At 68.8% G+C, this 45,108-nt stretch carries 35 protein-coding genes and 1 pseudogene (1 of these 36 running past the window's edge); 23 read left to right on the top strand and 13 right to left on the bottom strand.

Going from position 1 to position 45,108, the window contains the following annotated elements; translation table 11 throughout:
• Both H7K45_RS29640 and H7K45_RS29635 read left to right on the top strand, forming a co-directional pair.
• Positions 1-185 (top strand): hypothetical protein (locus H7K45_RS29640; protein ID WP_263999764.1); only part of this gene is annotated, 185 nt, incomplete at its 5' end.
• Between the two features lie 913 nt (positions 186-1,098).
• On the top strand, positions 1,099-1,710 hold the full coding sequence (locus H7K45_RS29635; RefSeq protein ID WP_263999762.1) for a LysE/ArgO family amino acid transporter: 612 nt from the start codon (positions 1,099-1,101) through the stop codon (positions 1,708-1,710).
• On the opposite strand, the gene H7K45_RS29630 is transcribed toward H7K45_RS29635, so the two are convergent.
• Entirely contained in the window at positions 1,707-1,955 is a 249-nt protein-coding gene (locus H7K45_RS29630) for a hypothetical protein (RefSeq protein WP_263999760.1), read from the bottom strand. The genes H7K45_RS29635 and H7K45_RS29630 overlap by 4 nt on opposite strands.
• A gap of 55 nt (positions 1,956-2,010) precedes the next feature.
• Here H7K45_RS29630 and H7K45_RS29625 point away from each other — a divergent pair, with 55 nt between their 5' ends.
• Entirely contained in the window at positions 2,011-2,808 is a 798-nt protein-coding gene (locus H7K45_RS29625; RefSeq protein ID WP_263999758.1) for an SDR family oxidoreductase, read from the top strand.
• Positions 2,809-2,820: 12 nt separating this feature from the next.
• On the opposite strand, the gene H7K45_RS29620 is transcribed toward H7K45_RS29625, so the two are convergent.
• A complete protein-coding gene (locus H7K45_RS29620; RefSeq protein WP_263999757.1) occupies positions 2,821-3,051 on the bottom strand; it encodes a deoxyribodipyrimidine photolyase in 231 nt (76 codons plus the stop codon).
• 177 nt (positions 3,052-3,228) lie between these two features.
• Here H7K45_RS29620 and H7K45_RS29615 point away from each other — a divergent pair, with 177 nt between their 5' ends.
• The 10 genes from H7K45_RS29615 (at position 3,229) to H7K45_RS29570 (ending at position 11,612) form a co-directional block, all read left to right on the top strand.
• Positions 3,229-4,209, top strand: a complete 981-nt coding sequence (locus H7K45_RS29615; protein WP_263999756.1) for an ABC transporter substrate-binding protein — start codon at positions 3,229-3,231, stop codon at positions 4,207-4,209.
• Positions 4,210-4,221: 12 nt separating this feature from the next.
• Positions 4,222-4,908 carry a queuosine precursor transporter gene (locus H7K45_RS29610; protein ID WP_263999755.1) on the top strand — a complete coding sequence of 229 codons (687 nt, stop codon included), beginning with the start codon at positions 4,222-4,224 and terminating at the stop codon, positions 4,906-4,908.
• Positions 4,909-4,921: 13 nt separating this feature from the next.
• A complete protein-coding gene (locus tag H7K45_RS29605; RefSeq protein ID WP_263999753.1) occupies positions 4,922-5,536 on the top strand; it encodes a 5-oxoprolinase subunit B family protein in 615 nt (204 codons plus the stop codon).
• Positions 5,533-6,402, top strand: a complete 870-nt coding sequence (locus H7K45_RS29600) for a 5-oxoprolinase/urea amidolyase family protein (RefSeq protein ID WP_263999752.1) — start codon at positions 5,533-5,535, stop codon at positions 6,400-6,402. The genes H7K45_RS29605 and H7K45_RS29600 overlap by 4 nt, the downstream gene beginning before the upstream one ends.
• A 52-nt stretch (positions 6,403-6,454) precedes the next feature.
• Positions 6,455-7,000: a GNAT family N-acetyltransferase gene (locus tag H7K45_RS29595; protein ID WP_263999751.1), complete on the top strand. Its 546-nt coding sequence runs from the start codon at positions 6,455-6,457 to the stop codon at positions 6,998-7,000.
• A gap of 139 nt (positions 7,001-7,139) precedes the next feature.
• Positions 7,140-8,279 carry a uroporphyrinogen-III synthase gene (locus H7K45_RS29590; protein ID WP_263999750.1) on the top strand — a complete coding sequence of 380 codons (1,140 nt, stop codon included), beginning with the start codon at positions 7,140-7,142 and terminating at the stop codon, positions 8,277-8,279.
• A complete protein-coding gene (locus H7K45_RS29585) occupies positions 8,276-8,959 on the top strand; it encodes a sirohydrochlorin chelatase (protein WP_263999748.1) in 684 nt (227 codons plus the stop codon). Before H7K45_RS29590 ends, H7K45_RS29585 begins: the two co-directional genes overlap by 4 nt.
• A 59-nt stretch (positions 8,960-9,018) precedes the next feature.
• A complete protein-coding gene (locus tag H7K45_RS29580) occupies positions 9,019-9,849 on the top strand; it encodes a hypothetical protein (RefSeq protein WP_263999747.1) in 831 nt (276 codons plus the stop codon).
• Between the two features lie 261 nt (positions 9,850-10,110).
• On the top strand, positions 10,111-10,881 hold the full coding sequence (locus tag H7K45_RS29575; protein ID WP_263999745.1) for a DUF222 domain-containing protein: 771 nt from the start codon (positions 10,111-10,113) through the stop codon (positions 10,879-10,881).
• A complete protein-coding gene (locus H7K45_RS29570) occupies positions 10,878-11,612 on the top strand; it encodes an HNH endonuclease signature motif containing protein (protein WP_263999744.1) in 735 nt (244 codons plus the stop codon). The genes H7K45_RS29575 and H7K45_RS29570 overlap by 4 nt, the downstream gene beginning before the upstream one ends.
• A 136-nt stretch (positions 11,613-11,748) precedes the next feature.
• Here the strand turns inward: H7K45_RS29570 and nirD are convergent, their stop codons facing one another.
• From nirD to H7K45_RS29550, 4 genes are all read right to left on the bottom strand, one after another.
• Entirely contained in the window at positions 11,749-12,105 is a 357-nt protein-coding gene (nirD, locus tag H7K45_RS29565) for a nitrite reductase small subunit NirD (protein ID WP_263999743.1), read from the bottom strand.
• A complete protein-coding gene (nirB, locus tag H7K45_RS29560; protein WP_263999742.1) occupies positions 12,102-14,627 on the bottom strand; it encodes a nitrite reductase large subunit NirB in 2,526 nt (841 codons plus the stop codon). Before nirB ends, nirD begins: the two co-directional genes overlap by 4 nt.
• Before the next feature lie 96 nt (positions 14,628-14,723).
• Positions 14,724-15,113, bottom strand: a complete 390-nt coding sequence (locus tag H7K45_RS29555; RefSeq protein ID WP_263999740.1) for a hypothetical protein — start codon at positions 15,111-15,113, stop codon at positions 14,724-14,726.
• A 42-nt stretch (positions 15,114-15,155) separates the two neighbouring features.
• Complete coding sequence (locus tag H7K45_RS29550; RefSeq protein WP_263999739.1) at positions 15,156-15,914, bottom strand: isocitrate lyase/PEP mutase family protein; 759 nt, start codon at positions 15,912-15,914, stop codon at positions 15,156-15,158.
• Between the two features lie 113 nt (positions 15,915-16,027).
• On the opposite strand from H7K45_RS29550, the gene H7K45_RS29545 reads away from it, so the two are divergent.
• From H7K45_RS29545 to H7K45_RS29525, 5 genes are read left to right on the top strand one after another with little or no spacing between them, the layout of a single operon-like run.
• Complete coding sequence (locus tag H7K45_RS29545; protein ID WP_263999738.1) at positions 16,028-16,330, top strand: Rv0250c family protein; 303 nt, start codon at positions 16,028-16,030, stop codon at positions 16,328-16,330.
• 43 nt (positions 16,331-16,373) lie between these two features.
• Positions 16,374-17,204: a succinate dehydrogenase subunit SdhC gene (gene sdhC, locus H7K45_RS29540; protein ID WP_263999737.1), complete on the top strand. Its 831-nt coding sequence runs from the start codon at positions 16,374-16,376 to the stop codon at positions 17,202-17,204.
• Positions 17,205-17,234: 30 nt separating this feature from the next.
• On the top strand, positions 17,235-19,199 hold the full coding sequence (locus H7K45_RS29535) for a fumarate reductase/succinate dehydrogenase flavoprotein subunit (protein ID WP_263999736.1): 1,965 nt from the start codon (positions 17,235-17,237) through the stop codon (positions 19,197-19,199).
• A gap of 1 nt (position 19,200) precedes the next feature.
• Positions 19,201-19,950, top strand: a complete 750-nt coding sequence (locus tag H7K45_RS29530; protein ID WP_263999735.1) for a succinate dehydrogenase/fumarate reductase iron-sulfur subunit — start codon at positions 19,201-19,203, stop codon at positions 19,948-19,950.
• Positions 19,951-20,001: 51 nt separating this feature from the next.
• A complete protein-coding gene (locus tag H7K45_RS29525; protein WP_263999734.1) occupies positions 20,002-20,163 on the top strand; it encodes a hypothetical protein in 162 nt (53 codons plus the stop codon).
• Here the strand turns inward: H7K45_RS29525 and H7K45_RS29520 are convergent, their stop codons facing one another.
• Positions 20,164-20,649 (bottom strand): flavin reductase family protein, encoded by a 486-nt coding sequence (locus tag H7K45_RS29520; RefSeq protein ID WP_263999733.1) that lies wholly within the window; start codon positions 20,647-20,649, stop codon positions 20,164-20,166.
• Positions 20,650-20,853: 204 nt separating this feature from the next.
• Here H7K45_RS29520 and H7K45_RS29515 point away from each other — a divergent pair, with 204 nt between their 5' ends.
• Positions 20,854-21,513 carry a GAP family protein gene (locus tag H7K45_RS29515; protein WP_263999732.1) on the top strand — a complete coding sequence of 220 codons (660 nt, stop codon included), beginning with the start codon at positions 20,854-20,856 and terminating at the stop codon, positions 21,511-21,513.
• A 7-nt stretch (positions 21,514-21,520) separates the two neighbouring features.
• Here the strand turns inward: H7K45_RS29515 and pe are convergent, their stop codons facing one another.
• Genes pe through H7K45_RS29495 form a run of 4 tightly spaced genes read right to left on the bottom strand, consistent with a single transcriptional unit; the run spans position 21,521 to position 28,933 of the window.
• Positions 21,521-22,657 carry an acyltransferase PE gene (gene pe / locus H7K45_RS29510; protein WP_263999731.1) on the bottom strand — a complete coding sequence of 379 codons (1,137 nt, stop codon included), beginning with the start codon at positions 22,655-22,657 and terminating at the stop codon, positions 21,521-21,523.
• A 38-nt stretch (positions 22,658-22,695) separates the two neighbouring features.
• Positions 22,696-24,429 carry an AMP-binding protein gene (locus H7K45_RS29505; protein WP_263999730.1) on the bottom strand — a complete coding sequence of 578 codons (1,734 nt, stop codon included), beginning with the start codon at positions 24,427-24,429 and terminating at the stop codon, positions 22,696-22,698.
• Between the two features lie 57 nt (positions 24,430-24,486).
• A complete protein-coding gene (locus H7K45_RS29500; protein ID WP_263999729.1) occupies positions 24,487-27,504 on the bottom strand; it encodes an MMPL/RND family transporter in 3,018 nt (1,005 codons plus the stop codon).
• A gap of 7 nt (positions 27,505-27,511) precedes the next feature.
• The gene (locus H7K45_RS29495) at positions 27,512-28,933 is read right to left on the bottom strand and encodes a condensation domain-containing protein (RefSeq protein WP_263999728.1); all 1,422 of its coding nucleotides are present in this window, start codon (positions 28,931-28,933) and stop codon (positions 27,512-27,514) included.
• Between the two features lie 275 nt (positions 28,934-29,208).
• On the opposite strand from H7K45_RS29495, the pseudogene H7K45_RS31760 reads away from it, so the two are divergent.
• Both H7K45_RS31760 and H7K45_RS29490 read left to right on the top strand, forming a co-directional pair.
• A pseudogene (locus tag H7K45_RS31760) lies at positions 29,209-32,068 on the top strand (type I polyketide synthase); the annotation flags it as partial.
• Positions 32,069-32,190: 122 nt separating this feature from the next.
• Positions 32,191-40,158, top strand: a complete 7,968-nt coding sequence (locus H7K45_RS29490) for an SDR family NAD(P)-dependent oxidoreductase (RefSeq protein WP_372512688.1) — start codon at positions 32,191-32,193, stop codon at positions 40,156-40,158.
• On the opposite strand, the gene H7K45_RS29485 is transcribed toward H7K45_RS29490, so the two are convergent.
• Complete coding sequence (locus tag H7K45_RS29485; protein ID WP_263999726.1) at positions 40,159-41,238, bottom strand: NAD(P)H-dependent amine dehydrogenase family protein; 1,080 nt, start codon at positions 41,236-41,238, stop codon at positions 40,159-40,161.
• 247 nt (positions 41,239-41,485) lie between these two features.
• Here H7K45_RS29485 and H7K45_RS29480 point away from each other — a divergent pair, with 247 nt between their 5' ends.
• The gene (locus tag H7K45_RS29480) at positions 41,486-43,321 is read left to right on the top strand and encodes an acyl-CoA dehydrogenase (RefSeq protein ID WP_263999725.1); all 1,836 of its coding nucleotides are present in this window, start codon (positions 41,486-41,488) and stop codon (positions 43,319-43,321) included.
• A gap of 108 nt (positions 43,322-43,429) precedes the next feature.
• On the top strand, positions 43,430-44,836 hold the full coding sequence (locus tag H7K45_RS29475; protein ID WP_276070745.1) for an alpha/beta hydrolase: 1,407 nt from the start codon (positions 43,430-43,432) through the stop codon (positions 44,834-44,836).
• Here H7K45_RS29475 and H7K45_RS29470 read toward each other — a convergent pair.
• Positions 44,833-45,108, bottom strand: the 3' end of a protein-coding gene (locus tag H7K45_RS29470; RefSeq protein ID WP_263999722.1) for a TIGR03564 family F420-dependent LLM class oxidoreductase. The gene runs 675 nt beyond the window's last position; only the last 276 of its 951 coding nucleotides appear in the window; its start codon lies beyond the right edge, outside the window; the stop codon is at positions 44,833-44,835. The genes H7K45_RS29475 and H7K45_RS29470 overlap by 4 nt on opposite strands.

The raw sequence follows: 45,108 nt of genomic DNA, 5'->3' as shown, positions 1-45,108 counted from the left end.
CCACCGACACCAGCGTGACCGTGATCGACCCCAGCACCGGCACCCAACTCGGCACCACCTACACCGTCAACCGGGACAATTCATCGCTAGTCGTCGCCTACAGCCCCGACGGAACCCACGCCCTCATCACCACCACACCCCCCAACGACACCACCCGCACCCTGCTCGATGTCCTGCTGCTGTAGCGACGTGCCCATCGCCGGGCTCTGATCCGTAACTGCCTGTCGAAGTTGATGATTGGGCGCCAGACGCAGCATGCCACTGGCAGCGCCGGTGAAGTGCGTGATCGATCCTGGCTGGTCGAGCGCCGTACCCGCACCGACTGTCCTCTAGTTCTTCGGGCGTGGGTGATCGTGACTGTCAGCTTCCACGGGGGCCAATGCGTTCACGGCCTGCCGCACCGCCTGATCCAGTGCCTCCACCCGATCGGCCTCCGAAAATTGATCTCCGCCATCTGACACAGCAGCCCTCCCATGTCCTGCAGGGGCAACCCCCACGATGACGCGGCGTACCCGTGTCAACGAAGCCCAACCCTCGCTGATTCACGCGTTGAGACCGTTTTCGGCTACCTGTATCGCCGAAATGCAGTAGTGCCGGGGCGTCGATGTCTACCTCGTGACCGTCGGCTCACCACCCCCGCCACCAGTGCTTTCATCCCTTCCCGCTTCGCGGGGTGAGCGTGGCAGCGTGCCGGGCGGCCCGGTGCGCGAGTCGAAATCAGCAGCTGCGGGGTGGGACTACTGCACTTTGGGATTCGACTACTGCATTCGTCGCTGACGTCACTTCTTAGGGGTCACCGGCGGTGGTGATGGGACGTTTCGCATCGGCGTCGTCGTATGGCAAACCGCGACAACGTCTAGGACGCGCTCCGTTCCCACGATCACCGCATCCGTGTTCTACGGGTGTGGAATCGGTGGGACGGCAAGCGCGGCAACGCCGGCGCAGGCGGCACCGGCGCACCCGGCGTCCAGGGCGCCGACGGTGCCGCGGGCTAGCCGACAGCCCATTCAGCGCGAGCGCCGAACCGCATTAGCAGTTCTAATGCGGCGTCAAAATCATTAGCTGTACGTCACGACGGCCCACTCGTAGCGTCGAGGCATGCACTCCCCCGCCGTCGTCGGCTTCCTGGCTTCGTTCGCCCTGATCGCCGCGATCGGGGCTCAGAACGCGTTCGTCCTGCGGCAAGGCATCCGACGCGAACACGTGCTGCCGGTGGTCGCCCTGTGCACACTGTCCGACGCCGTACTGATCGTCGCGGGCATCGCCGGTGTCGGCACGCTGATCGCCGCGCACCCCGCAGCATTGAGCGTCGCCACCTACGGCGGCGCCGCCTTCCTCGCCGGCTACGGCCTGCTCGCCGCCAAGCGCGCGTGGCAGCCGCCCGCCTGGTCGTCCGGGCTGTCGCCCTCGACCGCGGCGCCCGCCCGGCTGACCGGAGTGCTGCTCACCTGCGCCGCGCTGACGTTCCTGAACCCGCACGTCTACCTCGACACCGTCGTGCTGCTCGGGGCGCTGGCCAACGAACAGCACGACGGCCGCTGGGCGTTCGGTGTCGGCGCGATCACCGCGAGCGCGGTCTGGTTCACCGGGGTGGGCTTCGGCGCCCGGCGGCTCTCGGGGCTGTTCGCCAAGCCGTTCACGTGGCGGGTACTCGACGGCGTCATCGCGACCACCATGATCGGACTTGGGGTGATGCTTGCGACGCGTTAGGGCGCGACCACGACCCCGAAGAGGTTTCCTGGGAAGCAGACGGCGCCGTTGCACCACGTTCCGTAGGAACCGAGACCGGGCTGCACGGGCGGCGGCGCATCCGTGCCACGAATGTCACCCTGCGCGCAGACGACCGTCCCGCTGGAGTCGTTGCACCCGGCGACCGCCGCCGGGGCGCCTGCCACACCGGCCCCCGCGACGCCGACCGTCACGACGACGACGGACCAGCGTCGGTGAATTCTCATGACCACTCCCAAGGTGTCCCTCAATCATGCACCCGCACGAGCCATCATGGTGTCCATGAGCCCCACGAAGTCTGTCTTCATCACCGGCGCCGCCGCCGGCATCGGCCGTGCCACCGCCCTGTCCTTCGCGAAGAAGGGGTACGTCGTCGGCGCCTACGACATCGACGAAGTCGGTCTCAAGAGCCTCGCCGACGAGATCGAAGACCTCGGCGCCACGGCGGTGACCGGTCACCTCGACGTCACCGACGCCGACGAAATGGCCCAGCGGGTAGGTGAATTCGCCGCCGCCGCGGGCAACCGCCTCGACGTCTTCATCAACAACGCTGGGATCCTCGTCGCCGGGCGCTTCGAAGAGATCGCCGTCGCGACGCATCACAAGGAGATCGACATCAACACCAAGGGTGTGGTGAACGGGTTGCACGCCGCGTTCCCGTACCTTCGGTCGACCCCCGGAGCGGTCGTGGTCAACCTGTCCTCGGCGTCAGCGATCTACGGCCAGGCCGAACTGGCCAACTACAGCGCCACGAAGTTCTTCGTCCGCGCCGTCACCGAGGCGCTCGACCTGGAATGGAAGCGCTACGGCATCCGAGTGATCGCGATGTGGCCGCTCTACGTGCAGACCGCGATGACCACCGACGTGAAGACGGGCACGACCGATTCGCTCGGCATCCGGTTGACCGCCCAGGACATCGCCGACGACATCCTGGCCGCCGTCGACCCCTCGTGGCCGCGTCGGCTGATCCATCAGGTGCACTTCCCCGTCGGGTCTCAGGCCAAGACGCTGGCCGTGGGCGCCCGGTTCTCGCCGGCGTGGCTGACCCGGCTGGTCAACAAGCGCCTCGCCCACAGCTAAGGGTCCGGTCGCTCAACTCCTCTTGCTGGGGATCACGATCACCACGATGAGCGTGATGATGCTGAAGAACAGCCCGAGGATGCCCCAGCCAATAGCGCTGCGCCCCTTGGTGCCTGCGATCACCGCGCAAATGATGGCGGCGATGATGCTGCCGATCGCCACGAAGATGCCCTTGATGCCCCGCAGGATGAAACCCGCCGCCTCGACGTTGTCCGAAGCGAGCAGTACGACGTTGTGCAACATTGCGGGCGCCTCCAAGACGGGCCTTGTCCGGCGTCGATCGCCGGCCACATCGGGTACCCACGCCACCGGAGCCAAACCTGGCTGGGGCCGTCGTGACGCAATCCCCAGCAAGCTCCCAGCGCAGCGCGACGGACGGTTCGGTCACCCAGCCGTCGAACGGCGGGATACGCTCGCCGCGTGCCACCATCTGTGACCCGCCGGAGTTTCCTGGCGATGACCACGGGTCTCGCGTTCACCGCCGTAGCCTGCGGCTCCGACAAACCCGGCACGGTAGCCGGCGACGGGTCGGTCACCGTCACGCACGCGTTCGGGGAGACCAAGATCCCGTCGGCGCCCAAGCGGGTCGTCAGCGCGGGCTTGACCGAACAGGACGACCTGCTCGCCCTCGGGATCGTCCCGATCGCGGTCACCGACTGGTTCGGTGGCGAACCCTTCGGCACCTGGCCGTGGGCCCTGCCCAAGCTCGGTGCCGCGCAACCCGTCGTGCTGAACCTGTCCGACGGCATCCAGGTCGACCAGATCGCCGCTCTCAAGCCAGATCTCATCATCGCCGTCAACGCGGGTCTCGACCAGGACACCTACGCCAAACTGTCCGCAATCGCGCCCACCATCGCACAATCCGGCCAGAGCGCGTTCTTCGAACCGTGGAAGGATCAGGCCAACGCGATCGGCCAGGCGGTGTTCAAGTTCGACGACATGACCAAGCTCATCGCCGACGTCGACGCCAAGTTCACCGACGTGGCCAAGAACGACTCCGCGTTTGGCGGCAAGAAGATCCTCGTGACCAGCGCGACGGCGTTTCAGGATCAGTACGACCTCACCCCTCCCGGGTGGCGCACCGAGTTCCTGACCCAGATGGGCTTCGCCGTGCCGGACTCGGTCAACGCCTACGTGAAGGACGACCGGGCCCGGGTGCCGCGCGACAAGATGGCCTCGGTGCTCGACGCCGCCGACGTCGTCGTCTGGAAGACCGAGAGCGACGAGGAGCAGGCAGCACTGGTCGCCGATCCCATGTTCGCGACGCTGAAGTCGACCGGTGCCAACCGCAACGTCTTCACCGGCAAGGATCTCGCCGGTGCGCTGGCGTTCTCCTCGGTGCTGTCACTGCCCGTCGTGGCCGATCGGTTACCGCCGATGATCAACAAGGTGCTCACCTGAGAAGATGACCGGGTGACGACGCCCGAAACAACCGACCAGCGCCCAGGATTCGCACAGGTTGGCTCCGCCTACTATCCCGTCCTCGTCGCCGTGTTCACGGCCCTGGTCATCATCTCGAACGTCACCGCCACCAAGGGCGTCGCGTTCGGCCCGATCCTGACCGACGGCGGCTTCATCGTCTTCCCCCTGACTTACATCATCGGCGACGTCCTGTCCGAGGTGTACGGATTCAAGGCGGCCCGGCGGGCGATCATCCTCGGCTTCTCGATGAACGTCCTGGCTGCCGCGGCGTTCTGGGTGACCCTCTACCTGCCCGCCGCCGACTTCTACGAGAATCAGGCCGCGCTGGAGAACGTCGTCCACGCCTACACCCAGCTGATCGTCGCCGGCCTCGCAGGATTCCTCGTCGGGCAGACCATCAACGCATGGGTGGTCGTGGCGATCAAGGAGCGCACGAAGGAGAAGCACCTCTGGGCGCGACTGGTCGGGTCGACGTTCGCCGGGCAGCTGGGCGACACGCTGGTGTTCTGCAGCATCGCGGCAGGCGCCATCGGCATCACGACCTTTCACGACTTCGCCGTGTACACCGCGCTGGGGTGGCTCTACAAGACCGCGGTCGAGGTGGTGTTCCTGCCCGTCACCTACCGGGTTATCGCAGTGATCAAACGCCGGGAACCCACCTACGAGCCCGCCGTCTGACCAGAGCCCGGCGATGATCCACGACTACGGCGACCAGGCGCTGCTGGTCGACGTCGACGACACCGCCGACGTATTGGCGTGGTGCGACGCGGTGCGCAGGGCCGAGCTGCCCGGCGTCGTGGAGGTGGTGCCCGCCGCCCGCACCGTGCTTCTGGTGCTCTCCGGGCCCCGGCATCAGGGGCCGACTCGGGCTCGGCTCGACCGAGTGCGGGTGCAGCGCACCGACGCGCCGAACGCCGAGCACGGCACTGTCGTGACCGTCGACGTGGTCTACGACGGGGAGGACCTCGACGAGGTCGGCCGGCTCACCGGCCTGTCCACCGAGCAGATCGTCGAGGCCCACACCTCCTCGCCGCTGCGCGTCGGCTTTGGCGGATTTTCGCCGGGATTCGCCTACCTGGTCGGCGGTGACGAGCGCCTGCACGTGCCCCGCCGGGCCGAGCCGCGCACCAGGGTGCCCGCCGGATCCGTCGGGCTGGCAGGCGAATTCAGCGGTGTCTACCCCAGGGAGTCGCCCGGCGGTTGGCAACTGATCGGCCGCACCGACGCCGTGCTGTGGGACGTCGACCGCGACCCGCCTGCGCTCCTGGTGCCCGGCAGCTGGGTGCAGTTCAGGGCAAGCCGATGACGACCCTCGAGATCCTGGCGACCGGTCCGCTGGCCCTCGTCGAAGACCTGGGGCGCCCCGGTCTCGCGCACCTCGGCGTGACCCGGTCCGGCGCCGCCGACCGACAGTCGCACACCCTGGCCAACCGGCTCGTGGCCAACCCTGCCGACCGCGCCACGATCGAGATCACCTTCGGTGGGTTCTCCGCGCGCGTCACGGGCGGTGACGTCACCGTAGCCGTCACCGGCGCCGATGCGAACCCGTCGGTCGACGGTGTCCCGTTCGGCAGCAACGGCATTCGGCACGTGCGTGACGGGCAGACCCTCGTGCTCTCGACCCCACGGTCGGGGTTGCGCAGCTACCTCGCGGTCCGTGGCGGCGTCGACGCCGAGCAAGTCCTTGGCTCCCGCAGCCACGACGTGCTGTCCGTGATCGGGCAGCGGCCGCTGCGGCCCGGCGATCTGCTGACCGTCGGCGAACACGCCGAAGACTTTCCCGAACTCGACCAGGCACCGGTGGCGCCCATCGCCGCGGCCAGTCTCGACCTGACGGTTGTGCCCGGCCCGCGGGACGACTGGTTCGCCGACCCCGACGCCTTGGTGCGCACCGACTGGGCGGCCTCGGATCGCAGCGACCGCGTCGGTATGAGGCTGACGGGGCAGCCGCTGGCACTGCGCGACCCCGACCGGCAGCTCCCCAGCGAGGGCTTGGTCCGCGGATCGATTCAGGTGCCTCCCAACGGCTTACCCGTCATCCTGGGCCCCGACCACCCCGTGACGGGCGGCTACCCGGTGATCGGCGTCGTCGTCGACCGCGACGTCGACCGCATCGCGCAGGTCCGGCCGGGTCAGCACGTGCGGCTGCACTGGTCCCGCCCACGCGGGTAACGGTTCTGTTCGTCGTCACCCTTGGGTCGTCGCACCCTGGTAGGAACGAGGTGTGCTCCACACCGCGCGCCTGGTTCACACTTCCGATCTCGACGCCGAGACCCGGGACGACGCGCGGCGGATGCTCGTCGACGCCTTCGCCGACGGCGAGGTCGACTTCACCGACGCCGACTGGGAGCACGCCCTCGGCGGGATGCACGCCGTGATCTGCGTGCGGGGCGCGCTCGTCGCCCATGGCGCCGTCGTGCAGCGCCGGATGATCCACCGCGGCACGGCGCTGCGGTGCGGCTACCTCGAGGGAGTCGCGGTCCGGGAGGACTGGCGCGGGCAGGGGCTTGCGACGGCGATCATGGACGGCCTCGAGCAAGTGCTGCGCGGCGCCTACGAACTGGGCGCACTCAGCGCGTCCGAGGCAGGCCGGCACGTCTACGTCGCGCGGGGCTGGCAACCCTGGCGCGGAATGACCTCGGTGCTGAGCCCGGAGGGGGTGGTTGCGACGCCCGAGGACGACGCGTCGATCTTCGTGCTTCCCGTCACCGCGGATCTCGACACCACCGGCGAGATCACCTGCGACTACCGCGACGGCGACGTGTGGTGACCAGCGGATTCGCATCTCACCGCGGGGGTGCGGCCGTGGTGAGCCGATGTTCACCGTCGAGTCATGGGCGGTACGGCATGACATGCGTCGGCAACGGCGACGAAACGAAACGGCAACACCGACTGCCTTGACTGGTGCCATGCCCGAACCCGAATGGGCACCACTGACCGGATTCCGGGTGGCGGTGACCTCAGCTCGACGAGCCGACGAGCTGAGCACGTTGCTGCGCCGCCGCGGGGCGACCGTCACCAGCGCCGCAGCCATCGAGATGGTGCCGCTGCCCGATGACGACGAGCTGCACGTACACACCGAGGCGCTGATCGCCGAGCCGCCCGACGTCGTGATCGCCACGACGGGCATCGGGCTGCGGGGCTGGATCGCCGCCGCCGACGGGTGGGGGCTCGCGGCCGACCTGACGAGCGCGTTGAGCAAGGCGCGGATCGTCTCGCGCGGGCCCAAGGCCACCGGCGCGCTGCGGGCGGCGGCGCTGCCCGAGGAGTGGTCACCGGAGTCCGAATCCTCCCGCGAGGTCATGGAATACCTACGCGAAGGTGGCGTCGACGGGCTGCGCATCGCCGTGCAACTGCACGGGGCGACCGCGGACTGGGATCCGTTCCCCGAGTTCCTCGACGAACTCCGCGCGGCGGGCGCCGAGGTCGTGCCCATCCGCGTGTACCGGTGGCATCCCGTGCCGCGGGACGGCGCCTTCGACGCGCTGGTGGTGGGCGTGGCCGAGCACAAGTTCGACGCCGTCAGCTTCACCTCGGCACCCGCCGTGGCCGCGTTGCTGATGCGGGCCGCAGAACTGGGCGTCGCGGACGAGGTGCTCGACGCGCTGCGCACCGACGTCCACGCCATGTGCGTCGGGCCCGTGACGGCGCGGCCCCTGGTGCGCCTCGGAGTGCCGACCTCGGCTCCGGAACGGATGCGGCTCGGAGCGCTGGCCCGGCACATCACCGACGAGCTCCCCCTGCTGCAGTCGCGGACGATCACGGTGGCCGGCCACGTGCTGGAGATCCGCGGTACCTGCGTCTTGGTCGACGGCGTCGCCAAGGATCTGCCGCCCGCGGGCATGGCCACCATTCGCGCGCTGGCTCACCGGCCCGGGCAGGTCGTGTCCCGCGGCGATCTTCTCGGCGCGCTGCCGGGTGGGGGCACCGACACCCACGCCGTGGAGACAGCGGTGATGCGACTGCGAACGGCGCTGGGCGACAAGAACATCGTCGCGACGGTCGTCAAACGCGGTTACCGGCTCGCCGTCGACGACGGTGCGGCGTGAACCCGCTGTTGGTCGCCCACGGCACCCGCAAGGCCGACGGGGTGGCGATGATCGCCGACCTGGCCGAGCGGGTGGGCCGGCACCTCGGCCAGCGGGTGCACACCGCCTTCGTCGACGTGCTCGGCCCCACCCCGGCCGACGTCCTGGCCGAGCTGCCCGACTCCCCCGCCGTCGTGGTGCCCGCCTTCCTCGCGAGTGGCTACCACGTGCGCGTCGACGTGCCGGCGTTCGTGGCGGCCAGCGGGCATCCCGACGTGACGGTGACCGACGCGCTCGGACCGTCGGCCGACGTCGTCCGTGTTCTGGTCGACCGGCTCGTCGAATCCGGCTGGCGCCCAACGGACTCGGTGATCCTGGCCGCGGCAGGCACGTCCGACGACCACGCGAAGCACGACCTGCGGGTCACCGCCACATTGCTGTCGGCGGCGATTGGTGCACGCGTCGAGCTTGCCTATGCCGCCACCGGGGAACCGCGCGTCGCCGACGCCGTAGCCGCCGTGCGCTCCCACGGGGCCGACCGGGTCGTCGTCGCGTCCTACCTCCTGGCCGACGGCCTCTTCCAAGATCGTCTTCATGCCTCCGGTGCCGACGTCGTGACGGCGCCGCTCGTGGCCCACCCCGGCATCGCCCGGCTGATCGCCCGCCGGTTCCGGCGGGCGCGGCTACCTGTGTCGGCCTGAACGCGCCGACACCGCGGTCGTCGACGTGATCGGGTGGCGACCGTAGTCTCGGCAGTGAGATGGCACTGGAGACATATCGCTACCTACGCGGCGGCATGGCGGTGATGATCGTGCTGCTGGGTGCCGCGGTGCTGATCGAGCGGTCGGGCGCCTCGTGCTGGCAGACCTCGATCAGTGCCTATTACTTCACCTCCGCGCACGCCGTCTTCATCGCCTCGCTGTGCGCGCTTGGCGCCATGCTCATCGTCTACAAGGGCAATAGCGACACCGAGGATGTCCTGCTGAATCTTGCCGGTGTCCTGGCGTTCGTCGTCGCCATGGTGCCCACGTCGCGGCCGCTGTCCCTCTGCGGCACTGTAGATCTCGGTATCGGGGACCAATCGGCGATCCCGAACACGTGGGCCGTCGTCATCGCCTTGGTGGTGTCGCGGGTCGGCGCGTGGTGGATGCACCGCCACACCGGTACCGCCTCACCGCGCAGCGCGCTGGGAACCGCGGCGACGTGGGGGCAACGCCTGTTGCTGGCCGTGGGCTTGGGGGCGCTGACGTTCGCGCCGCAGTGGTTTCGCGCCAATGCGCACGGTGTCGCCGCGGTGGCCATGTTCACCGCGATCATCGCGACTGTCGCGATCACTGCGATCGTCGTCGACGCCGGTCGCTACCGCCCGGTCTACCGGTCCATCCTGGTCGCCATGGTGCTGACCCTGATGGCCGCGGTATGTCTGCACCTCGTCCTGGACGGTTTCAACCACGCCGTGATCCTGGTCGAGGCGGCGCTGATCGGTGAGTTCGCGGCGTACTGGATGGTGCAGACGGTCGAATTGTGGGGCACCACCGTCCGGGTCGGCGCGGTGACCGGGCGGGACACCCGTCTGCTGAGGGCGCTCTAGCACTCGAGTCCGACAGTTCTCCTGCTTCGTGCGGGGTTGTCCACATTCTGGTGTCTTTCCATAGAAAGCCTGTAGCAGAATATTTTTCGTCGTCAGAACACCGGAAGCGCTCAGCGGCACGAAGGCCGACGCAGCGGCGGACCTAGCACTACCCACCGACATTTCTGGCGGCTTGGGCGAGGTTGTCCACAGACCGGCTTTCATCCACAGAATGCTTGTAGCAGAACGTTTTTCGTCAGACCGTCGCCGTAAACTGGGTTCATGTTCGACGATCTGGTGGACGCGACGACTGGCACCCGCGGTGCCGGGGCGCTGTCGTCGTGGGCGCGGGTGGAGAACGCGGCCTGCGCCCGACGGGTGGCGACGATGGCCGCCATGCTCGACGAGGCCCATGCGCTGTCCGGATCCGCCGATCGAGACCAGTGGTGCCTGGACAACCTCGACGCGGTCGCCGCCCACATCGGTGCCGCCCAGAACATCACCTCCGGTGCCGCATCCCACCAGCTGTTGATCGCCGTCGCATTGCACGACCGGTTCCCCAAGGTGGCCGCCGTGTTCGCCGAGGGACTCGTGACTTACGCCTTGGTGAAGACCGTGGTCCACCACGGTGCCCTGGTCATCGACCCCGACGCCCTGCGCACTCTGGACCGGTTGCTGGCCGAGGCGTTCGGGGACTGGGAACCGCGGTCGGTCGACAAGACCGAGAAGGCCATCGACTTCTTCGTTCACCAGGTCGACCCGAACGCGGTGCGCCGCAGCGAGACCAAGGCGCGCGGCCGGTCAGTCGAGGTGCACATCGAGGAGGACGGCAGCGGAATGGCCACCATCTTGGCCACCCTGTTCGCCCACGACGCGAAGGCATTCGAGACACGACTAAAGAACCTGGCCGCCACCGTATGCCCGGCCGACCCGCGAACCGCCGACCAACTCCGCGCCGACGCCATCGGGACCGACCGCATGGCGTGCCTGTGCGGCAACGACGACTGCGCCGCCGCCCAGAACCCACCCGCCACGGGGCGGTGGTCTACGTGATCGCCAGCGAAGACACGCTGGCCGACCCCGCAGATCCGCCAGAGTCCGGCCCGCCTGCGCCCAAGCCCGAGACACCCGCACCGACGACCCCTGTGGAAACCGACGAATCTTCGGCGGCCGCCGAGCGCGCCGCCATCGACGGCGACGAACCACCGCTCTTCGACAAGCCCCTTCGCGACCTCACCCTCACCGAGGCCCTCACCCCGGCACCCGGATACTTCGCCAAGCTACGGCCCGCGGCATTGATGGGTGGCCTATTCCTCCCCGGCGCGATTGCCTGCCGCGCCACCGTTGGGGCCACGATCACCCGAGTAGTGCACCCCGGACAAGCCCCACCAGAGAATCGGTACCGACCGTCGAAGAAGCTGGCCGACTTAATCCGCTGCCGCGACATGACGTGCCGCTTCCCGGGCTGCCGCGTGCCCGCCAGCCAGACGGACGTCGACCACACGATCCCGTGGCCACACGGACCGACCGCGGCCTCCAACCTCAAATGCGTCTGCCGTCGACACCACCTACTCAAGACGTTCTGGGGTGGTGAGAATGGTTGGCGAGACAGGCAACTGGACGACGGCACCGCTGCCGTCGACACCACCTACTCAAGACGTTCTGGGGTGGTGAGAATGGTTGGCGAGACAGGCAACTGGACGACGGCACCGTCATCTGGACCGCACCCGACGGCCAAGAGTTCGTCACCACGCCGGTCAGCCGACTGCTGTTCCCCGAACTGAGCAGACCCACCGCCACGGTGACAGCGCGCGGCGTTCCGGCGACGCACACCACAGGACTCACCATGCCGCGCCGCAGAACCACCCGCGCCGAAGGCCGCGGCAGACGCGTCGAAAGCGAACGCGACGCGAACGGGCCCTAGGCGCCGACCTCGACCCGGCCGTCCTCGGCGACCCTGACGCGGTACACCGGCACGGTCACCTCGGGATCGTCGAGACAGGTGCCGTCGTCGAGGGCGAACGCCTGCTTCTTGATCGGCGACTGCACGCACAGCCGGCCAGCTCGATCACCGACGATCCCGCGCGACAGCACCGCCGCACCCGAGAAGGGGTCTACGTTTCCGATCGCCCACAGCGAGCCGTCGTCGACCCGGAACAGCGCGACCTGTTCGCCGTCGGGCAGCAGGACTCCGACACCGCGGCCCGGCAGCAGCCGGTCGTAGGGGCAGGCGTACGTCCAGACCTGGACGTCCCTGGCGTCGTCGAGCAGTGTCACGAGCGTCCTCCTCGGATCGCCGGAATGCCAAGCGCCGTCGGCACCTTGCGTCCCGACTTCTCGGTGAATTCGACGGTGGGGTCGGGGGCGCCGGGGGCGTTGACGAACGACACGAACCGCGACAGCTTCTCGGGATCGTCCAACACGCCCTTCCATTCGCACGCGTAGCCGTCAACGTGCCGGGCGACCGCTGCCTCGAAGTCCGCGGCCAGCCCCAACGAGTCGTGGACCACCACGTCGCGCAGGTGGTCCAGGCCGCCTTCCAAGCTCTCCACCCACGGGGCGGTGCGCTGCAGCCGGTCCGCGGTCCGCAGGTAGAACATCAGGAACCGGTCGACGTACCGAACCAGCGTCTCGTCGTCGAGGTCACCGGCCAGCAGCTGCGCGTGTTTTGGCGTCGCTCCGCCGTTTCCTCCGACGTAGAGGTTCCAGCCGGTCTCGGTGGCGATCACCCCGACGTCCTTGCTGCGGGCCTCCGCGCATTCGCGCGCGCAGCCGGACACCCCCATCTTGATCTTGTGCGGGGCGCGCAGACCCCGGTAGCGCAACTCCAGGTCGATCGCCATCTGGACCGAGTCCTGCTGGCCGTAGCGACACCAGTCGCTGCCGACACAACTCTTCACCGTGCGCAGCGACTTGCCATAGGCCTGACCGGATTCCATGCCGCCGTCGACGAGGCGCCGCCAGATCTCGGGCAGCTGGTCGACTGCCGCACCGAACATGTCGATGCGCTGGCCACCGGTGATCTTGGTGTACAACCCGAAGTCGCGGGCGATCTCGCCAATGAGGATCAGCTGCTCGGGGGTGATGTCACCGCCGGGCACCCGTGGCACCACCGAGTAGCTGCCGTTCTTCTGGATGTTGGCCAGGAAGTGATCGTTGGAGTCCTGCAGCGAGGCTTCCTCGCCGTCGAGGATGTGACCAGAACTGGTCGACGCCAGGATCGAGGCGACGACGGGTTTGCACACGTCACAACCTCGGCCGGTGCCGTAGCGCCCGATCAACCCCGAGAACGTCCGGATGCCCGAGGCGGAGACGATCTCGAAGAGCTCCGCTCGGGACTGAGAGAAGTGCTCGCACAACGCCTTCGACTGTTCGACACCCTCGGCCTCGAGCAACTGCTTGAGCAACGGGATGCAGGAGCCGCACGACGTACCCGCCCTGGTACAGCTCTTCAAGGCGGGTACGTCCGTGCAGCCGTCGGCGATCGCGTCGGTGAGATCGCCCTTGCTGACGTCGTTGCACGAGCAGATCTGCGCGGCATCGGGTAGCGCACCGACGCCCAATCCGCCTGCGCCGGAATCGGATCCACGCGGTGCGATGATCGACAGGGGGTCCCCGGGCAGCCGCTCGCCGACCATCGGTCGCAGCACCCCGTAGGCGGTGACGTCACCGACGAGGATGCCGCCCAGCAGCGTGGTGGCGTCGTCGGAGAGCACCAACTTGGCGTAGGTCTGATTGACGGCGTCGTTGACCACCACCTCGAGGCAGTGTGGCGTCACCCCCATGGCGTCACCGAAGCTCGCGACGTCGACTCCGAGCAGCTTCAGCTTCGTGGACATGTCGGCCTCGCCGAATCGTGCTGCGCCGCCCAGCAATCGGTCGGCGACGACTTCGGCGCTCGTGTACCCCGGCCCCACCAGTCCGTAGCAGCGGCCGTCGATCGCGGCCACCTCGCCGATGGCGTACACGTCGGGATCGGCCGTCACACAGCTCGCATCGGTGAGCACACCCCCGCGTTCTCCGACGGGAAGTCCTGCGGCGCGGGCCAATTCGTCGCGGGGCCGCACACCGGCGGCGAAGATCACCACGGCGGCGTCGATCATGGTGCCGTCGCCGAGCCTGACGTGGACCCCGCTCTCACCGTCCTCGATCGCCTCGGTGCCCACGTCGACGTGCACGACGATGCCAAGTGCCCCGACCATTCGGCCCAGCAGGGCGCCGCCCGCCTCGTCGAGCTGCTGGGCCATCAACCGCGGTGCGCGCTCCACCACGTGCGGCGTCATGCCAAACTGGCGCAACGCATTCGCGGCCTCCAAGCCCAGCAGCCCACCGCCGATCACGACCCCCGACGCGCCGGCACCCGCCCGCAGCGCATCGGCGCGAATCGCGTCGAGGTCCTCCAGGGTGCGGTAGACGTGGCAGCGGGGCGACTCGTGGCCGGGCACCGGGGGGACGAACGCCGACGAGCCGGTGGCGAGCACCAACGCGTCGTAGGAAATTCGCCGACCCAGCCTGGTCGTCACGCACTTGGCGGCGGTGTCCACGCGCGTCACCGCGTCCCGCAGGATGAGCTCGACGCGCTCGTCGCCGGCGTAGTCGTTTCCGGGCAGCGCCAACCTGCTGCGGTCCCAGTGCTCGGTGTATCCGGTCAGCCCGACTCGGTCATAGGCGGCGTCACGCTCCTCGGCGAGGACCGTCACCCACCACTGATCCTCACCGTCGCGGGACCGCAGCGCCTCCACGAACCGATGGCCGACCATGCCGTGTCCGACGACGACGACACGTTTCTGCGAACCCATGGCGCCACGTTAGGGAGCCAAGATTGCCGTCATGTCGCGTCGCGTGAAGGCGTCGTCACGGTGTGCTCACCCGCCCCCGGGGCGGGCTGTGAGCATTCAGACGTGACCGGCGTTGGTGGGCGTCGTAGTGCCGTAGGGGTTGGAGGTGCTCGTCGAGGTCGACGTCGACGCGGGGTCCTCGGTGTCCGGGGCGATCGTGGTGGTGGGAACGTCGGTCGGCCCCGGCGCACCGCCGTCCTCGCTGGTCTGCACGCTCGGCAGCCGGTAACTCGTCGTCGTCGACGACGTCGAGTACTCCGAGGACGACGGTGCCGACGACGTCGCCGATGGCGAGGTCACCGGCCCGCCGACCCCGGGTTCTCCGGACGAATCCGAGGTGTTCACCACCGCCACGACCAGCACGACGAGCAACGCGACGGCCGCTGCACCGGCCGCCCAGATGACCCCGGGATGGTCGTCCCAGTCGAAGCGCTCGTCATGGTCCACGGCCCGGATCGTAGGGCCGCCAGGCGAACGACGGGCGAACTGCTACTTCCAGCGCGCCAGCATCGTCTCGGCGTGCGTGGACAGGGCTCGCTGAAAGAACGGCCCGAAGCTGATGCGTCCCACGCCCAGCGGACCGAACCTGGACGGGTCGTCGGTGTCCGGGATGGCAATCGCGTTGACGGGCAAGGGCAGTTCGGAGGTCAACCGTCGCATGGTGTCGTCGTCGTGCCGCCCCACCGGGTACAGGCTGTCGGCGCCGGCCTCGGCCGCCAGGGTCAGCCGGGCGATGGCGCGGTCGACGCGGTCGGCCTCGTCGCCGTCCTGACGGATGAACAGATCGGTGCGCGCGTTGAGGACGACGTGCACGCCCGCCGCCTCCGACGCCGCGCGCAGTTCGCCGATCAGCGCCGCGTGCTCCTCGGCCGAGCGCAGCCTCTTGCCCTCCTTGTGCACGGTGTCCTCGACGTTCAGCCCGACCGCACCGGCCTCCAACAGCCCGTCGATCAACCGTCGAGCCGACTCGCCGTAACCGGACTCGACGTCGACCGAGACGGGCACGTCGACCGCGCCGGTGATCTGGGCGACGCGGGTGGTCAGGTCGTCGAACGACATGCCCTCGCCGTCCTCCTTGCCCACCGAGTCGGCCACGGGGTGACTGCCGACGGTCAACGCGCTGAAGCCGGCGGCGACGGCGAGCGTGGCCGACCAGGCGTCCCACACCGTCGGCAAGATCACCGGGTCACCGGCCACGTGCAGCGCCTTCAGCGTCGTCGCGCGCTCCTGCAGAACCTCTTTGGACATTCAACAACCCTTCGCTCAGACGTGATCTGTCTCACTCTCGACTCCGAGAGTGACTAACATCGATTGTCGTACTGTGATCCGTGACACCCTTCAGCCCAAGGAGGTCAACTCCGTTGTCCACAACCACTGAACTCGACCAGCTGCACGAGCTGATCGGAGGCCTTCGCCGCTGCGTGTCGTCACTGGCCTCACGCTACGGCGACAGCGCGGCAATGCGCCGCATCGTCAACGACGCCGAGCGCATTCAGAACGACATCGACCGGCTCGACATCGACGCCGAGGAGTTGAACCTCGTCCGCGGGGTGAGCCACCACCATCACACCCTCGAGAAGATCGGCATTCCCGACACCCAGTACGCCAGTGACTTCTGGCAGGACGTCGACGACGAAGGTCCGATCAGCTCCCCCTACGACTAGACCTGCCCAACCCGTTCCATCACGACGAAGTGAGGCACAGCCCTTGAGCGCACCCACCGCCGACCGCAGCGAGCCCGGGGGCACCGGCGTCTTCTCCCCGACGCGAGCCCAAATCTCGCAGCGCACGCTGCGCACGGACGCGTGGTGGAAGTCGCCACTGATCACCGATCTCGGATTCGCGGCGTTCGTGATCTATGCGACGGTGCGGGCGTTCATGCAGAGCGACTACTACGTCGCCGACTACCACTACCTGACGCCGTTCTACTCCCCCTGCATCAGCACCGGCTGCGTGCCCGAGGCGAGCCACTTCTGGCCACAGATCCTGCCCGACGTGTGGTGGTTGCCGTATGCGGCGGCGTCGCTGCCGTTCCTGCTGCTGTTCCGACTGACCTGCTACTACTACCGCGGCGCCTACTACCGCTCGGTGTGGCAGTCACCGACCGCGTGCGCGGTCGCCGAACCGCACGCGAAGTACACCGGCGAGACGCGACTTCCCTTGATCATCCAGAACACCCACCGCTACTTCTTCTACATCGCGGGCATCATCTCGGTGATCAACACCTACGACGCCATCAACGCCTTCCAATCGCCGTCGGGCTTCGGATTCGGTTTGGGCAACGTCGTTCTCGTCGTCAACGTGGTGATGCTGTGGGTCTACACCCTCTCGTGCCACTCGTGCCGCCACGTCGTCGGCGGGCGACTCAAGCACTTCTCCAAGCACCCCGTGCGCTACTGGCTCTGGGGTCAGGTGAGCAAGCTCAACACCAGGCACAAGCTCTACGCGTGGGTCACCCTCGGCACCCTGATGCTCACCGACTTCTACGTGATGCTCGTCGCCAGCGGCACGATTAGCGACCTCAGATTCATTGGCTGACAAGGCCATTCAACGAGCAAGGACTATTCAATGAGTGAACTCGAACGGCACGAATACGACGTGGTCGTCATCGGCGCCGGCGGGGCAGGACTGCGCGCGGTGATCGAGGCCCGGGAACGTGGTCAGCGGGTCGCGGTGGTCACCAAGTCGCTGTTCGGCAAGGCGCACACCGTCATGGCCGAGGGTGGTTGCGCGGCGGCGATGAAGAACGTCAACTCCAAGGACACCTGGCAGGTGCACTTCGGTGACACCATGCGTGGCGGCAAGTTCCTCAACAACTGGCGGATGGCCGAACTGCACGCGCAGGAGGCACCCGACCGGGTGTGGGAACTCGAGACCTACGGGGCGCTGTTCGACCGCACCAAGGACGGCAAGATCAGCCAGCGCAACTTTGGCGGGCACACCTACCCGCGGTTGGCGCACGTCGGCGACCGCACCGGCCTGGAGATCATCCGCACTCTGCAGCAAAAGATCGTCTCCCTGCAGCAGGAGGACTTCCGCGAACTCGGCGACTACGAGGCCCGGATCCGCGTCTTCCACGAATGTTCGATCACCGATCTGATCCTCGACAAGGGCCCGCGGGAGAACGCCAGCTCCGAACCCGGCGACGACGCGCCCACCGGCAGGATCGCGGGCGCCTTCGGTTACTGGCGCGAGACCGGCAAGTTCATCCTCTTCGACGCCCCCGCCGTGGTGCTCGCCACCGGTGGCATCGGCAAGTCGTTCAAGGTCTCGTCGAACTCGTGGGAGTACACCGGCGACGGACACGCCCTGGCGCTGCGCGCCGGCTCGAAGCTGATCAACATGGAGTTCATCCAGTTTCACCCGACCGGAATGGTCTGGCCGCTGTCGGTCAAGGGCATCCTCGTCACCGAGGGCGTCCGCGGCGACGGCGGGGTGCTGAAGAACTCCGAGGGCAAGCGCTTCATGTTCGACTACATCCCCCCGGTGTTCAAGGGCCAGTACGCCGAGACCGAGGAAGAAGCCGACCAGTGGCTCAAGGACAACGACTCGGCGCGGCGCACCCCTGACCTGCTACCCCGCGACGAGGTCGCCCGCGCAATCGTCGCCGAGGTCAAGGCAGGCCGGGGCACGCCGCACGGCGGGGTCTACCTCGACATCGCCTCGCGCATGCCGACCGAGGAGATCAAGCGGCGGCTGCCGTCGATGTACCACCAGTTCATCGAGCTCGCCGAGGTCGACATCACCAAGGACGAGATGGAGGTCGGCCCCACCTGCCACTACGTCATGGGTGGCATCGAGGTCGACCCCGACACCGGTGGCGCGGCCACGCCGGGGTTGTTCGCCGCCGGTGAGTGCTCGGGCGGCATGCACGGGTCGAATCGCCTTGGCGGCAACTCGTTGTCGGACCTGCTGGTGTTCGGCCGGCGTGCCGGGCTGGGTGCGGCCGACTACGTCCGCGCCCTCGACGAGCGGCCCAAGATTTCGCAGGACTCGCTCGACGAGGCCGAGAAGATGGCGCTGGCCCCGTACGAACCGCACGAGAACCCCGAGAACCCGTACACCCTGCACGCCGAACTGCAGCAGTCGATGAACGACCTCGTCGGCATCATCCGCAAGGAAGACGAGATCCACGAGGCGCTCGAGAAGCTCGAGGAGCTTCGCGGGCGGTTGCAGAACGTCTCCGTCGAGGGCGGGCGGGTCTACAACCCGGGCTGGCACCTGGCCATCGACATGCGCAACATGCTGCTGGTCAGCGAATGCGTGGCCAAGGCCGCGCTGCAGCGCACCGAGAGCCGCGGCGGACACACGCGCGACGACCACCCCTCGATGGACGCCAACTGGCGCAACAAGCTGCTGGTGTGCGCGACGACGGAGGCGGCGACCGCCGAGGCCATGGTCCCGCGCGTCACCGTCGACGCCGAGGAGCAGGTGCCCATGCGCCCGGACCTCCTCGAGGTCTTCGAGCTCTCCGAACTCGAGAAGTACTACACCGACGCGGAATTGACCGAGCACCCGGAACGGAAGGCCTAACATGGCTGCCTATGAAGCGAGCATGCGCGTCTGGCGTGGCGACGACACCGGCGGGGAGCTCAAGGACTACACCGTCGAGGTCAACGAGGGCGAGGTGGTGCTCGACATCATCCACCGGCTGCAGGCCACCCAGGCCAACGACCTTGCGGTGCGGTGGAACTGCAAGGCAGGCAAGTGCGGCTCGTGTTCGGCCGAGGTCAACGGTCGGCCGCGGCTGATGTGCATGACGCGCATGTCGACCTTCGGCGAGGACGAGGTCGTCACGGTGACCCCGCTGCGCACGTTCCCCGTCATGCGCGACCTGGTAACCGACGTGTCCTTCAACTACGAGAAGGCGCGTCAGATCCCGTCGTTCACCCCGCCCAAGGACCTGCAGCCCGGTGAGTACCGGATGCAGCAGGAGGACGTGAACCGCAGCCAGGAGTTCCGCAAGTGCATCGAGTGCTTCCTGTGCCAGAACGTCTGCCACGTAGTGCGAGACCACGAGGAGAACAAGGAGAACTTCGCCGGTCCGCGCTATCACATGCGCATCGCCGAGCTCGACATGCACCCGCTGGACACCGTGGACCGCAAGGACATGGCGCAGGAGGAGTTCGGCCTCGGCTACTGCAACATCACCAAGTGCTGCACCGAGGTCTGCCCCGAACACATCAAGATCACCGACAACGCGCTGATTCCCATGAAGGAGCGCGTCGCCGATCGCAAGTACGACCCGATCGTGTGGCTCGGAAACAAGCTCTTCAAGCGCTAGCGGCAGCGGCGTAGGCTCGAGGCAGCCGATTCAACGACGAAGGGCGGCCGCATGAGCACCGGAGTAACGAAGAGCGTCAACGAGATTCGCACTGCGATCCGCGAACTGACGGCACGCGCCGATTTGGCGCTCAAGGAGGGCCGACCGGACGACGCCGTCGAGCTTCGACGCCGCGCCGAGGGTTACCGCGACGAACTGGGCGCGCGCCCGTAGCTATTCGCCGAGGCGGCGGAAGGCGCTGCGGTGGAAGACGATGGGCGCCACGTCGTCGTGCACGGTGATGTCGTGCACCCGCAGCACCACGATCGTGTGATCGCCAGCCAGCACCTCCTGCTCGATGGCGCTCTCCAACCACACGCTGGTGCCCTCGATGAACAGCGCACCGCGGTCGGACGTCGTCGTCTCCAGCCCGGCGAAGCGGTCACCGGTCTTGGCGGCCAGCGTCTTCGCCGCGGTGTCGTGCGCCTCTCCCAGCACACTGATGCCCAGGAACGGCAGGTCCTTGAGCTTCGGCCACGTCGTCGACGTGTTCTGCACGCAGAACGACACCAGGGGCGGGTCGAGTGACACCGGCACGAACGTGCTCGCCGCCAAACCGACGCGGACACCGTCGACCTCGGCGGCAATAGCGATGACGCCCGTCGGGAAGTGCCCGAACGCCTCGCGCAGGGACAGTGGACTCAGATCGGTACCGGTCATGGCATCTCCATCTCTACACCATCGATGGACTGCGGCCGCACGAACGTCACTGCGTCGATGATCGTCGCTTTCGGCCGCGCCCGCCAGACCAAGGATCAGGATGAACGGAAAGTTCGCGGGGCGGTAACGTGACGCCATGCTCGTGCCGCCGGACCAGACCGCCCGACCGGACGCCTAGGCCAGCTCGAGCGTCGACGCACCCCCATGTGGATCACACTCCTCGTGATGGCCGTCGCCATCGGCCTCGAGCCGTTCCGCATCGGCATGGCCGTCGTCATGCTCAACCGTCCCCGTCCGTTGCTGCAGCTGCTGGTGTTCCTGTGCGGCGGCTTCGTCATGGGCACGACCGTCGGGGTGATCGTGCTGTTCGTCCTGCGCCAGCGTCTGGTCGACTCCACGCACTTCACCCTGCCCAAGGTGCAACTGGCGATCGGAGCGCTGGCACTGCTCGCGGCGCTCTATCTGACCGTGCGGCCCGCGGCCACTAGGCCGCCGGGGCAGGGACACCCGACCTGGATGACGAGGCTGGGCACCTGGGTGACCCGCAGCGGCTCACCCTGGGTCTCGGCCGTGGCGGGCTTGGCGATCGCTCTGCCCTCGGTGGACTTCCTGGCCGTGCTGGCGGTCATCCTGGCCTCCGGCGCCGGCGCAGGCACACAGGTGGTGGCGCTGATGCTCTTCCAGGTCGTGGCGTTCATGCTCGTCGAGATACCCCTGGTCGCCTATCTCGTGGCACCGCGCTGGACCGTGGCCGCGATGACGAAGCTCAACGCGTGGGTGCGGTCGCGCCAACGGCGCGAGGTCGCGGCCACGCTGGGCGTGGTCGGAGCCGTCCTCGTCACCGTCGGACTGGTGAACGTGTAACGCGCCCTTAGGGTTTGCCCTGATGGTTGAGCACGTACTGCAGTCCGGCCAACAGCTGCGACGCCGGGTCGGACCCGCCACCGAAGGCCGCCTCCGTGGCCGGGGCGGTGACCGCGGCGGGGTCGTAGCCGTGCACCGGGTCGACGGTGACGGGGGCCGTCGCCGGGTCGTCGTTGCGGGAGTACCCCGCGTCCACGTCGGGCTGCAGCACCGCGTCCAGCTCGTTCAGGGTCTCCGTCGGCACCCCGAGGTACTTGAACGGCAACACCAGCGGCAGATGCTGTTCGGGGATCATGATCGTCGTGTTCTTGGCGCCGCGTGAGTTGACCGTCGTCACGATGTTCTTCGCGGGCACCATGCTGGGGTTGGTGAACGCCACCGCGGTGTGACCGGTCGCCAGACCGACGATCGCGTTGGCGACGCTCATCCAGTTGTCGGGGCGGTCGGGCCAGTCGGCGATGCTGTCGTACGCCGAGACGAATTGGTAGGTGTCGTACTGGCTGTCGACGCGCGGTTGGATGCGGTAGTCCAGCGACGGCACCACGCTGCCGACGGGGAACATCTGCGTCAGGAAGCTCTCGCCGAACGCGTGCTTGCCGACGGGGTCGCCATACATGGCGAAGCTGAGTTCGTTGGGCGGCGGGGCGGCGGGGTCGTAGGCCAGCTTGTTCTGCACGTCGTTGAGCACCATCGCGCCCTCGGACAGACCGATCGCGGTGCCGGGGCCACCCGCGCGGACCGCGTTGATCACGTTGGGCGTGCCGATGTCGACCGATTCGCCGACGCTGAATCCGTCGATGCCGAGACCGGGGAAGTCGTCGTCCAGGCGGCCGATGCCGGGGAACAGCCGCTCAAGCGTGTGTCCCTGGACCTGCCCGGCGGGGTAGTCGACGATCTGCCGGTTCAGCCCGGGGAACCAGTCGGCCCCGGTGCGCATGATGTATTCGTCGTACGGAATGCCCAGCACGTGGGCACCACCGAGGGCGTACGCGCGACCCGGTGTCCCCAGCGGCGGGGCGCCGGTGCCCGACGGGTCGGGCGGCGCGGGGAATCGCGGATCGTCGGCCGCCGCGCTACCGGCGCCGAAGCACCCCGTGACGCCGACGGTCAGCACCACGGTCACCGTGGCGGCGACTCTGCGCATTCGCACTCCCTCAATCGATGTCCGATTGGCCCTTGGCATCAAGCGTCCAACCGGGCGAACTGATCCTGCCGGTACTGCTCGGCGCAGGCGGCGCGCCGAATCTTGCCGCTCGTCGTGGTGGGGATCGACCCCGGCGCCACGAAGACGAGGTCGGCGGCGTTGAGGCCGTGCGCCTTCGAGATGGCGGCGGTGACCTCGCTCTTGACGCCGCCGAGCCATCGCGCGACGTCGCCGTCGGGTGCGCGCATCTTGAGTTCGATCACGGTGACCAGTTCCTCGGTGCCGCCGACGGGCACCGCCAGCGCGGCAACGCGGCCAGCGGTGATCTCCTGCACGGTGACCTCGATGTCCTCCGGGTAGTGGTTGCGCCCGCGGACGATGAGCAGATCCTTGATGCGGCCGACGACGAAGAGCTCGTCGCCGTGCACGAAGCCCAGGTCGCCGGTACGCAACCACGGGGCGTCCGGCGTGCCAGGGGAGGGGTCGACGAGCGCGGCGCCGAAGCCCAGTTGCTCCTGAGGCGGCTTGTTCCAGTACCCGTCGGCGACGTTCTCGCCGTGCACCCAGATCTCGCCGATCACGTCGGGCGGGCACTCCCGCTTGCTCTCACCGTCGACGATTCGCAGCACCGGTGACTGCGGCACCTGATACCTCACCAGCACGGTGCCCTTGCCCGCGGCGCAACGTTGGACGCGACCGGCACCCAGCTCGTCGACGTCGAAGTGGGACTCGGGTGCCGAGTCGCTCCACGTACCGCCTGCCACGAAGACCGTGGCCTCCGCCAGTCCGTAGGAGGGTCGCATCATGTCGTCGCGAAACCCGAAGTGCGCGAACCGGTCGACGAAGCGCCGCAGGGTGGCAGGCTCGACGCGCTCGGCACCGCTGATGATCCCTCGCACCTGATTCAGCGTGAGGCCGGCAAGGTCGGCGTCGGTGGTCTTGCGGGCCGCCATGTCGAAGGCAAAGTTGGGGGCCGACGACCAGGCGTGCGAACTCTCGGCCAGCGCGCGCACCCATCGGGACGGCTTCTCCAGGAACGCCACCGGGCTGGTCAGCTCGGCGCGGAAGCCCCCGAGGATCGGTGCGCAGATGCCGAGGACCAAGCCCATGTCGTGATAGAAGGGCAGCCACGACACGATCGTCATGTCCGTCGGCGCAGGCGCGTCGGCGAAGAAGATCCGCATCAGCTGTTCGAAGTTGGCCGTCAGGTTGCGGTGGGTCAGCACCACACCCGTTGGCTGCCGCGTCGAACCCGAGCTGTACTGCAGGTAGGCGGTGTTCGGCAGATCCGTCGGCAGCGCGGTCGGCGCATTCGCCGACGCCGTGGCGTCGATCTCGACGAGTTTGGGCGCCGTGCCAAGCCGTGACCGGTCGACGTAGTCACCGACGTCGGCGGCCACCTCGGACGTGGTCAGCACGACCGTCGGCGAGGTGTCCTCGAAGACGGTGCTGACGCGCTCGTGGGTCGAGCCGCGGTGCGGCAGCGGCAGCGGCACCGCGATCAGCCCGGCCTGCATCGACCCGAGGAATGCCGCGACGTAGTCCAGGCCCTGGGGCGCCAGGATCACCGCTCGATCTCCGACCGACGCGTGTTGCGCGATGTCACCGGCGACGCTGGTGGCCCGGCGGGACAGCTGGGACCACGTCAGGGTTTCGCGGATGCCCGACGGATCGCGGGCGTAGTCGGTGAAGGTCATCGCCACGTCGTCGGGGCGCATCGTGGCCCGCCCGTGGAGCATGGAGAGAATCGTCGATCTCGCAGTTGACGTCATGATGATTCCGTACTCATTCGTCGAATCCTCAGTGTCACACACATGTTCGGCACCCGCTCATCCCGCAACGGGGGCCGGCGGGCGTGTCGCCGACTCCCGTCCGCCCACCCTCGACGGCCACCAGTTGCCCCGTCCGACCAAGGTCGCGATGGCCGGTACCGTGATGGTTCGCACGACGAAGGTGTCCAGCAGAATGCCGACGCCGATCACGAAACCGCTCTGCACGACGATGCCGATGCTGGAGAACAGCAGACCCGCCATCGACGCGGCGAAGATCAGACCCGCCGCCGTGATCACGCCGCCCGTGGACCGCAGGGTGGCGATGATGCCGGCACGGATGCCCACCCTGGATTCCTCGCGCATCCGCGACACGAACAGCATGTTGTAGTCGGCGCCGACCGCGACCAGCACGACGAACGCCAACGGCGGCACGCTCCAGTGCAACTGCTGACCGAGGACGAACTGGAAGGCCAGCACACCGATGCCGATCGCGGCGAAGTAGGAGACCACCACCGAACCGACGAGGTAGAGCGGCGCGATGAGCGAACGCAACACCACCATCAGGGTCAGCAGCACCACGACGAGGGTCGCGGCGATGATGAACCGAATGTCCTGCTCGTAGTAGTCGCGGGTGTCTCGGAGTGCGACCGGAAATCCGCCCATGGAGATCGTCGCGTCGGCAAGCGCGGTGTTGGGCTGCGCCCCTCGGGCGACGCCACCGATCTGGTCGACCTGATCCATCGCCTCGGCGCTGAACGGGTTCAGCTTCGTCTGGATCAGGTACCGCACCGAGTGCCCGTCCGGTGAGATGTACGCCGCCGAGGCCTTCTTGAAGTCGGCAAGGCCGAGCACCTCGGGTGGGATGTTGAAGCCCGCCATCGACGGGTTGGCCGCGTCGGTACGCATCGACAGCAGGAATGCCGAGGCCTGGTCGAGCCCGTCGGCCATCACCTTGACCTGGTCGACGAGTTGGTCGACACCGCCGGCCACGTCGCGGCTGCCACCGGCCAGCCGGTTCGCGCCCTGCTGCAGTTGGGACAGGCTGCTCTGTGCACCGCCGGGACTGTCAAGGCCTGCGGCCTTGGCCGCCTTGGCGATGCTGGCCAGCGCGGTGTTGAGCTTGTTCACCGTCGCCGACAGCGTCTCCTTGTCGTCGGAGTTCGCCAGGTCCTTGGCGGCGGCGTTGACCTCGTCGAGGGCACCTGCGTCGCGGGCGGCGGCGAGGCGCTCGAACTGGTTGCGGGTGTCGGTGCAGGACGGGTCGGCGTCGCAGACCGGGTTGCCCTGCAGCGCCACCAGAACCGGACCGATCCAGGCGAACATGTCCCTGACGTTGGCGAAGTTGACGCCCATCGAGTTTCCGAGCCGGTTGACGGCCTTGACCAGCCGGGCGCTGGCCGCGACGTCGCGAACCAGTCTGTCGCCGCCGTCCTTGCTCTTCATCGACGCGAACGCGTCGAGCAGACTCTGGATGCTTGGCGCCATCCGGTTGATCTGAGACCGCACGTCACCGAGGTTGTCGGCGAGGGTGCTGGCGCCAGAGGCGAGCCGGTTGAGATCGCCTGCGCGCTTGCCGATCTGAGTCGAGCCGTCGGCCAGGCGATCGCCGACGATGCCCGCCTGGTAGGTGGCCCGGAACTGCGGTGGCACCTCACCGACCGGTCGCGTGATGCCGCTGACCAGTCCGACGTTCGGCAGCTGCGCCACCCGTGAGGCCATCTGCTCGAGGTCGGCAAGGGCTTGCGGCGAGCGCAGGTCGCGGGGCGACTGGACCAGGATGTACTCAGGTATCGCCTGGCTGATGGGGAAGTGCTTCTCCAGAGCGGCGTACCCGACGGAGCTGGCCGCCGAGGGCGAGACCACCTTGCGGTCGTCGTAGTTGAAGCTCGCGAACGTCGCGAGGCCGGCCAGGATGGCCAGCACCAGGAGGCTGGCCACCAGGTGCGGCACCGGTCTGCGCACGATCCGGATGCCGGACCTGCGCCAGAACCCGCTGGTCAGTTCGCGTCTCGGTCTGACCCAGCCGCGCGGACCGGCCAGGACGAGGATGGCGGGCAGCAGCGTCACACCCGCCAGATAGGCGACGCCGATCCCGATCGCCGAGGACACTCCGACGGTTCGGAAGACACCCATCTTGGCGAAACTCAGACACAGGAACGTCAGACCCACCGTGACCGCCGAGGCGGTGACCACCTTGCCGATGGACTGCATCGCCGCCGTCACTGCCCGGTGGGAGTCCTCCCCCGCCCGGACGTAGTCGTGATACCGGCTGATGAGGAACACCGCGTAGTCGGTGCCGGCCCCGGCCATGATGGCGCTGAGGAACACGATGGACTGGTTGGACACCCCGGAGCCCGTCAGCTCCGAGTACGCGGCGACCAACGCCTGGGCGATGACGAGGGAACCGCCGATGGTGATCAGCGGCAGCAGCATCGTCACGGCGCTGCGGTAGACCAGCAGGAGCACCAGCAGGACGAGGACCGCGATCGCGATCTCGATGGGCAGGCGGTCGGTCTGCCCCGCGACGGTGAGGTCGGCGACCGTGGCCGCCGGGCCGGTGATCTGCACGGTGAGCTGGCTGCCGGAGGTGCCACCGCTGGTGGGCACGTTCGCCTTGACGACGTCGCTGACGCGGGTGAACGACTCGAAGGCGCGCGGGGTGCCCAGCTCGCCTTGGAGGCTGACCGGAAGAACCCAGGTCGTCTTGTCCTCGCTGGTGAGGAAGGGTCGCAGCTGCGGCGTGCCGACGAAGTCCTGGACCGACACCACGTCCTTGACATCGTCGCGGATGGCGTCGACCAGCTTGCGGTAGGACGCCTCGTCGGCGGGCACCAGTCCGCTCTCGTTGACCAGGGCGACGACCATCAGGTTGTCCGAACCCGGTTCCTTGAAGGCCGCGGTCATCTTCTGCGCGGTGACGCTGGACGGAGCGTCGGCAGGCAGGATCTGCAGCGGATGCCGTTGCGCCATCTCGCCGAGCGACGGCACCGCCAGTGGAAGCGCGATCGCCAGGGCGAGCCACACCCCGATGACGGCGAGTGGCCATCGGACCACCAGACCGCTCAGCCGTCGCATGACGTCCTCATGCCACGCGTCCCCAGTGGCCGCTGTCGGCCACCCGGGTGGCGACCGAACTCATCGCCTCCATGTAGCGGATCGCCGACTTGGTCGCCACCGGGTTGTCGGGGTGCATGATCGCCATGACGGTGCCCTCCCCGTACCGGAAGATGTAGATGGTCAGCTGGTAGGAGAACCGGCCGTCGGGGTAGATCCCGATGTTGTTGGCCAGGCCCATTGCGCCCGCGGCCAGCACCGCGTTGAGTGGTGCGGCTCCGCCGTGCAGGAAGTTCGACACCGGGAAGTTCGGCTGCGGCCACTGCAGCCAGGGCGCCAGCTCGAGCACCCGGTAGTAGGGCACGCGCACCATGTCCAGGCTGGAGTCGAAGCAGGCCTGAGCGGCGGCGGCGGCCTCGGTGAACGACGTCGCGGCCACCGGGACGACGATGGGGATCAGCCCGGTGAACCAGCCCTGGGTCATGAAGTTGTCACCGGCAGTCCGCGAATCCCTCGGCGTCAGCCCGTAGTAGGTCAACGCGCCCGTGAATTCGTGTTCGACCAGGCCGAGGCACGCGAACAGCCCGCCGACGAAACGCGCACCGGCGGCCGAACACGCCGCTTCGAAGCGCTCGGTCTGCGCCGCGTCCATCAGGACGTGGGAGGTCATGTCGCTGGCGGTCGCCTTGTTCGGGTTGCCGAGGGGCAGCGGAAACTCCGGGAAGCCGTCGCCGTTGTTCTGCGCGAACTCGATCCAGGTACGGACGCCGGGTGAGTCGACGCTCAGCTCCGAGGTGTACTCCCGCTCACGGATGCAGAACTCGTCGAAACTTCCGGCATCGGGCAGCACCAGGGCGTCGCCCCCGGAGCTCAACGCCGAGTACATGCCGTTGGCCTCCATCATCGTGGTGCCGATCAGCGTTGCGTCGCCGTGGACGTGGTCCATGGCGGCGAAGAAGGTGAAGTGCTCGTCGTGTTGCACGATGCCGAACGTGAAACAGCCCCATTCCAGCGGGCTGGGGATGCCGACGGCGTGCTCGCGAATCTCGTCGGCCGTGAGGTGTCCCTGGTCGACCGGCACGAACTCGATGTCCGCGGGGTCCTCCAGCGCGTGGCGGACGAAGTCGCCGGCGTCGGTGCGCTCGAACCAGCTCCGGAACGTGTCGTGACGCCGTAGATAGGCGTTCACGGCGTGATCCATGGCGGCGAGGTCGCATCGGCCGGCCACCTCGCAGCTGGCGATGATCTGCCGAGAGAAGTTCAGGTCCGCATCCGTGCGATCGCAATAGTTGCGCAGGTGCTGACGCTGCATGTAGCTCACCGGGACGGGGCTCAGAGGGGCCTCGCGGGCCTTGTCGCGGGACGCGGGGGTGGGATGCCACGACGTGACGGTGCCATCGGTCAGCGACCACTCGTGAAGTGCGCCGATCGTGATGTCCCCGATGCGCACGTACGTCGTCCTCCCAGTTCACCCGGTTCAACGGGCCTGACACCTGGCCTCGCGGCGCCCAACATACCCTCGCCCCGGAGTAAACCCGTTTCCCGGTGACGAATCTGTGACGACGCGTGGTACATGCCATAGTGGGCGGCGACAGTGCTTCTCAGCAACTCCAGGGACAGTCGATCCCGGTATTGGCCGATGAGCAACTCGATCTGACCGCCGAGCAATTTACCTCGGCGTAGGTCACGATGGAAGGGCACGCCGTGGGAAGCGCAGACCATCCGATGGACCCGGCGCCGCGATTCGCGATCGTGGGTTACGCTGCCCGCTTTCCCGGTGCCGCGACCGCCGACGAGTTCTGGGACGTTCTGCGCGATGGCCGCGATGCGGTCTCCGACGTGCCAAAAGACCGGTGGAACGCCGACGACTTCTACGACCCGGAACCCGGAGCGGCCGGAAAGATCGTCAGCCGCCGCGCCGGCTTCGTCGACGACGTCACCGGTTTCGACGCCCCGTTCTTCGGGATGTCGGCCCGCGAAGTCCGGTTGATGGATCCTCAGCACCGCATCCTGCTCGAAACGGCGTGGCGCGCGATCGAACATTCCGGCACGGCACCTACAGATCTGGCAAACACCAATACCGGCGTCTTCGTCGGCCTGGCAACGCACGATTACCTCGGAATGGCCTCCGATGAGCTGACTTATCCCGAGATCGAGGCGTATCTGGCAATCGGCACCTCGAACGCGGCGGCGGCTGGCCGCATCAGCTACCGACTGGGCCTGCAGGGCCCCTCGGTGGCCGTCGACACGGCGTGCAGCTCCTCCCTGGTGGCGATCCACCAGGCGTGCCAGGCGCTGCGCCTCGGTGAGTGCGACCTCGCGCTGGCCGGCGGCGCCAACGTGCTCCTCACCCCCGCCACGATGATCACGTTCTCCAGCGCGCACATGCTGGCACCCGACGGCCGGTGCAAGACCTTCGACGCAGCGGCCGACGGTTACGTCCGCGGTGAGGGCTGCGGCGTCGTCGTCATCAAGCGGCTCGAGGACGCCCTCGCCGACGGCGACCACATCCGGGCCGTGATCCGTGGCAGCGCCGTCAACCAGGACGGCGCCTCTGGCGGCTTGACGGTGCCCAACGGCGTTGCGCAGCAACGCGTCATCGCCGATGCGCTGGCCAGGGCCGACGTCGCTCCGCGCGACGTCGGCTACCTCGAGGCGCACGGCACCGGCACCTCCCTCGGCGACCCGATCGAGGCCCAGGCCGCCGGTGCGGTCCTCGGTGCCGGCCGCGCCGCCGACCAACCGCTGTTGATCGGGTCGGCGAAGACCAACATCGGGCACTTGGAGGCCGCGGCGGGGATCGCCGGCGTCATCAAGGTCGTGCTGTCGCTCGAAAACGAGTGTCTGCCAAAGCATCTCAATTTCGAGAACCCCTCGCCGCACATTCCGTGGGAACGCCTGCCTGTCGAGGTCGTCCGGGAGACCACCCCGTGGACGCGTGGGGACCGGCCCCGCATCGCCGGTGTCAGCTCGTTCGGATTCGCCGGCACCAACGCCCACGTCGTGCTGGAGGAGGCGCCGGCCGCGTCCGCCGCCCCTTCCGTCGAGCCGGACACGGACCGAGACCGCGTACACGTGCTTCCGCTCTCGGCGCGCACGCCTGCCGCGCTGTCGCAGCTCGCCGACCGCTATCGCCGCTGGCTCGTCGACCATCCAGACGCCACCCTGGCCGACGTCTGCCTCACGGCGGGCACCGCACGGGCGCACCTGGAACACCGGGCCGCCCTGGTCGTCGACTCCCGCGAGGCCGCCGTGGACCTGCTGGGGGCGCTGGCCGAGGACCGCCCCGCCCCCGGCCTGGTGCGCGGCGAATCCCACGACGTACCGAAGACGGCGTGGCTGTTCACCGGTCAGGGCAGTCAGTACCCCGGCATGGCCAGGGATCTCTACGCCACCCAACCGGTGTTCGCCCGGGCGCTGGATCGGTGTGCCGCGGTGCTCGACGAGCTGCTCGACAGGCCGCTGCTGGAGATCGTCTCCGACGACGTGATCGGCCAGACCGCCTACGCCCAACCGGCGCTGTTCGCACTCGAGATGAGCCTGGTCGCGCTCTGGCAGTCGTGGGGCCTGCAACCCGACGTCGTGCTCGGCCACAGCGTCGGCCAGTACGCCGCGGCATGCGTCGCAGGCGTGGTGTCGCTCGAGGACGGTCTGCGCCTGATGGCCGAACGCGGGCGGCTGTTCGGCAGCCTGCCCGCCGGTGGCCGGATGGTCGCCGTGTTCGCCTCGGCCGAGCGGGCCGAAGGCCTGACCGACGACTACCCCACCCTGTCGGTCGCGGCCTACAACGGCGCCAACACCGTGCTGTCGGGCCCCGCAGGCGACCTCGAGCGCGCCGTGTCCACGCTGACCGCCGACGGGGTGCGCTGCGACTGGCTCGACACCAGCCACGCGTTTCACTCCGCCCTGCTGGACCCCATCCTCGACGAGTTCGAGGCCTTCGCCGACACCGTCGAATACTCAGTGCCGCAACGTGTTCTGGTCGACAACCGCACCGGTGACGCGCTCGGATGGAGCACCCGCGTCGACGGCTCGCACTGGCGTCGCCACGCACGCCAACCCGTCGAGTTCGCCAAGAGCGTGCAGACCCTCGCCGCGCTGAACTGCGCGGTGCTGCTGGAGATCGGCCCACAGCCGGTGCTGACCGCCACCGCACTGCGCGCCTGGCCCGAGTCGTCGACGCCCCCGAGGCCCATCGCGTCGCTGCGCAAGACCGTCGCCGATCGCCGGCAGATCGCCGAGGCCGTCGCCGACGCCTACGTCGCGGGCCACGTCCCCGACTTCGCGGCGCTGCAGCAGACACCGGGCCGCAAGCTCGACCTGCCCACCTATCCCTTCGAGCACCGGCAGTACTGGTTCCGCGACGAGCGCGAACGCCCCGAGGACCGGCCCGCGGCCACCGGCCCGCGCACCGACGCCGTTCGCCTCCTCGAGGACGGTCTGGTCGAAGAACTGGCCGGTCGACTCGGCGCAGCCGGTGACGACCCCGGCGTCATCCGGGCGTTGACCGAGCTTGCAGCGCAACACAACCGCCAGCGCGCGGCGCATTCCACGTCGGAGGATCGCTACGAGATCCGTTGGCACGCGTCCCCCACTCCCCTCGGCCACGGCGCCGACGACGACGTCACCTGGCTGCTGGTCGGCGCCTCCGAGGTGGCCGTGCAGCCACTGGTCGACGCCCTCACCGGGCGGGGCGCCCGGCACCGGATGGTCGGGCTGCCCTCGACCGATGCGGAGGAAGCCACGCTCGCCGAGGCGCTGCGCGACGCGGCCGCCGAGGGTCCGCTGCGCATCGTGCACGTCGCGGCGCTCGACACCGAATTCGCGTCGGCCGCGGCGTCGACGCGGTCGCTGCTCCGGATGCAACACCGCGTGTTGAGCGGTACGCGTCGTCTGTTCGCCGCGGCCACCAAAGCCGATGTGCACGTGCCGATCTGGATCGTCACCCGTGGCGCGCAACGCGTCGCCGAAGCCGACGTGGTGGCACCGGAACAGGCTGCGCTGTGGGGTTTCGGGCGGGCCGCCGCACTCGAAGTGCCGCAGCTGTGCGGTGGGCTCGCCGACCTGTCGGCCGACCCCGCTGCCGACGAGTGGTCCCGGCTGCTCGACCGCATCACCTCGTCGCACGACACCGCCGCGCGCGACGACCAGCTGGCCGTGCGTTCGGCGACCGTGTACCTGCCACGGCTGGTCCGGCGCAGCGAACAGCCGAGCGGCCGGCCACTCGAACTGCGCGGCGACGCCACCTATCTGATCACCGGCGGCCTCGGCGCGATCGGCTTGGAGATCGCCGGCCACCTGGCCGCGAACGGCGCCGGCCAGCTCGTGCTGACCAGCCGGCGCGCCCCCGACGACGACGCCCAGCGCCGCGTCGACGCGATCACCGCCCAGCACGGCTGCGCGATCCGGGTCGTCGCCGCCGACGTCTCCGACGCGCACGACGTCGCACGCCTGCTCGGCGCCCTGCACGCCGACCTGCCGCCGCTGGCCGGCATCGTGCACGCCGCCGGTGAGATCGGCACGACGCCGCTGAGCAACCTCGACGACGGCGAAGTCGACCGCGTGTTCGCCGGAAAGGTTTGGGGGGCATGGCACCTGGCCGAGTCCGTGGCCGACCTGAACCTCGACTTCTTCGTCAGCACCTCCTCGATCGCGTCGGTGTGGGGCGGCTTTGGGCAGACCGCCTACGCCGCGGCCAACTCCTTCCTCGACGGCCTGGCCGCCCGCCTGCGCGCCCAGGGCGTGCCGGCGACCAGCGTCGGATTCGGCCCCTGGTCGGCGGGCATGGCCGACGAGCAGTCGCGTGAGCGCCTCGAACGCCGTGGCGTCCGGACGCTCACGCCCGCCGACGCACTGGCGGGCCTGGTCGACGTCGTGGACGCCGCCTCGACCGGTGGCCCCGCGCACGGCGTCGTCGCGCGCGTCGACTGGGCGCGCTTCCTGCCGCTCTACCAGCAGGCGGGCCGGCGGGCGTTCCTGTCCGAACTGGAACGCGAGCTCCCCGCCGAGCAGACCGCACCGTCGCAGACGACGGGCAGCGGAAGGACACCGCTGGTCGAACGGCTGGTGAACGCGCCCGTCCAGCAGCGCAGGAGGATCGTCACCGACTATCTGCGCGACGCGGTCGCCGAGATCACGATGGTCGACGCCGGGGAGATCCGCGAGGACGCCGGTTTCTTCGACCTCGGCATGGATTCGCTGATGGCCGTGGAGATGCGGCGGCGCATCGAGGCGGGCGTCGGGGTCGAGATTCCGGTCACCGTGGTCATGGACCACCCCCGCTTGTCCGACGTCGCCGACTACCTGCTTGGCGACGTGCTCGGCCTCGGCGAGACAATCGAGCCCGCACCCGCCGCCCCGGCTACGACCACCCGCGCGGACGAGCCGATCGCCATCGTGGCGGTGTCGTGCCGCTTCCCGGGCGCCCCGAACCCCGAGGCCTTCTGGGACGTGCTCTCCGGCGGCGTCGACGCCATCCGGGAGGTCCCCGAGGATCGCTTCGACATCGACGAATTCTTCGATCCGGACCCCGACACCGCAGGCAAGACCTACACGCGGTTCGGCGGATTCCTCGACGGCATCGACGAATTCGATCCCGAGTTCTTCGGCATCTCGCCGCGGGAGGCCATGTGGATCGAGCCACAGCAGCGGTTGGTGCTGGAGACCGCGTGGGAAGGCCTCGAGCGGGCCGGATATTCGCCAACCACGTTGCGTGGCAGCCGAACCGGCGTCTTCATGGGCGTCGCCGCCAACGAGTACGCTCACCTGCTGTCGACCGGATCCGTCGACGGCATCGAACCGCACTTCATCACCGGCAACGCGCTGAACGCCATCTCGGGCCGGGTCGCGTTCGCGCTCGGACTCGAGGGGCCCGCCGTGGCGGTCGACACGGCCTGCAGTTCGGCCCTGGTGGCGGTCCACCAGGCCGCCCAGGCGCTGCGCTTCGGCGATTGCGATCTGGCCCTGGCCGGCGGGGTGAACGTCCTGCTGAGCCCGGTCACCATGATCGCCGCGTCCCGCGCACGGATGCTGTCGCCGGTCGGGCGATGCAAGACCTTCGACGCCTCGGCCGACGGATACGTGCGCAGCGAAGGGTGTGGCGTCCTGGTGCTCAAGCGCCTCAGCGACGCCGAGCGTGACGGCGACCGGATTGCCGCCGTCATCGCGGGCAGCGCGGTGAACCAAGACGGCGCCTCGAGCGGGCTGACCGTCCCCAACGGCGGTGCTCAGCAACGCCTCATCGCCACCGTGCTCGGCAGGGCCGGCCTCAGCGGCGGCGACGTCGACTATCTCGAGGCGCACGGCACCGGCACACCGCTGGGAGATCCCATCGAAGTGCAAGCCGCCGCGGCCGCGTTCGCCGGCTCACGCGCCGCCGATCGACCGCTGCTGATGGGATCGGTGAAGACCAACATCGGTCACACCGAATCTGCCTCGGGCGCAGCAGGTTTGATCAAGGTCGTCTTGTCGCTGCAGCACGAGGTGCTGCCGCAGAGCCTGCACTTCGACACGCCGTCGCCCCACATTCCGTGGGACGCGCTGCCGGTCCGCGTCGTCGGGGAGGCGACCCCATGGCACGCCAACGGCAGGCCGCGCCGCGCCGGGGTCAGCTCCTTCGGTTTCACCGGAACCAACGCGCACGTCCTCGTCGAGGAGCCACCGGTGCGACCCGAACCGCCCGGTCGACCCCCGTCGACCTCGCCCGTCGGCGTCCTGGCACTGTCGGCGAAGTCACCGGACGCGCTGGCGGCGCTGGCGAGGCGGTACGACACCTGGTTGAGCGTGCACCCCGAGGTCGACCTCGCCGCGCTGTGTACGACCGCAGGCACCGGCCGCGCCCACTTCGAACATCGCGCCGCGCTGGTGGTGGACTCCGTCGCCACCGCCCGCGACGGCCTGGCCGAGCTGGCCGAGAACCGTCTGCGGCCGGGGGTGGTCCGCGGGGAGCACGTGCACCGTCCCACCACGGCGTGGCTGTTCGCCGGGCAAGGCAGCCAGTACCCCGGGATGGCACGCGAATTGTTCGCCACCGAGCCGGTGTTTGCCGAGACCGTTCAGCAGTGCGCCGACGCGGTCGCCGACATCGTGTCGCGCCCGTTGCTCGAGGTGATGTTCGCCAGCGACGCCGAGACGGGCGGCAAGGCATCGGAGGCGTTGCGGCACACGTCGTTCGCCCAGCCCGCGCTCTTCGCCGTCGAGATGGGTCTGGCGCGGTTGTGGCAATCGTGGGGCGTGGAGCCCGACGTGGTGCTCGGCCACAGCGTCGGCCAGTACGCGGCCGCCTGCGTGGCGGGGGTGTTCAGCCTCGCCGACGGCGCCCGGCTGATTGCCGAGCGCGGCAGGCTGTTCGGCAGCCTGCCCGACGGCGGGCGGATGGTGGCGGTCTTCGCCGATGCCGCGCTCGTCGAGCAGGTCGCCGCCGATTTCCCCCGGGTGTCGATCGGGGCCTACAACGGTCCCAACACCGTGCTCTCGGGGCCCGGCGAGGACCTGGAGACGGCGGTCGAGCGGTTCGAGGAGGAAGGCATCCGCTGCACCTGGCTGCAGACCAGCCACGCGTTCCACTCCGAGCTGCTCGACCCGGTGCTCGACGAGTTCGAATCCTTTGCCGCACAGGTGGCGTACTCGGCTCCCACGCTGCCGCTGGTGTGCAACCGCACCGGTGCCGTGCTCGCACCGCACACTCCGCTGGACGCCTCGTACTGGCGGCGCCACTCGCGCCAGCCGGTGCAGTTCGCCGAGAGCGTGCGCACGGTGGCGGCGCTGGGATGCTCGGTGCTCACCGAGATCGGACCACAGCCGGTGTTGACCAGTGCCGCAGTCCAGGTCTGGCCCGAACACCTCGCGGCACCGCGGGCGGTCCTGTCGATGCGCAAGGGCGTCGACGACCGTCGCCAGATCGCCGACGCCCTGGCGGCCGCCTACGTCGGCGGCCACCGACCCGACTTCGCGGCGTTCCACCGCGCGAGCACCCCGCCGCTGGAACTGCCGACCTACCCGTTCCAGCGTCGCCGGTTCTGGCCCAAGTCCTCGGGCCTGACCGCCGCCGAGGGTGGCGGTGCGGCAGTGTCCGGAATCCTGGGCAGCGCCAAGGATCTCGCGTCCGGCGACTCGGTCTACACCAGCAGGCTGTCGGTCAAGTCCCAACCGTGGCTCTCCGACCACGTCATCTACGGCACGGTCGTGGTGCCCGGTGCGACCTACGCCGCGATGGCACTCGCCGCGGTCGGCACGCCCGCGCGGGCAAGGGACGTGTTCTTCTACGAGCCGATCATCCTGCCCGAGAAGGCCTCTCGCGAGGTACAGCTGACACTGCACCCGCTCGACCAGGCCGGCGAGTCACGCTTTCAGGTCCACAGCCGCCCGTACGGCGAGAAGGGCGCCGAGTGGGCGCTCAACGCCGAGGGCATCGTGGTGACCGGCAGCGTGGTCACCGGCACCGACGACGACGCGGTCTCCGACGGGCAGCCCGTCGACGAGGCCGTCGAGCGCCTGGAGCGCATGCGCCCGCAGGACCTCTTCGAGACCTTCGCCGACCTCGAGCTGGCGTGGGGACCCAACTGGTCGGGTTCGCTGAAGTCGCTGTGGCTCGGCAAGGGTGAGGCAATCGGCGACATCCTCGTCGGCGAGGAACTCGCCGAACACCTCGGCGCCGAGCCGATGCACCCCGTCCTGATGGATCTGTGCACCGGCGTGGCGTTTCCCGCCTTCCCGGCCCTGCTCGCCGCCGAGCAGGGCGTCAGCGACCTGTACCTTCCGCTGCGGTACGGGCAGGTCGACCTCCAGGAGAAGATGCCGCGACGGTTCTACTGCCGCGCGCGATGGCACGACAGTGGACTCGACAGCGAGACCCAGGTGTTCGACCTCGACTTCCTCGACCGAGATGGCCGGCGGTTGGGCGGCATTCGCGAGTTCACCGTCAAGCGCGCGCCCCGTGAGGCGTTGCTCCGCGGGCTCGGCGGCGACGCGACCCGGCTGCTGTACACCCTCGGCTGGCACGAGGTGCCGCCCGCCGGGGACGGCGGCGCGGGCGTCGGCACCGCGAACGGCACCTGGCTGGTCGCCGGGTTCGACGAACTCGCCGCGCAAGTGCCTGGCTGCATCCCGATGAGCAGGGACGCCGACACCGAACTCCTCGGCACGGTGCTGGCCGACGCCCACCAGCGCGGCGTCGGGTTCACCGGCGTCGTGTGGCGCAGCGCCGCACCCACCGGTCCCGAGACGGGTGACCACGTCGCAGCCCGCGTCGACGACGAGATCGCCCACTTGCTCTCCGCCGTGCACACCGTGCAGGGCGGTGAGGTCAAGCTGCCCGGCGGGCTGTGGATCGTCACCGAGCGGGCCGTCGCGACCGAGTCCGGCGAGCCGGTCGACCCGGTGCAGGCCGCCCTGTGGGGTTTCGGCCGCACCGCAATCAACGAAGAGCCGATGCTGCGCTGCCGGCTAGTCGACTACGACGGCTCGGCCGACGGCGTCGGGGCACTCGTCGACCTGCTGGCCACGCCGGTCGACGAGCCGGAACTGGCGCTGCGCCAAGGCAAGCTGCTTGCCTCGCGCCTGTTGCCGTGGGCGCGCAGCGGTCACCTCGTGGTTCCCCGGTCCGGTGACTACGTGCTAGCGCCCACCGAACGCGGGGCGATCGACAACCTGCGGCTGACCGAGACCGACGTGCCGCCGCCGGACGACGACTACGTGCAGGTTCGGGTAGAGGCCGCGGGGCTCAACTTCCGTGACGTGCTCAACGTGCTCGGCCTCTACCCCGGCGATCCCGGTCCCATTGGTGGCGACTTCGCCGGTGTGGTCACCCAATTGGGCGGTGGCGCGACCGGTCTGGAGGTGGGGCAGCGCGTCTACGGCTCCATGCAGGGCGCGTTCGCCACGCGGTTCAACGTGCCCGCGGCGTTCCTGGCGCCCATTCCGGACGGGATCAGCGCCGTGCAGGCCACCACCATTCCCGCTGCGGCGCTGACGGTTCGGCTGTCCTTCGACTGGGCCCGGCTGAAGCCGGGCGACAAGGTGCTCATCCACGCCGCCAGTGGCGGGGTCGGCCTGGCCGCGGTTCAGATGGCGCAGCAGTGCGGTGCCACCGTGTTCGCCACGGCCAGCACCTTCAAGCGCGACACCCTCCGCAGGTTGGGGGTGAAGTACGTCTACGACTCGCGCTCGACGGATTTCGCCGACCAGATCCTCGCCGACACCGATGGTGCCGGCGTGGACGTGGTGCTCAACAGCCTGACCGGCGAGGGATTCATCGAGGCGACGCTGCGGGCAACCGCCGCCAACGGGCGGTTCGCCGAGATCGCCAAGCGCGACATCTGGACACCTGAGCAGATGTCGCAGGCCCGTCCCGACGTCGACTACGAGATCGTGGCGCTGGACACCGTGATGTTCACCGAACCCGAGCGCATCCGCGCCCTGCTGACCGAGGTGTCCGATGGCTTGGCAGGGGGCAGTTGGACACCGCTGCCCGCCGAGATCTATCCACTCACCGAGGCAAGGGCGGCGTTCCGCCGGATGCAGCAGGCGCGCCACATCGGCAAGATCGTGGTGCAGATGCCGAATCCGCTAGTGCCCCGGTCGGATCGGAGTTATTTGATCACCGGTGGACTGGGCGCGATCGGTCTGCACACGGCGGCGTATCTGGCCCACCTCGGTGCCGGTGAGCTCGTGTTGACCAGTCGGCGTGCACCCGGGGCCGACGCCCTGCGGGCGATCGAGGACATCGAGGAACGGCACAGGTGCCGCGTCCACGTGGTGACCGCCGACGTCGGCGAGGAGTCCGAGGTCGCCCGGGTGCTGGACCACATCCGCGCCGAACTGTCGCCGCTTGCGGGCGTGGTGCACTTGGCCGGCGTGCTCGACGACGCCCTGCTGTCGCAGCAGAGCGTCGACCGGTTCCGGACCACGTTGGCGCCCAAGGCGTTCGGAGCCGGCCATCTGGACCGGATGACCATGGGCGACGACTTGGACTTCTTCATCGTGTCGTCGTCGGTGTCGGCGCTGTTCGGCTCGCCGGGGCAGTCCAACTACGCGACGGCCAACGCGCTGCTCGACGGGGTGGTGGCGCGGCGGCGGTCCAGCGGCCTTCCGGCCACCGGGGTCAACTTCGGCCCGTGGGCCCAAGGCGGCATGGCGTCATCGGAGGCGGCGGCGGCCAACATCGGCGCCCAGGGACTGATCCCGCTGGAGCCCTCGGCGGCCCTGAGCGCGCTGGCCGAGGTCGTCGCCAACGGCACCGGTCAGGCCACCGTGATCAAGGCCAACTGGCAGCGCGCGGCCAAGGTGCTGGGCAGTTCACGGCCGCCGATCCTGGATCTGGTGCTGCCCAGTGCGACCGGCGAGGTGACCGGTGACAGCGAGATGCTCAAGCAACTGCAGGAGATCCCGGTGTCCCAGCGTGCCGGGTTCGTCACCGAGTTCCTCCAGCGCGAGGTGCAGAACTTCCTGCGCCTCGCGGGTCCGCCGGCGGCGACCAGTCGCTTCCTGGATCTCGGCACCGACTCCCTGATGGCGATCGAACTCCGCAACCGGCTGCACAGCCAGTTCGGCGGCGCGTTCACCATCAACGCCACCGCGGTGTTCGACTATCCGACCATCGGCGGCCTCGCCGAGTACCTGGTGGGTCAGTTGCCGGACGCCGAGGCCTCAGAGGTCTCGGAGGTCGCAGAGGTCTAGTCAGGCCCAGCGGGTGGCCTCGACCTCGGCGGCCAGCGGCGGATGCAGCGGCACGTCGAGGCCGTCGTAGAGGCCGGGCTTCTGGGTGGCGAGCCATTCGATCGCGCCGAGGAGTCGGTTGGCGGCGGTGGTGTTGCCCCCGTCGGCGCGGGTCCCGCCGGGCACGTCGGCACGGCTGACGATGGTCAGCTGAGGATCGCCGTCGACGAACACGCGGTGCTCGCCGACGCCCTCGTCGGGTTGGGGCCAGTCCGGCGCACACGCCGGGTCGATGCGGGTGACGTGGTCGACGACGATTCGGTCGAGACCGCCGGACCACCCGATGATCTTCAGCCGGAACGCGCCCTGGGTGCCCTTCTCGAAGCGACCCATGACGTTCTCGACCGACTCCTCGAGCGGTCGACGTTCCACCACCTCGGTGATGTCGTCGATCTCCAGGCCCAGGCCGCGGCCGATCAGTCGGATGTTGCCGCCCCACACCATCGTCGGGATCGACGGCAGCAGCATCATGGGCGTCTCGTCCATGGCGCCACCGAAACCGCAGCTGACCCGGACGGCATGGGGCTGGTCGTAGGTGGAGTAGTCGAAGATCTCTTGGCAGTGGATCGTCCTGATGCGGGTGCACAGCCCGGCGGCCATGACGGCGAGCGCGTCGTTGGCCCAGCCGGGGTCGACGCCGCTGACCAGAAGCGTGGCGTTGCCACGCTCGGCGGCGGCGGTCAGTCGGTCGACCCAGTCCCGTGGCGCGGAACGCGGGTCGTAGAGGGAGTAGAGCGACGGCGTGACGACGTGTGCGCCGGCCAGCAGGCAGCGCTCGATGTCGGCCACGGCGTCGTCGGGGCGGATGTCACCGGAGGCCATGTAGGCGACCGCGTCGCAGTCGGCGAGCGCGGCGTCGACGTCGGTGGTGGCGTGCACGCCGGTGTCGTCGGGCAGGCCGGCGAACGAGGCGGCGTCGCGCCCGGCCTTGGCGGCGGCGGAGGTGATCACCCCGGCCAGCTCCAAACCGGGAAACGCCAGCGTCGAACGGATCGCCGTCGAGCCCATGTTTCCCGTTCCCCAGACCACCACACGCCTCATGCGCCTCACCCTAACGGGCGTGCTGGGGGCCCTCGTGGCAGACATCACATTGGGTCGTATGCCCAGGTCAGGGTGCCTGAAGACGTGCGAAGCCAGGCCCAATCAACCGTCGGGTTGGTTAGCCAGCGAAAATTTGCTCGACACTGCTTTGCGAACAAGTTACCTGCCGGTATAGTTGGCGGCAGTTACTGGTGGGTAACTTAGCCCGAGTACCCAACCGCAGACGGCATCTCATCGAGGAGAATTCGTGAGCCATTACAAGAGCAACGTCCGTGACCAGCTGTTCAACCTCTTCGAGGTGTTCGGTATGGACAAGGTGCTCGGCGAGGGTGCCTACGGCGACCTCGACGGCGACACCGCCCGCGAGATGCTGGCCGAGATCACCCGGCTGGCCGAGGGACCCATCGCCGATTCGTTCGCCGACGGTGACCGCAACCCGCCGGTGTTCGATCCCGAGACCCACACCGTGAAGCTGCCCGAGCCCTTCAAGAAGTCGGTCCGCACCATCATCGACGGCGGCTGGGACAAGATCGGCCTCGACGAGGAGCTCGGCGGCATGCCGATGCCGCGCGCCCTGCAGTGGGCCCTGATGGAGAGCGTCCTCGGCGCCAACCCGGCGGTCTACATGTACTCGATGGGCGCCGGCTTCGCGCAGATCATGTACAACCAGGCCACCGAAGAGCAGAAGAAGTGGGCCATCCTCGCCGCCGAGCGCGGCTGGACCTCCACCATGGTGCTCACCGAGCCCGACGCCGGTTCCGACGTCGGCGCCGGCCGCACGAAGGCCGTCCAGCAGCCCGACGGCACCTGGCACCTCGACGGCGTCAAGCGCTTCATCACCTCCGGTGACGCCGACGACCTCGGCGAGAACATCCTGCACCTCGTGCTGGCCCGCCCCGAGGGCGCCGGTCCCGGCACCAAGGGTCTGTCGCTGTTCTTCGTGCCGAAGTACCACTTCGACTTCGAAACCGGTGAGCCCGGCGAGCGCAACGGCGTCTACGTCACCAACGTCGAGCACAAGATGGGCCTCAAGGTCTCCGCAACCTGTGAGCTGTCCCTCGGCCAGCACGGCACCCCGGCCGTCGGTTGGCTCGTCGGCGAGGTGCACAACGGCATCGCGCAGATGTTCGAGGTCATCGAGCAGGCCCGAATGATGGTGGGCACCAAGGCAATCGCCACGCTGTCGACCGGCTACTTGAACGCGCTCGAGTACGCCAAGAGCCGCATCCAGGGTGCCGACCTGACCCAGATGACGGACAAGACCGCGCCGCGCGTGTCCATCACGCATCATCCCGACGTGCGTCGCTCGCTGATGACCCAGAAGGCCTACGCGGAATCGCTTCGCGCGCTGTACCTCTACACCGCGACGTTCCAGGACGCCGAGGTCGCCAAGGCCGTCCACGGCGTCGACCCCGAACTGGCAGGCAAGGTCAACGACCTCCTGCTCCCGATCGTCAAGGGTGTCGGCTCCGAGCAGGCGTACGCCAAGCTCACCGAAAGCCTGCAGACCTTCGGCGGATCCGGCTTCCTGCAGGACTACCCGGTCGAGCAGTACATCCGCGACGCCAAGATCGACTCGCTCTACGAGGGCACCACCGCCATCCAGGCGCAGGACTTCTTCTTCCGGAAGATCGTCCGCGACAAGGGTGTTGCGCTGGGTTACGTCGCCAATGAGATCGAGCAGTTCGTCAAGAACGAGTCCGGCAACGGCCGGCTCAAGGCCGAGCGCGAGCTGCTGGCCAACGCCTTGGCCGACGTCCAGGGCATGGCCGCGACGCTGACCGGTTACCTGATGTCGGCCCAGGAGGATTCGGCCAACATCTACAAGGTGGGCCTGGGCTCGGTGCGCTTCCTGATGAGCGTCGGCGACCTGGTGCTCGGCTGGCTGCTGCAGAAGCAGGCCGTCGTCGCCATCGCCGCCCTCGACCAGGGTGCGACCGGTGCGGACAAGTCCTTCTACGAGGGCAAGATCGCCGTGGCGTCGTTCTTCGCGAAGAACTTCCTGCCCCTGCTCGCCAGCACGCGGACGGTGCTGGACAACATCGACAACGAAGTGATGGAACTCGACGAGGCTGCGTTCTAAGTCGACGACACGCGCTCGGGCCCCCGCTGCGGCGGGGGCCCTTTGCGTTTCATGGCGCGCGGACAGCTGCCACCCAGGTTGGGTTGACACGATGGAAACGTGCACTTCCTGGCCGCCGACGACGCCCCTGCCACCTACCGCCACGGACTGTCACTCCTGCACGGCTGGCTGCCGCTGACGGTGCAGATCGTCGCCGTCGTGGTGCTCGTCGCCGCGATCGGCTGGCGTACGCGCCGGTGGCGTCTGGTGTGGCTGCCCGCGGCGGCCGTGGTGGGGCTCGGCGTCGCGGCGTGGACCCACTGGTACGTCGACTCCCAGGGCATGGCGGGTGACCCCGCGCCCGACTCCCTGTGGGTGTGGACCGGGTTGACGGGTTTCGCGCTCGCCGCGGCGATCTTCGGGTGGCGCGGAATCAGGTGGCGCCGCGCCGCGGCGGTCGCCGCCGTCCCCCTGTGCCTGGTGAGCACCGGCCTGGCGCTCAACACCTGGGTCGGTTACTTCCCCACCGTGCAGATCGCGTGGAACCAACTGACCGCGGGCCCGCTGCCCGACGAAACGGACCTCGACACCGTGACGGCCATGCAGAAGGCCGGCACCGTGCTCGACCACGGCAGCGTCGTCCAGGTCGACATCCCTTCGGACGCTTCGGGATTCAAGCACCGCAGCGAGCTGGTCTACCTTCCGCCGCGGTGGTTCGCCACCAATCCCGCACCCAAACTGCCCGTGGTGATGATGATCGGCGGCGAGTTCAACACCCCCGCCGACTGGCTACGCACCGGTAACGCCGCGGCCATCGTCGACTCCTTCGCCCAATCCCATGGCGGCAACGCGCCAGTACTGGTGTTCGTCGACTCCGGCGGTTCGTTCAACAACGACACCGAATGCGTCAACGGGGTACGCGGCAACGTCGCCGACCATCTCACCAAGGACGTCGTGCCCTACGTCGACGAGCACTTCGGCACAAGTACGGCCAGTGCGGACTGGGGCATCGTCGGCTGGTCGATGGGCGGTACCTGCGCGGTCGACCTGACCGTCATGCACCCCGAATTGTTCAGCAGCTTCGTCGACATCGCGGGCGACACCGGCCCCAATGCCGGCACCAAGGATCAGACGGTGGCCCGGCTCTACGGCGGCGACGCCGCCGCGTGGGCCCAGTTCGACCCCTCGACCGTGATGGCCAAACATGGCCCCTACCAGGGAGTCGCGGGCTGGTTCGCGATCTCGACCGACGCGCCCAAGAAGTTCACCATGCCGCACAGCGACGGCGCCGTCGGGCTCGGCGGACGGGACGCGGACGGCATGCCCACCGACCAGACGCAGGCCGCGAACACGCTGTGCGGTCTCGGCAGGGCCAACGGCATCATCTGCTCGGTGGTGCCGACGACGGGTCGCCACGACTGGCCGTTGGCCACCCAGGTGTTCACCGCGTCGCTCCCGTGGTTGGCGGGCGCGATCCACACCCCCGGTGTGCCTGCCGTGCCGCTGCCGCCGGGAGCGCCGGTCGCCAAGAGCTAGGCGTCGACGCTGCGCAGCGCCGCGCGGGTACGGGCCCTGCCCTCCGGCGTCGGGTCGAACGTCGCGGCGACGTACTCGTCGACCCCGGCCGCCTTCAATTCCGAGAGCCGGTCCCAGACCGTCGCCTCGTCGCCGATGATCGCGGCGTCCTCCGGTCCGGCGTAGCCCTCGCGGTCGAGCATGGCGCGATAGGACGGCAGCACGCCGTACATCTTGAACTGCTCGGCGGCCTGTCTGCGGGCAGCGTCGACGTCGTCGGTGACGCACACCGG

The sequence above is a fragment of the Mycobacterium yunnanensis genome (assembly GCF_025823185.1).
Classification (GTDB): domain Bacteria; phylum Actinomycetota; class Actinomycetes; order Mycobacteriales; family Mycobacteriaceae; genus Mycobacterium; species Mycobacterium yunnanensis.
Note: the sequence above shows the minus strand (reverse complement) of the source record. Positions and strands in the feature narration are given on the sequence as shown.

Coding starts and splice junctions, on each gene's coding strand:
- H7K45_RS29635 (WP_263999762.1), top strand. CDS start 1,099: ATGCACTCCCCCGCCGTCGTCGGCTTCCTGGCTTCGTTCGCCCTGATC.
- H7K45_RS29630 (WP_263999760.1), bottom strand. CDS start 1,955: ATGAGAATTCACCGACGCTGGTCCGTCGTCGTCGTGACGGTCGGCGTC.
- H7K45_RS29625 (WP_263999758.1), top strand. CDS start 2,011: ATGAGCCCCACGAAGTCTGTCTTCATCACCGGCGCCGCCGCCGGCATC.
- H7K45_RS29620 (WP_263999757.1), bottom strand. CDS start 3,051: ATGTTGCACAACGTCGTACTGCTCGCTTCGGACAACGTCGAGGCGGCG.
- H7K45_RS29605 (WP_263999753.1), top strand. CDS start 4,922: ATGATCCACGACTACGGCGACCAGGCGCTGCTGGTCGACGTCGACGAC.
- H7K45_RS29600 (WP_263999752.1), top strand. CDS start 5,533: ATGACGACCCTCGAGATCCTGGCGACCGGTCCGCTGGCCCTCGTCGAA.
- H7K45_RS29590 (WP_263999750.1), top strand. CDS start 7,140: ATGCCCGAACCCGAATGGGCACCACTGACCGGATTCCGGGTGGCGGTG.
- H7K45_RS29580 (WP_263999747.1), top strand. CDS start 9,019: ATGGCACTGGAGACATATCGCTACCTACGCGGCGGCATGGCGGTGATG.
- H7K45_RS29575 (WP_263999745.1), top strand. CDS start 10,111: ATGTTCGACGATCTGGTGGACGCGACGACTGGCACCCGCGGTGCCGGG.
- nirB (WP_263999742.1), bottom strand. CDS start 14,627: ATGGGTTCGCAGAAACGTGTCGTCGTCGTCGGACACGGCATGGTCGGC.
- H7K45_RS29550 (WP_263999739.1), bottom strand. CDS start 15,914: ATGTCCAAAGAGGTTCTGCAGGAGCGCGCGACGACGCTGAAGGCGCTG.
- H7K45_RS29535 (WP_263999736.1), top strand. CDS start 17,235: ATGAGTGAACTCGAACGGCACGAATACGACGTGGTCGTCATCGGCGCC.
- H7K45_RS29530 (WP_263999735.1), top strand. CDS start 19,201: ATGGCTGCCTATGAAGCGAGCATGCGCGTCTGGCGTGGCGACGACACC.
- H7K45_RS29525 (WP_263999734.1), top strand. CDS start 20,002: ATGAGCACCGGAGTAACGAAGAGCGTCAACGAGATTCGCACTGCGATC.
- H7K45_RS29520 (WP_263999733.1), bottom strand. CDS start 20,649: ATGACCGGTACCGATCTGAGTCCACTGTCCCTGCGCGAGGCGTTCGGG.
- H7K45_RS29515 (WP_263999732.1), top strand. CDS start 20,854: ATGTGGATCACACTCCTCGTGATGGCCGTCGCCATCGGCCTCGAGCCG.
- pe (WP_263999731.1), bottom strand. CDS start 22,657: ATGCGCAGAGTCGCCGCCACGGTGACCGTGGTGCTGACCGTCGGCGTC.
- H7K45_RS29505 (WP_263999730.1), bottom strand. CDS start 24,429: ATGACGTCAACTGCGAGATCGACGATTCTCTCCATGCTCCACGGGCGG.
- H7K45_RS29500 (WP_263999729.1), bottom strand. CDS start 27,504: ATGCGACGGCTGAGCGGTCTGGTGGTCCGATGGCCACTCGCCGTCATC.
- H7K45_RS29490 (WP_372512688.1), top strand. CDS start 32,191: ATGGTCGGGCTGCCCTCGACCGATGCGGAGGAAGCCACGCTCGCCGAG.
- H7K45_RS29485 (WP_263999726.1), bottom strand. CDS start 41,238: ATGAGGCGTGTGGTGGTCTGGGGAACGGGAAACATGGGCTCGACGGCG.